The sequence below is a fragment of the Campylobacter concisus genome (assembly GCF_902460715.1).
GTDB lineage: Bacteria > Campylobacterota > Campylobacteria > Campylobacterales > Campylobacteraceae > Campylobacter_A > Campylobacter_A concisus_AK.
This window is the reverse complement of record NZ_CABPUX010000001.1, coordinates 3725-61395: the sequence shown is the minus strand read 5'-3', so window position 1 is coordinate 61395 and position 57671 is coordinate 3725. Positions and strand designations below refer to the sequence as shown.

The window sequence follows — 57671 nt, the reverse complement described above, 5'->3', positions numbered from 1 at the left end:
TCAAGAGCTGAGCTTTTATGGACGGAATTTAGTAGATCGTAAAGATCTACTTTGTTTATGGTGTTTTTATTTAGCGTGTTGTTACCGCTAGCATCGGTGCCAACACTACCTGAGATATCTACGCTAGTTACATGCGAAGTTGCCGTTGGAGTGCCGATCGCATCAGGGGTGGCGTCTAGGTCTATATGAACAATTAGGTCATCATCTTTTGTGCCATCACTCTTTAAAACGGTCGCTCTTATGTTTGAATATCTCTCATCTAGCTTTATACCAAGGGCTTCAAAGTCCATATTTACACGCTTATCTACGCCGACAACTAGATCTATATATGTTTGCCCGCTTGGTAAAATTTTGGCATTGCCATGATCATCCTCAAGTGCCAAACGAAGCTTGGTGCCAGGGTCGCGGTCCACGCCAAATACAATGTTTGGCTGTTCGTCGTTAGTAAGTGAGATGTTGTACTCTTTTATAGTTTTGGTCTCATCGTCAAAGTTATTTTTCTGGATAACCTTCTCATAGTCCTCCACTCTAAGATATTTAGCGATATTTACTGCTCCGCCATCTATCTGTGTGGCAAGCTTGACGTCATCTATGTAGCCTAAAATTCCAAAGTCAAAGAGCCTACCGCGAACGCCATCTGTCGTAGTGACCTCGTTTGGTGTCGTGATAGTGGCTCTAACGGGCGTAGAGTGATCGACCGAGATAGGGACATTTGGTATGCTAAATTTGCCATCTACTATAGGAAGTGGCGCCGAGCCGTCGCTTGGCAAGGCGGTTAGTCCATCGTCGCTTATTGTATATTTGACCGTTGTGGTTACAGCTGGTATGGTCGGAGTTGAGATAGTGACGCTTACATTGCTTCCTGGTTTTGCATTGCTAGGCACGTAGATATCAAGGTCGCTTTGGGTTGATGGTGAGCCAGAAGGTGTGGTGATGCTATCTATTAGCCCGTCTCCGTCATTATCCCTTGCAAACTGCACCTTTATGCTGTTATCTACAGTGATCTCGTCTGTGACCGGGTCTGCTTTGTTGCCAGCTTTGTCGGTAAATGTGGTCGTGAAATTTGTCGTAACGCCATAAAGTTTTGTCGTGGTCTCTATGGTGCCATTATTTACACTAATAGCTATGCCATCATCTCTTGTGGCACTATATGCGCCAGATGCGTTTTGAGAAATTTTAATGGTTATCTTATCTGTTTTGCCGTCGCTTCCTGCGATATCTATCTCAAATTTATCGCCATCTCTTGCGTCGTTTGGAATTTTCATCTTTATAGAGGTTTTCACACCATCAGGACTAAAACCGCTCTCTTTACTAGTTAGCACGCCGTCTTTATCGCTATCTTTTGCAAACTGCACATGCGGAGACCTAACAGGTGCGACCGTATCGCTTGAAATTTCACTCACACTTAAAGCTTTTAAAGCTCCAGTCGTGCCATCAATGATCGTCGTGCTTAGCTTTTTTCTGCTTGGATCGGTTGAACTTGTAGGGTCAGTAACTGTGATCTTGCCATTTTGGATAGAGATAGTCTCACTACCTCCATCAAGCGTGGCAGTAAGTCCGTCAGGTGCGATAGTATAGGTCTTTGTGACGCTTGTTGGTGTGCTAGCTGGATCATCGACCTTTATGCGGATCTTGTCGCCAACTGCGGCGTTGTTTGGCACATAGATATCGATAAGCGACGCCGTGCCGCCACTTTTAGCTAGTTCGGCTGCATTTATAATGCCATCTTTATTCTCATCAAGGGTAAAAACGGCGATCGGATCGTTATTATTTGCGATAGTTACCATATCTGTCGCACCTGGGTTGCCCGATTTGCTTATCATTTGGATATTTACATTTGTTGGTGTTGATGATGAAATTTTAACAGCACTTGCCACATTAAAGCCGACATTTCCGCCGCTCTCACTTGTGAGTGGATAGCTCTCGCCACTATCTTTATCAACAAGCGTGCCGCTAGATGTTTTAACAAGCGTCTTTTCATGTAAAGTGCCGTCAGGATCAGTGGTGGTGAGCTTTATCTTGTCGCCTATTTTCATATTTGGTGATAAAACAATCTTCGCATCATCGCTTGGCGTACTGCTGGCTGGACTAAAGCCATTTTCGCTAGCGTCTATCACGCCGTCGCCGTTTAGGTCTTTGCCTAAAACCACCTTTGTAAAGCTAAGAGCTGGCGTAACGGTATCAACGCTTGCGGCTGCCTTTGCTGGAGCTGAGCTGGCACCATTTGCTAGTGTGATGCTAGAGCTTACATTAAACGGGGCATTTGGCGTGATAGCAACGCTTGGGATGATAAATTCTTTTTGATCTGGATTTGTTGCATTTGGCGTGATAGGTAAAATTTCGCTTGGATTGTTTTCATTTATCACGCTTGTGCCTGCAGGATCTACTTTGTAAGAAAGCGTGGTCTTTACGCCGTTATTTACAACTTCTAGCGTCACTTTGTCGCCTGGCCTAAAGTCGTTGTTAAAAGCAACAGCCATGCTTGTGTGATTAGGATCGCCGCCTGCTTCTGCGATATTGATATAGCCGTCACCATCAAGGTCTTTTAAAAGTGCAATGCTAGGCGCTGGTATAGCTGGAGCACTCTCTTTTTGCTCGACCACTACTGGCGCTGCTCCGCTAATAGAACTAACTGGCATTGCTGGCTCGCTTGAGATGATAGCTGGTAGCTCTAGCGTACCGCCATCAAACCAAACTACGTTTGAGATGTGCCCTTGCGTGTCAAAATTTGATCCATTTATGCTTGCTGTGTCGCTACCATGACTTGAGCCGTGAGAGTGGTGGCTAGAGCCTTGAGCGCTTTCGTCGCTGCTTTGGCTACTAGACTCTTCGCTCTCGCCAAAAATCCTTCTCTTGTCCTCTTCTACTTGCGCTTCATTGCCTTGGGCGTCAAATTTTGCATTTGATAGCTCTTTTGTGATGATGATAGTTTGTGGTTCAAGTAGCGTGATAGGTGCAGCATGGTCGAAATTTATAACGATAGTGTCGTTGCTGCTTTGCGTGATGATCTCATCGCCTAAAAATATCTCGTCGCCCTGCTTTAGCAAGATCAACTTTCCGTTTCGTTTTACAAAAACTTTTCCACTTATCTTTGCGACGACACCAACGCTTTGCATCTTTCATCCTTTAAATTTAAAACTAAAACATCCATTTAAAATTTTCATGCGATTATAGCCAAATCAATAATAATGTAAATAAAAAATCTATATAAGAATTTTTGTCATTTCTGGGTTATTTTTAAATTTAAAAACGACTTGATTTTTTATAAATTTACCAAAAAATCGCCGCTAGCTTTTAGCAAGATAAAATTTTAAATTTTTATGAAATTTACCAAGAAGATGTTTTGTCGTTACAAAGTAAATTTTAAAACGATAATGTTATTAAATTTTGCATATTTTTGATAAGTAAAATAGAAATTTGGTATAAATTCTTAAGGAATTCCCACGCCAAAAGACGTGGGATAAATTTACGCTATCTTGCTAGCGTCGATGATATTTAGATCAAGTCCTAGCTCTTCGACAGATAGACCAAGTGCAAGACCTACAAGCTGAGAGAGGTGGATGATAGGTTTTCTAACATCTGAGTGGTTCTCATCTTGATATCTCTCTTGATAGATGTCAAGTTGCATTTGACAAAGTGGGCACGGAGTGACAACTACGTCTGCGCCATTTTGATCAGCGTTATTTACGATCTGGCTTGACATTTTTCTTACTGATTTTCCAGCTGGATAGCTCGCGTGGAAGCCGCAGCAGTCAAGTCTTTTCTCAAATGGCACGATAGTAGCACCAAGCGCACTTACAACAGTTTCAAAGCTCTTTGGATTTACTGAGCTTTCTCTACTATGTAGATCTTTTTCAGGTCTTAGGCTGTGGCAGCCGTAAAATAGCGCTACTTTTAGTCCGCTAAGTGGTTTAACAACCTTTGCTCTTAGCGTATCGACATTTTGGTAAAGCTCCCAAAGAAGGCTTGTTACCTCAGATGTACCATTATATTTCATATTGCCTTCAGCTAAAAATGTATTGATACGATCTTTTGCGCCCTTATCAAGCGTGCTTTTAGCTCTTGTTAGAGTTAGCATACAAGTTGAGCATGTTGTAAGCATCGGCATATTCATCTGCTCTGCAAGCGCTATATTTCTAGCATTTGCCACAAGTGCAGCGATAGGATCGACATCTTGTGCTTGTTGAGCACCACAGCAGCTCCAGCCCTTTATCTCGTGAAGCTTCCAGCCAAGTACTGGAGCGATGGCCTCAAGCGACATCTTAGCCTCTTTAGCTGCTTGAGTGAGTACGCATCCTGGGAAAAAAGCGAATTCATTTTGCATAATTACTCCTTACTAGCAGCTTTGCGAGCCGCATTTATCATTTTTACTAGATCGTCATGACCTTCTATGTCTTCTTCGCCAAATACATGAAGCGGATTCATCTTGCCAGCAAGCATTAAGTTTGCAGCGATGTCTAGTTTGCCCATATTTTTGATAACACCTTCTGAACGAAGTGCAAGTCTAACCTCATTTAGTCTGCCTGAGCCATCAACTAGATCAGTTAAGAATGCCTCAGCGTGATCTGGTCCCATGCCCTCGTTAAAGCCTTTTTGTATAGCCATGATACGAAGATCGGTTATGTCACCACATGCGCTTATGCCTTTTGGACAGCGGTCAGCGCACTCTTGGCATTTTACACACATCCAAAGGCCATTATCGATTACAGTTTTTAGGTGAGCATCTGGTTTTAGGTTACGTGAGTCAAATGCAGACCTATAAGCATGTACAAATACAAACGGCTCCATATAATCACTCGCATCTGCTTCAAGTTTATTGCACTCGCTAGCACAGGCTCCGCAAAGTATGCAGTCCCATTCAAGTGCTACTTTGTCGTACTCTTTTTGGCTTTGCTTACAGCCTTTTGCAGCGCTAAATTCTGGCTTAGCAGTGATGCTTGGTTTGATCTTGCGTAAATTTTCTATACTTGGCTCCCAATCCACCATAAGGTCTGAGATAACCTTGAAATTTCCAAGTGGTGAAATTCTAATAGTATCTGGGTTGTCATACTCAGCCAAAAGCTCGTTCATCTTTGTGTCGCAAGCTAGATATGAGTGACCATTTACTCTAACAGCGCACGCACCGCATATCGCTGAGCGACAAGATGCTGTGAAATTTAATGTCGCATCCTTTTTTTGTTTGATGTCAAAAAGCACTGTTAAAAGAGTTTTGCCTTTGACCTCTTCATTTGTTAGCTCATAAGTTGATTCATATTTTTTAGTTCCGTCAAAACGGTCGATAATAATTTTCATCCTAGCTCCTTACTCTGGCTTCTTGCCGTCAAGTGAAAATATGCCTGTCACAACGTCTTTGTAGCTAAGTTCAAGCTTGCCGTCTTTTAGTGTGACTATGCTGTGTTTTAAGAAATTTACATCATCTCTTTTTGGATAGTCCTCTCTTGTGTGAGCACCACGGCTCTCAAGACGATTTTGCGCTGCAAGACATGCTGCACGAGAAAGAAGTATAAGGTTGCCAAGCTCGACATAGTCAGTAAATGCTGTGTTCATGACTGGGTTTTGATTTGGCACTTTAAGGGTGTCATATTTTGCTTGGATAGCTTCTAGATTTTTAGAAAGTTGATCAAGTTTTGCACCAGTTCTAAAGATACCCATTAGATCCCAGTTGTTTTTACCAAGCTCTTCACGAAGTGCGTACATATCATTTACGCCACCCTCGCCTGTTGCTATAGCTTTAAATTTATCTTGCCACATTTTTGCTAGCTCAGAAGTTTTCTTACCGCTTGCAAATTTTGCATTTTGAGCGTAAGCACCAGCACCTTTGCCAGCTAGATCGCCAGTTACAACTGCGTCAGTTAGGCTGTTGCCACCAAGGCGGTTTGCACCGTGGATAGATACGCATGAAGCCTCGCCACCTACATAAATTCCAGGGATTTTTGTGCTCATATCATCAAATTTAGCTACCTCTATACCACCCATTGAGTAGTGAGCTGTTGGGCGGATAGGCACTGGTTGCTCGATAAGGTCGATGTCTTGGAAAAGCATAGCAGTGTGGCGAATTTTTGGAAGCTTTTTCATGATAGTATCTTTGCCAAGGTGACGAACATCGCAAAGCACATAAGCGCTCATACCCTCGCCAAAGCCTCTACCCTCGCGAATTTCTGTCTCGATCGCACGAGCGACGACGTCACGAGGAGCTAGCTCCATCTTTTCGTGATAGTTTTTCATAAAGCGCTCGCCCTTATTGTTTAGCAAGTATCCACCCTCGCCACGAGCAGCTTCTGTGATTAGTGTGCCGCCATTTTGAACGCCAGTTGGGTGAAACTGAAGCATCTCAGGGTCTTCAAAACCAAGACCTACTTTAAGCGCAGCAGCGATGCCATCGCCTGTTGCTATAAATGGAACTGATGTGCGGTTGTAGAAAATTCTAGTGTATCCGCCAGTTGCGATGACTAGAGATTTGCAAAGAACTGGGTAAATTTGACCATCTTGGATGTTGCGAAGAACGACGCCTTCTACTTTGCCATCCTCAAGACCGATCTCAAGTAGCTCGTGATCCATTAGAAATTTAACGCCAGCTGTGATAGCGTCGTCAAGACAGGCGTGCATCAAAACATGGCCGGTTTTATCAGCTGCGTAGTTACAGCGTTTTTTGCTAGCGCCACCCATGAAACGAAATGCCACGTCGCCATTATCTTTACGAGAAAAGAGCATGCCGTTGTAGTCTAGCTCGTGGATGACTGCGCCTGCTGCCTCGCAAAATTTCACAACTGCATCTTGATCAGCAAGATAAGCTGCGCCTTTTACGGTGTCATAGGCGTGAAGCTTGAAGCTGTCGCCGTTACTAAAGTCAGTAACGCCGTTTATACCGCCCTCTGCCATACAGGTCGCGTTACGTGATGGCATCATCTTTGTAGCGACAACGACGGTTGAGTTTGGATATTGCTTGCGAACGGCTGTTGCTGCACGAAGTCCAGCACCGCCAGAGCCGATTATTAGCACATCAACAGATGGCAAGCCATTTTCATTGCCCTTTGGCAACTCGCCAGCAAAAACATTGGTCGCACCAGCTGTTGTAGCTAGCGCACCTACGCTGATACAGGCGCTTTGTAGAAATTCTCTTCTGGTAAATTTTTCACTCATTGATAACTTCCTATTTTAATAAGTTTATTAGCGTTAAAACGCACCGCCAGTTCATTTCTTAATATTTTTTAAAATAAGTAGATTAATTAAAAAATTAATGATGTAACTTTACATAAAATTTACTTAAAAGAAACATAAGAATTTATTTTAGGTTGTATAGTGAGATTTGATAGCTAAAATCATTTGACAAAAGACCATTTTATCGTATTTGTGGCTACTACTTATAAATTTATTATTTTGATAAAGATAAAAATAATATTATCTTGCAATATATATTAATGAAAATAGATAAAATGTTATAAAATAGCCAATTTTACGTATCTTTGAGGATATTTCTTAAAATTAAATAAATAGTTAAAACTAATAAATTTAAATGAGATAAAAATCGTATGATTATCAAAAATCATATAAATTTGCAAATTTTTGATAGCTAGAAAGTAAAATGATAGATAGCCCCGTAGTGTCTGACTGAAAAGATCCAGTTTAAATTTAGATCAAATATCTCAATGTCATCAAGTGACGGATACCAGATATCGCTAAAAAATTTAGAAAGGTCATCAAAATGCAAAATATCAATGCTCTCAAATTTATTAAAATTTATGCAAATTTCATTTGGTGTAGCGATGTTAAGCTTGCCAAAAACAGCCTTGAGATCAAAATTTTCTTCGTCCGCATTAAAGCCATCAAGCCTGCTAAATTTATCTATCTTAAAAAACTCATCTATATCATCTAGGCTAAATTTATGAAGTAAATTCTCTCTTATCTTTATGCACTCATCGTTTGACAAGCTCCTAACGATCGGTATCTCAAAGCCATGTTCTTTGCGGAAATTTTCTAGTTTTATCTGATCCATTTTGGGAGGTTTTGGCTAAATTTAAATTTAGCCAAATTTTCTATTTTAAAAGCTCTTTTGCGTATTTTAGGCCTAGCTCGTAAGCTTTGGCATTTGCCTCTTTGACCTTAGCTGGCACGCTTGCTAGCATCTCTTCACGCACTAAATTTTCATCCATGCACCTACTCATCGCCACAGCCACACCAAGAGCCACGACGCTTTGAGTGATGACGTTACCAACCTCGTCTTTTGCGATAGAGATGATAGGAATTTCATAAATTTTCCAGCGCTTTTTATCCTCATCGCTTACTTTTACCAAATTTGGCTCGACAACGATCGCACCGCCCTCTTTCACGCCGCTTTTAAAGGCGTTGTAGCTTATCTGCGCGGTAGCAAGCATAAAGTCTATCTCGCCCTCGTTTGCGTAAGGATATAAAATTTCTTTCTCATCAAGTATGATATCGACCTTCGTTGGGCCGCCACGCACCTGAGATGTGTAGGTAGATGCCTTGACGCCGTATCCGCCTGCTTTTATCTTGGCAGCTGAGAGGATCTCGCCTGCTAGTATGACGCCCTGCCCGCCAACACCGACAAATCTTAGTTGTGACTTCATGCTAGCTCCTCAAAATTTATCGCTTCATTGCTCATTGCAGCCTTTCTTACCTTGTCGTAAGCTTTGGTGTATTCGATCTTTTCTTCATCTTTGTGAAGCACACCAAGTGGGAAAATGCCCTTTTTCTCTTCGTCGCTTAACATGTCAAATTTGACCTTGCTCGTCGTGCGGCCTTTTATCCACTCTAAATTTTTCACCGCCTCACCCATTTTGTTTTTACGACCTAAATTTATATGGCAGTTTGAAAATACATCAAAAAAGCTGTATCCATCGTGGTTAAAGCCCTCTACAAAGAGCTTTGTAAGCTTCTCTGGCTCGATGACGCTTCCACGTGCGACAAAACTAGCACCTGCGGCAGTTGCGAGCTTACAGGCGTCAAAGCTAGGATCGATGTTGCCATACTGCGCTGTGACCGTCCACATGCCCTTTGGCGTGGTTGGGCTGGTTTGTGAGTTGGTTAGCGCATAGATGAAGTTGTTGATTAAGATGTGATTTAGCCCGATATTTCGGCGGCATCCATGTATCGTGTGGTTGCCTCCGATCGCTAGTCCGTCGCCGTCGCCAGTTACTACGATGACGTGCTTGTCTGGGTTTGCCATCTTTACGCCAGTCGCGTAAGCTACGGCTCTGCCGTGAGTTGTGTGGATGGTGTTGCAGTCAAGATATCCGCTAAAACGCCCAGAGCAGCCTATGCCTGAGACCACGCAAACGTCGTTCATGTCCCAGCCCATGGTGTCGATAGCGCGGATAAGCGCCTTTAGTATGACGCCGTCGCCGCAGCCCCAGCACCAAAGAGTAGGCATTTTATCTGTTCGTAAATATTTATCGTAATTAAAAGCCATAAATTTCTCCTATCTTCGCCTCGATCTCGCTTGGGCTTATCGGTCTGCCGTTTGCTTTTAGCAGTTTTGCAAAGTCATCTCTTAAGATGATCTTTGAAATTTCGCCGCTATACTGGCCTAAATTTAGCTCGCAGACTAAAATTTTCTTAAATTTATTTGATATCTCTTTTAGCTTTTTAGCTGGAGCTGGAAAAAGTGTGAGCGGCTTAAATAGCCCTACTTTTAGCCCTTTTTCACGTAAATTTAATATCGCTTGCTTAGCTGAGAGAGCGACACTTCCAAAGGCGATGATACAAATTTGCGCGTCATCAAGCATAAACTCTTCAAATTTCTCGCACTCATCAGTGTGTAAATTTATCTTATCAAATAGTCTATTCATCGAGTTTTCAACGATCTTGCCATCTTCAGTTGGAAAGCCAGTAGCGCCGTGATGAAGCCCTGTTATATGGTAATGATAGCCTTTAAAGAAAGGATTTAGCGTGGCTGGCTCATCTGGTGCAGCCTCGTATGGTTTATACTCTTTTGGCTCGCCGCTAAATTCTCTTCTTTTATAAATTTCTAGCTCGCTAATCTCTGGCAGGCGCACCCTTGCTTGCATGTGACCTATCGTCTCGTCAAGTAGCAGCATAACCGGCGTCATAAACCTAGCTGCGAGGTTAAAGGCACGCACCGTTTGCGTATAGCACTCCTCTAGGCTACTAGGCGCTAGCACTATCATATTTACATCGCCGTGAGTTGGGTTTTTAGCCTGCAAGATATCGCCTTGTGCGACACGTGTTGGTAGGCCAGTTGAAGGGCCGCCGCGCATTACATTTACGATGACAAGCGGTATCTCAGCGATAAAACCAAGGCCTATTTGCTCAGCCTTTAGTGAAATTCCTGGACCAGAACTTGCAGTCATCGCTTTAGCGCCACTCGCACTTGCACCAAGAGCTACGGAAATGCCAGCTATCTCATCTTCCATCTGTATAAATGTACCGCCGTTTTTTGGCAAAAGCACGCTTAGCTCGTGGGCGATCTCGCTGCTTGGAGTGATAGGATATCCGCCAAAGAAGTTACAGCCACACTCGACGGCAGCCCTTGCTACTAGGGCATTTCCAGTTGATACTACCTCTCTCATGCGCTCTCTCCAAGCTTGGCAAATTTATTTGCCTTTACAGCCGCAGCTCGCTCTTTGCTCTCAGGCGTTAGCTTTGCAAATTTAAAGCCTTTATCAGCCACATAAATGGCAAAATCAGGACAGTGAAGCTCACAGTCACGGCATCCTATGCATGAGTCAGCATAGACCACCTCTATCATCTTGCCAAGCACCGCCTTTGGCTCAAGCCTCATGCCTAGCACGCCTGCTGGGCAGTAGCTCACGCAGACATCACAGGCCTTACACCTGCTCTCATCGACCCAAACTGGGACATTTTCTTTTACGATCATATATCTTCCTACTCTAAGTTTTCTTTTAAAAATTTGATATTTTTTCTAATTTCAGCTTCACTTTTGTTTAGTTGCTCTTGCTCGTCTTCATCTAAATTTAGCTCTAAAATTTCTTTTAAGCCATCGCGTCCGAGCCTTACTAACCTGCCGCAACTTAGCTCATCATCTATTAGCACGCTAGCGCTTATTATCTCATCGCTCTTACCAACGATCATCTCGCACATCTTCACAGCTGCAGCCGCTGGCGCGTAGTAAGCCGAAGTGCCAAGCAGTTTAACGATCTTTGCTCCGCCAGTGCTTGTCTCTTTTTTAAGGATTGCTAGCTCATTTTCATTTAAATTTTCGCTGATATTGCTGGCTGATACGATCATCTCGTCATTGTGAGCCCCGACGATCTTTGCTCTTAGCTTACTGGCGTCCTTATCTTTTAAAAGCGCTAGCTCATATCTGCACCTTGCGCTATCAAGTTCGCCAGCCATGCCGATCACTTTGTTTTTGCTAAAACCGCTAAATTTATGTGCCGTCCAGACCATCACGTCAAGTGGATTAGTGACTACGATTATCACTGCGTTTTTGGCAAATTCAGCTATCTTTTGCGCAGTTTGTTTTACGACAACGGCGTTTTTAAGTAGCAAGTCTTCTCTGGTTTGACCCTCTTTTCTTGGGCTTCCAGCTGTGACTATGACGATGTCACTGCCCTCAATAAGCACAAAATCATCGCCACCACAAACGCTAGTTTTTGCGTTAAACACGCAGCTTGACTGAGCTAGGTCGATCGCCTTTGCACGCGCCACATCGCCAAATATATCCACAAGCGCGATCTCATCGCAAAGCTCTCTCATACAAAGCGCATAAGCTATGCTAGCACCGACGTTTCCAGCTCCAACTACACTTATTTTCATATCTTATCCTATTATTTGATTTAAAATTTCACTTGGTCTCATGACCTCATTAGCTCTTGCTTCATCTAGCAGGTAGTATCCGCCAAATTCCACGCTTGCACCATCTTTTTCTCTGATCTGCTTTAGAATTTCGCTCTCATTTTTCTCTAGCTCGTCTGCTAAATTTTCAAAAATTACGCTTAAAATTCCGCCACTTTTTGCCATCTCTCTCGCCCAAAATAGCGCTAGATAAAAGTGCGACTCTCTGGTATCAAGAGTGGCGTTTGGTGTTTTGTTTTCATCCAAATAGCTAGCAACAGCTCTATTTAGCGCGTCACTTAGCTCTTTTGCCTCTTTTTTTTGCCTAAAAAACGCTAAATGTTCAAGCGAAGCACTAAGCGCCAAAAACTCGCCCAGGCTGTCCCAAAGCAGGTGATTTCTCTCTTTTAGCTCTTTTACAAGCGTCGGAGCCGTCCCACCAGCACCAGTCTCAAACATCGCTCCACCAGCAAGCAATGGCACTACTGAGAGCATTTTTGAGCTGCCACCTAGCTCAAATATCGGGAAAAGATCGGTTAGATAGTCTCTTAAAACATTGCCAGTGACGCCTATGACGTCTTTGCCAGCTCTTATCGCTTCAAGCGATTTTTTAGTTGCTTGCTCGTAGTTTAAAATTTCAAATTTCACGCCAGCCCTAGTAAATTTATCTCTAAATTTTTCAAATTTAGCTATCAAATTTCTATCGTGAGCACGGCTGCTATCTAGCCAAAATATAAGCTCATCTTTTGAAATTTCGCCTCTTTTTAAGGCAAGCTCAAACCACGCATTTATCGCATCTTCTTTAGCCTGCGTCATCCTAAAAATGTCGCCACTTTTAACGCTAAATTTAAAGACGCTCTCGCCTGCCTCATCAAAAACAGCAAATTCTCCGTCCTCTTTTGCGATGAAAGTCTTATCGTGGCTGCCGTACTCCTCGGCCTTTTTAGCCATTAGCCCCACGTTTGCCACGCTGCCGATCTTGCTCACATCAAGCGCGCCATGCTCCTTAAAGTCCGCCACGCAGGCTTCATAAACCCTAGCGTAGGTCCTATCTGGGATCATGCAAAGTGAGAAATTTAGCTCGCCATCCTTATCTTTTACTTTGCCAGAGTTTCTAATGAGCGCTGGCACGGAGGCGTCAATGATAACATCATTTGGCACATCAAAGTTGCTGGCACTTTCATTTAGTGCCCAAATTTTCGCCTTTTTGCTCAAAATTTCATCAAATTTAGCCAAAATTTCATCTTTATTTTTAAGAGTTGAAATTTTAGAAAACATATCTTTTAAGCCGTTTTTTGCCTCAACTCCGTGAGTTTTAAACTCCTCGCCAAATAGCTCAAAAACCTCTTTAAAATAGCTCTTTATCGCATGCGCAAAGATAACCGGGTCACTAACCTTCATCATCGTGCATTTTAGATGCAAACTCAAGGTCAAATTCTCTTTTAGCGCGTTCTCAAAACAGCTTTCATAAAATTTATCCAGTTCATCTGCGCTTAAAAAGGTAGCATCTACGATCTCACCACTTTGAACAGCAAGCTCTTTTAAAAGCTCTTTTTTGCCATCTAAACTTATAAAATTTATATAAAATCTCTCATCTTTTTCTGCGATGATTGAGCGCTCATTTTCATAAAAATCGCCCTTTTGCATGTAGCAAATTTTAGTTTTATTTGCCTTGTCCCAGTCGCCGTTGCTATGTGGATGCTTTTTGGCAAATTCTTTAACCGGCGGCAGAACTCTTCTGTCTGAGTTTCCTTGCCTTAACACTGGATTAACAGCACTTCCAAGCACTTTTGCATATTTTTTAGCAACCTCTTCGTCGTAGTCTGTGATGATCTCGTCTGGATAAAATGGCACGTTTATGCCCTTGCTTCTAAGCTCCTCAATGGCCGCTTTTAGCTGAACGAGCGTGGCTGAGATGTTTGGCAGTTTTATGATATTTGCCTCTTTGTGCGCGGTTAGCTCACCCAAAAGCTCTAGCTCGTCAGCCTTGTTTAGCCCAAGCTCTTTGCTAAAAAGAGATAAAATTCGCCCTGCTAGGCTGATGTCAGCTCTAGTTATGCTAATGCCAGCGCGTGATAAAAAGCTCTTTACGATAGGAAAGAGAGAGTAGCTTGCAAATAGCGGTGCTTCGTCGGTTTTAGTCCAGATAATGTCACTCATTTTAGCCCTTTTGATTTTTTGAAATTTATCACGTTTTTTATTAAAGCTAGTTGTATTTTAGCCCTATTTTGCGATATTTTGATTGTGCTCGCTTAAGGTTTTTGAAAAAATGTGTTTTTTCGCCTTTTTATCAAGCACAAAGTATAAATAATCGCTCTTTGCAGGGTTTATCGCAGCTTTTATCGCACTTATAGAGACGCAGCAGACTGGACTTGGCGGTATGCCGTCGTTTAGATAGGTGTTAAACTCGCTCATGTCGCTTCTTATGCGCTCAGCCGTGATCACATCGTGCGAGTAGATGCCATAGTTTAGCGTGCCATCCATCTGCAGCCTCATGCCCTTATCTAGGCGGTTATAGATGACTGAGGCGACAAGTGGCATCTCAGCGTCGTTTGCGGCCTCTTTTTGGATGATTGAAGCGATGGTTAAAATTTTAAACCACTTTTTCTCGTTGTATTCGCCAAAAATTTTTCTGCTGATCTCGCTTTGCGCCTTTTTGGATGAATTTACAAGGTAATAAGCCAGATGCCTCTCGCTGATGCCAACTGGAATTTTATAAGTATTTGGCATCAAAAAGCCATCAGCGACTGGCGCAAGGGCGTTATACTCGCTATTTAGTTTAACTGCGTCAAGTCCTAGCTGGGCTGCTATCTGGTTTAAAAAAACGATCGTAGTTTCGCCGGGGATGAGCGTGATCTCAGTCATTGCTGCCTTTGCCTTGGCTAATTTTTTTAAAAAATCAATCCTTGAAATTTTATCTTTGCCTATCTCGATCCAGCCAGACTGAGGCGAACCGATGAAGCGCATGGCATACTTGTCGATCGCGCTTAAGTTAAAGTTGCGATTAGCTAAATAAGATATAATCTCGCCCACACTTCCCTTTGGCACAAAGACGACTTTGCTCGTGTTTATGGGGCGTGCCAAATAGACAAATATGCTTAGGACGACGATGAGTACGATATCAAAGAAAATATCTAGGTATGGCTTTTTTATAAAATTTTTTATCATTTTAATTCTTTCGCTTCTTTTGCTTTTAAAATACGGCATAAAAATTAACGATTTCGAGTTTTACGGCGTAAAATTGGAGCAATTATATATAAAGTTAGATAAAAAAATAATTGTAAGAGCAAAGCAGATCAAGCTACCAAGCTTTAAAAAAGACGTGGCGCAAAAAAGTAGCGATGAGAGACTTTTAAACCTTAGTCAAGGCGTGGATTATCTTGAGACCTTTTTTCAAGAAATTTCGCTTGAGAGCGTGCAAATAGGCGATGATTTTAAGATCAAAATTTTATTTTTAGATGATATATTTTTCGTTGATAGCCCTTATCTAAACATCGATATCAAATTTCAAAAAGAGCAGCAAGATGGCATAGACCACTTCATAGTAAAAAATTTAAGTTTTAAAGACTTTAATGTCAGCATTAGCGGCGAAGGCAGTGCAAATTTTGACAAGGATGACTATAAATTTGATGGAAATTTCACCTCTCACGAGCTAAATGGCAAGCTTAGCTTTGCCTTAAAAGATACACTTTTAACCTACAAAGCCTATGACGTCGAAGCTGGCAGCATCAAGGACTTCATCGCTGAGCTTGATAGTCGCATACACCTAAACAGCGAGGTTAAAAACTGGATATATGGCTACATCGTGGCTGATGACTATCACCTAAATGAGATAAATGGCAAGGCTGACCTTAAAAAAAATGATCTTTTCTTAAACGAGCTAAACGCGACTGCAAATGCCAAAAATTTACTTGTTAAATTTGATAAAGGCTTGCCAGCTGTAAATGTCGCTGAGGCAAATATCACGCTTAATAACTCAAAGCTTAAATTTGACCTTACAGCTCCAGTTTATAAAGGCAAAAAGCTTGATGGCTCAAACGTCGCGATAAACAACATTTTTGATGAAAAAAGTGCAAATTTAGAGCTTTTTATAAAGACAAATTCTATTTACGATGAGGCGATAAATGAGATACTAAGAGCTTATAAGATCAACGTGCCAGTTAGGCAGCTAAGCGGCAAAATGGACGCTAGCCTAAAAATTTTGATAAAGCTTGATGAGAAGAGCTTAGAAAATTTTGATGAAAAAAGTGTCATCGCAAATGGCGATTTTAAGATAAGTGATGCGGTTTTAGATATCGCTGGGAGTAAATTTAACGCTAAAAGCGCTCTTGTAAAGCTTGTAAATACTTCTGTGCTAAACATCGATGCAAGCGGCTTTGGGCTTGATTTTTTCAGAGCAAATGCAAAAGCAGATATAAATTTACAAAAAAGCACCGGCGAGATAAAAGGCGTCATAGAAAGCTTTGATCTAAAAGAGAAAAATGATGAAATTTTAGCCTTTAAAAATGAGCCATTTACAGCACTTCTTGACTTTAGCAAGCCAAGCGAGACCACGCTTAGCATTGAGCCTTTTGGACTAAATTTAAGCTTTGGCGATGAGAGCGTGATAGCCACGAAAAATAGCAACTTCATCATGCAAAACTCCCCACTTTTAAAGCAAAATGGCGTGCTTGGCTTTGAAGATATGAGCATAAAAAGCAAGGACTTTGTTAATCTTGAAATTTTGGCAAAAGGGCTTAAATTTGACATGCCGTTTTTGGATAAAAATGGCTCAAAATATGATAGTGACGACTTTTTGATCACAGTCTCAAAAGCTGGCGTAAAGGTGCAAAGTGCGAGCAAGAAACTCGCTTTAAGCATCGCCGAAAAAGGCATAGAAGCTAAGAGCAACGATCTAAATTTGTTAGTGCTTGATGACAACAGCACAAAAGAGCAGAGCACGCCACTTGAGCTCTTTGCAAAAAATGGCGACATCATCTTAAAGGACTTAAACAAAACCTTGCCATTTACTAGCTTTAGCGCCGAGAAAAAAGGCAAAAGCACCTCGCTAAATGGGCTAGCAAAGCAAGGCAGAGTTGGATATTTTAGCGATGAGAAAAGCATAAATTTAGACGCAACTGATATAAGCGGTGAGTTTATCAATGGTCTTTTAGGCACCAAGAGCTTTGAGGGCGGTAAATTTCGCCTAAAAATGCTTGGGGAGAGCTCTAAAAATTTCAAGGCTGAGGTGAGATTTTTTGGCACGTATCTAAAAGACTACATCTTTTATCAAAGACTCTTAAGCTTTTTAAACTCGGTGCCATCGCTTCTTAGCTTTAAAACGCCTGACTTTAACGACAAGGGTTTTACTGTTAAAAACGGTAAAATTTTACTTACTAGAAAGGGCGACGTGATCGAGTTTTTAGCGATTGAGATGATAGGCACGAGCGCAGATATCGGCGGACGTGGCACGATCGATCTAAAGAGCAAAAAGATAAACATCGATCTTGAGCTAAAGATACTAAAAGACGCAAGCGGTATCATCGACAAGATCCCACTTATCAACCAAATCATCCTTGGCAAAGACCGCTCGCTCTCAACCGTCATCGCCATACGTGGCACAACTGAAAAGCCAGAATACTCGACGCAGATCTTGCAAGATGCTCTACTCTCGCCACTAAAGATCATAAGAAACGTTCTGCAGGCTCCGTTTTTGATATTTGAGTAAAAAGCGTTAAGCAAAAAATAATTATTGTTTAGCGTAACCTCGGCGAAGTTCACGGCGGAGCTTATTATCCGCCACTCATTCTAAGTATCTTGCCAGATCTTCATCAAAACAAAACAACGCATCATTAATGAAATCTTCTAACATTTGCGGATCAATGCCTACTAAAGTTTTACCAACACGAGTTGAAATTCTCGGCGTTTGATCGTCATTTAGCTTATAAAGATTTTCAAAATGAAATGCTCGGTTTCGAATTTTAACAGCAAGGTCATATAAAATCTTTACTTTTTAATAGTTTAAAAGTTTATTTTTGCGGTTAAATTTAGAATATTTTTTAAAATCAAGCTTATCAAGATTGACGATATCATTGTGGATTTTGGCTTCATCGATGATTTTTGCCCAAAATCCAAAAGTTTGCTTTGAGACAAAGAGATCATCTAGCTTGAAGTAGCCGCCAAAAGAGCTTAAAATATCTACCTTGTTATTATCCACTAAAGCCTTAAAAGCTAAATTTCTAGTGACAATTTCTAAAGCACCAAGCTTTTAAGACAGCCCACACTAACAAAAAGTTTATTTTATACTCTTACTCGTTTTTATAGCTCTTTAGGCGTTTGATTGAGAAAAATTTAACACTATCCATAAAAAATCAATAAATGCATAAAATTTTACGCATTATAATACGTAAAATTTTACTTCATCTCAAGGCGCATGAGATACATATCTTCGCCGTCAGTTACCTTTAAATTTTGGCTTTTGCACTTTGGACAGGTGAAGTCATTTTCGCTAAGCTCTCCGCCAAATCCACAATCCAAACACTCTACAACAATGCCTTGTAAATTTATGACAAGCTCGGCGTTTTCGCAGATCGTGCCAGCCTTATAAACATCAAAGGCACTCTCCAGATAGTGTGGCTCTACTCCGCTTAAACGACCAACCTTTATCTCGATCTTGCTTATCTCTTTGGCATTTTCTTTGGCGGCATTTTTTTCACAAAGAGTGACTAAATTTTGAACGATACTAAGCTCGTGCATTAGCAGATCCTTGGTAGCAGCTCGCCCTTTGGCGGCTCGAGAAATCTTCTTGATTTATAGGCGTTTTCGATGATGACACGCTCGTTTTTAGCTTCCATTACCTCGCCTATTATCATCGCATTTTTATCAAATTCTCTTAAAATTTTAAGTGCCTCTTCGGCCTGGCTCTCATCGACAGCCATCACAAAAGTGCCCTCATTTGCAAGCTCATAAGGCTCAAATCCAAATAGCTCACAAACGCCCATCACTTCGTCTGCGACCTTGATATTTTCTTCAAAAACCAAGATGTCAAATTTGCTAAATTTAGCCCACTCGTTTAGCACCGCACTTAGTCCGCCCCTAGTCGCATCACGCATAGTTTGTGGCTTTATGCCAGCGCTAAATAGCCTTAAAGCAACCTCTTTTAGGCTTTTGCAGTCACTTTTTAGATCAAGCCCAAGCTCAAATTCCTCTCTTGCTGCTAGCACCACGCCGCCGTGTCTGCCAACATCTCCAGAGATTAAAATTTTTGCCCCTGCTTTTAAATTTTTAAGCTCCACGCCTTCACAAACTATCTCGCCGATGCCTGCTGTGTTTATGAAAATTTTATCGCATTTGCCCTTTGGCACGACCTTCGTATCGCCGCAAACCACGCTCACGCCACTATCTTTGCAAGTTTTTGCAAGCGAATTAAGCACACGCTCGAGCTCCTCTATGCTAAGCCCCTCTTCGATGATGAGCGAGCAGCTTAGGTATTTTGCGCTTGCTCCAACCATCGCAAGGTCGTTTATCGTGCCGCAAGCCGCGATCTTGCCGATGTCACCGCCATTAAAAAAAATGGGAGTTACCACAAAGCTATCGGAGCTAAATGCGATCTTTCCGTTTAAATTTAGTATCGCTGAGTCGTTGCTCTGCCTTAAAATTTCGTTATCAAAAATTTTAAATATCGTCTCGTTTATAAGCGAGTTCATCTCCTCGCCGCCGCCGCCGTGGCTTAGCATTATCTTTTTCATTAAATTCCTTAACCAACTCTTGCGTATTTAAAATATGCCGCACAAGCGCCCTCGCTTGAGACCATGCACGATCCTATCGGATTTTGCGGGTTACAGACCTTGCCAAAGACCTTACAATCAGTCGGCTTAGCTAGCCCTCTTAAAATTTGCCCACAAATGCAAGCCTTGCTCTCGCCAGCGCTCTCTACACTGCAGTCAAACTGCACTCTAGCGTCAAGATAGGCAAACTCGTCTTTTAGCTTCATACCGCTTTGCGCTATCTCGCCAAGACCTCTCCAGACAAAGTCGCATGGCTCAAAGTACTTAGCTATGAGCTCTTTTGCCTTGACGTTGCCCTCTTCTTTGACCGCCCTTGCGTACTCGTTATAGACTTCATAAGTGCCTGCGTTTTGCTGACGGACTAAATTTAGCACACTTGCCATGATATCAAGCGGCTCAAAACCGCTAATGGCAATGGGTCTTTTAAATTCGCTCGCTAATTCTTTGTAGATTTTGCTACCAGTGATCACGCTCACGTGGCTTGGTCCCAAAAATGCGTCTATCCTTACGTTCTCATCGCTCATTATAGCTCTAACTGGCGCTGGGACGGTTACGTGATTTATATGAAAGTATAAATTTTTAATGCCCTCTTGCACCACTTTTTCAACTAAATTTGCACTCATCGGCGTCGTCGTCTCAAAGCCAATGGCAAAAAATATGACCTTTTTGTCTGGATTTTGCTTAGCGATATTTAGCGCATCAAGTGGCGTGTAAAGTGCCCTTATGTCGTGTCCCTCGCCGCGAAGCTTTTGCAAGCTTGTCTTTGAGCCAGGCACTCTTAGCATGTCAGCTAGCGTGCAAAAGATCACATTATCCATGCTGGCAAGCTTACAGGCCTCGTCTATGCGGCTCTTTGGCATCACGCAGACTGGACAGCCTGGGCCGTGGACGAAATTTATATGCTCTCCAACTAAGCTTGGCAGTGCAAATTTCATAATGCTATGCGTGTGGCCACCGCAAATTTCCATGATATTTAGCGGTTTTACGCTCTCTTTTTGTATCAGTTTTGAAAGGGCAAGGATTAAATTTTTATCGCGAAAGTCATTGATAAGATCCATCAAATTTTCCCCGCGTCCATATCCTCAGCGATCTTTTGATAGACCTCCAAGCTCTCAAGCGCAAACTGCGTATCGATCTTTTGCATGGCGTATCCAACGTGGATTAGCACGTATTCGCCAACCTTTACCTCTTCAGAGATGAGATCTAGGCTTACCTTTCTAGTAACGCCCAGAGTCTCGACGGTAGCAACGTTGTTTTCATCTATTTCTATTACTTTTGAAGGGATCGAAAGGCACATTATCTTAGCTCTTTTTTAAATTCCAAATAACTTATCCACTTATCGATGCCCTCGCCTGTTTTGCTATCTACTACAAAGATATCGACCTTTGGATTTAGCTTTCTAGCGTCGTTTTTCACTCGCTCGATATCAAAGTCAAAGTGTGGCGCAAGCGAAGCTTTTGTGATCAAAAGCACGTCAGCAGCCCTAAACATCACTGGATATTTGCTAACCTTATCATCGCCCTCTGGCACTGAAAGAAGCACAGCGTTAAAGTGCGAGCCAACGTCGTAGCTTGCGGGGCAGACTAAATTTCCAACATTTTCTATAAAGACTAGATCAAGCTCATTTAGTGGTAGGCGGTGAAGCCCCTCATGCACCATAAAAGCGTCCAAGTGGCAGGTCTGACCTGTGCTTATCTGGTGAGCTTTTGCGCCAGCTTTTACTATACGGTCGGCATCTTGATTGGTTTCAAGATCGCCCTCGACAACGCCTATTTTAAATTTACCAGCCTTTATCGTAGCCTCTAAAAGCGTAGTCTTGCCAGCGCCTGGGCTACTCATCAAATTTACACAAAGTATCTTTTTCTCATCAAGATGCGCTCTGTTGTGAGCTGCCTCTTTGTCGTTTTCAGATAGAATTTTCTCTATCACATCTATGGTTTTGCTCTCGTTTAGCACAGGGTGCGCGTGAGCCTCGTGGCTATGCTCGTGTGCGTCATGAGCGTGGTCCGTATGCCCATCATGAGTGTGTGGGTGTGAGTGGGTGGTACCATCAGAGTGAGTGTGAGTGTGGGCGTGATTACCCATTGAACAACCGCAATCTTTACACATTTTATTATCCTTTTTTATTAATTTTCAGAGATTTTAACGCTTAAATTTAAAAATAAAATTAAAATTTAAGGGCATTTTATGCAAATGAGATAAATTAACCCGTTTTTTAATCATCCCTTTAAATTTACCTTTGATCTTGCAAGCGAACTGGCTCTTCAAAGCTCTCGTTATCATCTGTGTAGCCATTTTCATCAAATTTTTCATCATTGCTTCTTTTTTTGCCATTTGGTGTGATGATGATATCTTTTAGCCTTGCCCTACCATCATCCATCACCATCAAAACAGCAACAGCATCCACGTCTTGATCCATCATCTCTCGCTCAGTTTGCTTTGCCTTTTTAGTTGGCATGTAAAACTCTTCGATGCCATATTTTACAAATAAATATCCATCAAATTTGCCAGCTAAGAAAAGAACATCTTTTGGCTTAGTAAAGCTAAATTTATCAAAAGCGTAAGTAGCGTTAGCATCTTGCTTTAAAATGGCGTAAATTTCATCATTTTTTGAGATATTTCTATCATATATATATATCTCAACGCCAGTTTTTTCATCAAATTTAGACTGCTGCAGATTTGAAAAATCTGAAAAATCATAGCTCAAGCTCACGTAGTTTCCGCGAAAGAGATCCCTTGGATCGTAAAGATTTACCCTCACTTTTATCTCTTTTCCAAGATAAAGTGGCATGAGCGCGTATGCGAGCATCGCAATTATTAGTAAAATTTGAAAGATTATGGCTAGTATTAGTGATCTTATCTTCATTTTGTACGTCCTTTTTTAGCAGCGACTGCGAGCACGACGAAGGCAAAGACGATAAATAGCGCCGTAGCTCCCAAATAATCGCCTATTAGCTCAAAGTATCTAACCACCGCAACTAAGAATATCATGCATAGTCCAAGCGTTAGCTCGCCATTTTTGATAAGCACGGCAGCAACGATGATGTTTGCTAGCGAGAAGAAGATATTTGCATATCCCACACCCAAACTAAAGACAAATGGCAACGCAAAGAGTATCAAGCCAAGAAACAAGCCACTTTTGTTTTTCTCTTTGAAAAATAGCGCAATGCTAGCGATGCTAAATACAGCAAAAACCTTGCCAAAGCTACTATAAAAAAATGCTTTTGCAAACCAAAATTTATCTTCTTCTAGCTCGTAGATATCGCCATTTGCATAAGCTATCAGGCAAACGATTAAGATGACGATGCCAAGATACTTGCCAAAGCCTTTTACAAGGTGCGCTAGCCTATCTCTAAAGCTAGCTAACGTGCTAAAGAGCGCGACAAGTAAAAGCGAGTATGAGAGCGATAAAGTAGCAGCCATCGGCGCTCTAAACATAAGGTCATAGCCATAAAATTCGTTAAACCCGCTGATCCTAGCGCAGAGCGAAACGATGTAGAAAAATATATCCGCTAGAAGTACAATCGCAAGAAATACTGAGTCGCTTTTATAAAGTGTGTAGGCGCCAAGGGCTATAAAGACGATAAATTCATAAGCAAACTCGCCGCCCATACCCTTTAAAACAAACCAGATCGTCGCAAAAACGAGGCTTTGAGCCACTAGCAAGGCCTTTTTGCTAGCAAAAGAGAGCACAAACGCTCCAACGCTCCAGAGCAAAACTCCGCCACTTGGCTCGTCGCTAATATTATAAATTTGAGCGATAAGCGCTATGGCTGCGCCGTAGCAGAAATTTCCCAAAAAGAGCGTAGCCGTGCCAAGCTTGTCTTTGCCTTTTTTGAGATAATAAACTCCTCCAAAATTTAAAAGAGCAAGCACTCCAAAGATGATGACAAGGCGCCCCATCCTTGGTATCTCCTCCCAGTAAGCTCCAACTAGCGTAAAAAATGCCAGCGCGAAAAAGAGATAAGCAACCAACTTTAAAATAAAGCTAGTCTTTTCGCTATGAGCGTTTAGATCTATTTCATATAAATTTGCTATCTTTAAAGCGGTGGCCTTATCGACCACATCCTCTTTTTGCCAGCGATCTAGCTCTTTGGCTAGAAAATTTCTATTGTAAAAATTCATCTTTCATTCTCTTTAAATGACATTTTTTTGTGGCTAATAATAGCATACAAGCGCCAAAAATGCCAAAACAAAAATAAAGCAAAAAAGAGAGAAACTTAAAAAGCCAAAAAAAACTTGGGCGGGCTTTTGCAAATTTAGCTTTAGCCAATGCCCAAGCAAAAAACGGTCATCAAACTATTTTTACCAAAAAGATACATGGCACGCGCAAAAAAATGCAGCAAAACCCTACTATAAATTTGCAAAAATGGATCACAAAAACTGCTAAAAACTATCAAAAAGACAAAATAAGACAAGCTCCGCAGCCAAGAGCACTGCTAGCTATTTACAAAAATCCTAAATTTAACAGCCAAAAAGGCTTTTAGCTTAAAATTTAGGCACAGCAGCCTTTGTAAGTTTAGAAAACTTAACACCCTTTAAACCTGCGATCTTATCAGCAAAGCGCTCTATCTTCTCCGCTTCGCCCCTTAAAGAGATCGTTTCTAAGCAGTTGTGGTGATCGACATGAACGTGATTTGTACAGATGATCTTCACATCAGAGTCATGCTCGATATCCATTTTTTTATTCACCAAATCGTTGTGATGATGCACATAAATGAGCGTCAAAACCCCAATCAACTCCTCGTTAGCGTCCTTCCAGCTGTCGCTTACGATCTTTTCACGGATCAAATCCCTTGTAAATTCACTCCTAGAAGCGTAGCCTTGTTCGCTAACTTTTCTATCCAGTTCGTCTAGTAATTGACTAGGCAAAGAAACACTAAAACGTATAACACTATCCATTTTTTGCTCCTTTCTCGTTTGATTACCGTTTAAAATAATTATACATCACTTATTAGAAAATGTGGATAAATAATAATAAATTTGCCCTAAATTTACGTTAGAATCGTTACTGCAGAATTTCTTATTGATATAAAATTTCAAATTTGCTTTAGTAAATTTTTTGTAAATAAGCTCAAGCAAAGTCTTATTTTGAAAAACTCCACCACTTAGCAAAATCTCTTTTTTCTCACTTTTAGAAATTTCAAAAATGATATCAGCCATGCCATTTATAAATGCCGTTGCAGCCACTCTTGGCTCATCTTTTAGCGCACTTTTAAAGGCATCTTTAAAGCCGATAACTCCGTCATTTAGGCTAAATTTATAACACGCATCTAAATTTTTATCATAAAGCGCCTCAAGCCTCATACCGCTTTCGCCCTCAAAACTTGAGTGAGAAATGCCACATATTATCGCACCAAATGCGTCAAATATCCTACCAACCGAGCTAGTTTTTACTAAATTTAGCCCCTTTTGCTCCATCATCTTGAAATTTCTAAGCACCTTTTCATCAAAATTTCCTAAAAATTTACGCCCTTCGTCCTCAAGCTCATACTTCAAAATAATAGAATAAGCGATAAGATAGATATTTTTTATGCTATTTTCGCCGCCAAATAGGCTAAATTCATCAAAGTGATAAACTCTCTCGTAACTCTTTTTATCCAGCCTAAAGACCTCGCCACCCCAAATTTTGCCATCATCTCCGTATCCAGTGCCATCAAAGCAAAAGCCAAGATACTCTTTGTCAGGCAAATCATTTTCAAAGATGACACTTAGCAAATGTGCGTAGTGGTGCTGCAGATGAACTAGCTCAAAGCCCTGCTCTTTTGCCCATTTTGTATTTAAAAAATTTGGATGCAGATCAGCTATAACTTTGTCTATTTTTAGATCATAAGTCGTTTCAAAAAGGGTGAAAATATCCTTAAACCTATCAAAAGTCGCCACGTTTTTTAGATCGCCGATATATGGACTAACCATCAAAAGGCCATCTTTGTAGATGCAAAATGAGCTTTTTAGCTCCGCTCCAAGGGCTAAAAATGTCCCTTTTTGCTTGAAATTTGTATGGATGAAATTTGGATTTAGCCCGCGGCTTGTCCTTGTAAAAATCACTTCATCTCCAACGCAAAATGCGATACTATCGTCACTTGGCGAGTAAATTTCTCGGTCGTGATCAAGGTAAAAGTCTATAACCTCACCTAGTTTTTCCCTTAGCTCACTCTCATCCTTTATCACGACTTCGCCTGAGATGTTTGCGCTAGTTGCGATGATGTCGTGCTCTAAATAATCAAAAAGCAAAAGATGTATACCGCTAAATGCGAGCATAACGCCAAGCTTGTTTAAATTTGGAGCGACGCTTTTTGCGATATTTGAGCCGTTTTTTGCCTCCAGTAGGACGATCGGCTTTAAATTTGAGCTAAGAAGCTTCGCCTCTGCGTCTGAAATTTGCGCTATTTTTCTGGCGTTTTGCAAATTTTTACTCATCAGCGCAAAGGGCTTGCTTGGGCGGTGTTTTCTAGCTCTTAGCTCGCAAACTGCGGCTTCATTTGTCGCGTCGCAAACTAGATGAAAGCCACCAAGCCCCTTAATGGCTAAAATTTTACCATCATTTATGAGCCTAGCCGCCTCTTTGGCTGCTTCGTTTTTACTGGCAAGCACTTTGCCAAATTTATCTTTTAAATAGAGCTTTGGCCCGCAGTTTGGGCAAGAGATCGGCTCTGCGTGGTAGCGGCGATTAAGCGGGTCTTTATACTCGCTCTCGCAAAACTCGCACATCTTAAACTCGTTCATCGTCGTATTTACCCTGTCATAGGGCAATGCTTTGATGATGGAAAATCTCGGTCCGCAGTTGGTGCAGTTTATAAATGGGTATTTGTAGCGTGGATTTGTGGGGTCATAAAACTCGCGCAAGCAGTCATCACAAAGTGCGTAATCAGGCAAAATGGGCGCTTGCTTGGTAGCACTTTTTGAAGCGATGATCTCAAGTTTTTCATAAATTTTATCTATCTTAAATTTATGCAGTTCATCGATCCTAGCAAGGGCTGGCAGCTTCTTATAAAGCTCTTTTTCAAAAGCCAAAAAGCTGGCCTCTTCGCCGCTAAAATTTAGCTTCACGCCCTCATCATCGTTGTAAATTTCGCCAACTAGCTTAAATTTGTCCGCTAAAGTATAGACAAAAGGTCTAAAACCAACGCCTTGAACTAAGCCTTTGATCTCATATCTAAAGCTTGATCTCAATGCCAAATCCAGGGTCAAAATTTGTTTTTATATTTGGGTTTAGGTGCTTTTTTATCAAGTTGCTAACTACCTTATTATAAAATAAATCCCCGCTTAAAGTAACATTTTTAATGTTAAATTTATCTCGTTTTTCATAGCTAAAATCGCTCAGAAAATGCGCCAAAGACTCGGTGCAACCAAAGCTGATATTCTTCTCTCCAGCGCCAGCAAGGATAAATGAAATAATACTTTTTACAAACTTAACCCCGTCTAAACCAAAGTCATCTTTCATTTTATAATCTATCCTAACGCCCTTTTGACCGCTAAAATCAGCTGCCATAAGGAGCAAATTCTCCCCTGCTTTTTTAAAGTCACTGCTTAAGCCAAGCAAGCGTCCAGCTATGCAAAATAGCGAGAAAAAGCTAGCATCTGAGCTAAATTTACCGCTTGGCAGGGCGCGCTCTTTGCTAAAGTTTTCAAGTAGTCTTTCGCCGCCATCATCAGCTCTTATGAGCTCATAAATTTCTTCAAAGCTACTAAATTTTGGTAAAAATAGAAGCTGCGTTTTGCTTGATTTTGAAAGCAGGCAAATTTCATCATCGCCAAATTTGCTAAATTTAAGCCCCAAAGCCACTTCGCCCAAATAGCTAAGCTCAAATTTCTCATCTTTTGTATAAAAAAATGGGCTTAAAAGCGCGCTGTTTTCAAGCAAAGCAAGCCTTGAAAGAGCGTTTTTTTGCTCCTTTACAGAAACGCTTAAAAAGCTAAAGCACTCTTTATTTAGCTGCTCGCAAATGGCGTAAAGAAAAAGGTCATTTGGCGCCATTACGTCAAAAAATAGCGGTGCGCCCTCGTGGTTTTGCCTGTAAATGGCTGTCGTTTTTAGCGATAAAAGTGGCTTTTCAAAGCTAGCAAGCGCGATCTGCGACCTATCACCAGCTATAAAAATTTTTGGTAGCTGTTTTAAATTTACAGGCATCAAGAAATTTGCATCAAAATTTACCCCAAGAGAAATTTCATATAAATTTTCATCTTGCTCTACGCAAATGCTCTTACCATTTTTTAATAAATTTAGGCAGGTTTTTAGCTTTTCATTAAAATTATCAAGCGTTATCTCGCCATCAAATTTACTCCAAGCAAGCACGCCACTTTCATTTAAAATAGCCTTGCCATTAGCCAAAAATGCCGCCGCTTGAGATGGGCTAAGCGTGCCAAATTTTATCTTTTTAATTTCACCTGCCATGTCAAGCTCATCTGCCACATCGACCTCGCTATGCTTTATATAAAGGCTATAGGGCAAGATGACGCTTGCTCTGTCTGCTAGGGCACTAAGCTCCTCATTTGAGCCACTTACCTTTAGGTAAATTTGATCATCTTTGCAGCTTATAGAGTGCAAAAGATCTTTAGCCAATACACGTAAAAATGGCGCTAAAAAGGCTGGATCTTTAAAGCAGTCAAATTTAAAAGCAAGTATCATTTTAAACCTTTTTTGGCGTAGTCATTGAGGGTATCATTTAGTGTGAAATTTGCCACCTTTTCGCACTTAAAATCAAGCTCTTTTAAGTGCTCAATAAGCGTTTTTTCAAGGATGTTAGAAGCTTTTATCACTTCATCTGAGAGGCTAAAATTTGATGACTCTATGCGGCTAGGCACGATGCCTAAGATTTTGGTTGTCGGCCTGTCGCCTGCAAGCTCCATTAGATGAAGGGTTTGAAGCATCTCGATCTCGTGAGCTGAGCCGTCCCAGCTGATAAAATTTGGTACGTTTAGAAAGTCGAAAAAATAAACATCGCCCACGCTTGCGCCATTTGCGCTAATGCAATCAACGACGATAAGATAGTCAAATTCGCTTATAATGTGAGTTAGAGCGAGGGCTAAAGTGCCCCCGTCCATTAGAGTGAGCTCGTTTTTAGAGCTTGTAAATTTATAGTTTTTAGCCATCAAATTTACAAAATGAACACCTATGCCCTCATCAGCAAACATAACGTTGCCGATGCCAAGAACTAGCACTCTCATCAATGTTCTTTTACAAATTTATAGCCACTAACGATGGCGTCCATCGCTCCATTTTTGCCTTTAACGGCGTTAAATATCGCCATATAAACGTGAATAGGCACAAATATCATGATGATCCACATGCAAATTCTATGTATCGTTCTAACATTTGCTAGTCCGCCCATAAGCTTTTCAAAGTATCTCGCTGGCTCATATATCGCTCCGCCAAGTCCATTGTGATAAACGTGAGCGTAAAGCACTAGGCCAGTTAGGCAAATGAGCGCTAAGATGACGTAAAAGAAAAAGTATGAGGCAAACTGCAATGGGTTATAAACGCCCCTTAAATGCGGGTGCGGTCCCATAAAGATGTAGTACTTTATCTGCGCTATCCAAACTTTTGGACTTAAAAAGTCAAGCACGCTCATCCACTCTTTTTTGCTGTGTTTATCAAAGACAAATAGATAGAATTTAAAGATAAATACCGCTATTAGCACAAAGCCAGCGACCTGGTGCGCCAAACGCCACTTTGCTTGCATGAAATTTGTAGGCTCGCTCGTGATCTCTGGACTCATAAAGACATAAGAGATGTAGTAGCCACTCACAACCAAAAGCGTGATAGCTATAAATCTAATCCAGTGTGTCAGCCTAACGCCGATGGAGAATTCATATTCGCTGATCCTGTCAGGATTTTTATGTGACATCTTTTCTCCTTATAAATTTGGATTTATCTTATAAGTACTCAAATCATTTCCCTTCGTGTCCATAACATGCACGGCACACGCGATGCAAGGGTCGTAAGAGTGAATTTTTCGTATTATCTCAAGTGGTTTTGAAAGATCAGCGATCTTTAAGCCTATCAAGCACGCCTCGTAGCTGCCCATTTGACCTTTGGCGTCTTTTGGAGAGGCGTTCCAAGTGCTTGGCACGACTGCTTGCCAGTTTGAGATGACACCATCTTTTATGCGGCACCAGTGGCTTAGCGCACCTCTTGGAGCGTTGCCTTTGAAGTGACCTTTGTACTCTTTGCTATTATCTATGACATATTTTGTGCAGGTCTCTTGATCTGTCTTTAAATTTTCGATCAAGGCATTAAATGCGTCCATTGTGTGCTCTGCGACCACTTTTGCTTCAAGCATACGAGTAGCGGTTCTGCCTAGAGTTGAAAAGACTGCGTTTAGTGGCAAGCCACTCTTTGATAAGAACTCATCAACTATCTTTTTAACTCTCTCGTTGCCTTTAGCATAGTTTATGACGATGCTTGCGATCGGTCCTACTTGCATAGGCATGCCGTCATATCTTGGCGCTTTGATCCAGCTATATTTGCCCTTTGTGTCAAAAAGCTTGCTGTGAGCTAGCTTGCCCTCGCCGTCTATGCTCTCGCCATCAACAAGCCCAGTGTAGTTTGCCTCGGTCTCGCCGTCATATGGATGAAGTGCTTTGTCATTTTTATACCAAGCTCTTGTCGCCTCTTCTGTGATCTTGTCCTCGTTGATATCATAGACCTTGCTAAGATCGCCGTTTAAGATGATACCACCTTTAAATAGATGGTCATTTTTGCCGATCAAAAACTCATCGTAGCAGAATAAATTTGATACGCCAACATCGTTTAGAACGCTTGGCTCGTTTGCATAAGCCTTAGCAGCCATCAAGATATCTGGGTAGTAAGCTCTATCGACAAACTCTTTGATCTCGGCAAATTTACTCATATATTCGCCCATTCTGGCTGGATCAAGCAGGTCCATCACGCAGGTCACGCCACCAACTGTTAGGCTTTGTGGGTGTGGATTTTTCGCGCCAAAGATAGCCATCATCTGAGCTGCTGTTCTTTGGATTCTAAGGCACTCTAAATAGTGAGAGAGGACGATTAAATTTTGCTCTGGTGTAAATTTATATGTGCTATGTCCCCAGTATGCGTTGGCAAATGGTCCAAGATTGCCCTTTTTAACAAAGGCTTCAACCCTCTCTTTTACCTCTTTTAGCTTGTCAGCTCCCGTAGCAAATGGCGTGCTTGTGTATTTAAACGCCTCTTCGCTAGCTTTATGCACGTCTGCGCTTAATGCAGAGACGACGTCCGCCCAGTCAAGGCCGTGGAGCTGATAAAAGTGCACGATGTGATCGTGAAGATAGAGGGCTGCGTTCATAAGCGTTCTAGTTAGTTCTGCGTTTAGCGGTGGCTTGATACCAAGTGCATCTTCGACAGCTACAATGCCTGCACGGTAGTGTGAATATGTGCAAACGCCACAAATTCTTTGCATGAAAAAGCCAGCGTCCCTTGGGTCTCTATTTTTTACTATCTGCTCTAAGCCTCTCCAAAGAGTTGAGCCAGAGTAAGCCTCCTTTACAACGTTGTTTTCATCAACTACAACTTCTATTCTTAAATGCCCCTCGATACGTGTTATAGGGTCTATTACTATTCTTTTTTCGCTCATTTTTTCGCCTTATTCTTTATCTTTACTCATACAAGCTAGTGCAGCGTGAGCTGCTATGCCAACGCCAGCAAGTGCTAAAATGCCAATGCCGATCTTATCACTTACATTATCAGCGCCAAGCCCCAAAACAGTGTCAAATAGTCTATCAGCCATCGGCTCTTCAAATGGCCCCATCGTATCCCAGAAGTCTGGCTCAGAGCAGCCTATACAGCCGTGACCTGCTTGAACTGGCCATGATGTGTGTTGATTAAATCTCTCGCGTGAGCAGTTGTTAAATGTATATGGACCTTTACAGCCTACTTTGTATAAGCAGTAGCCATTTTTTGCGCCCTCGTCGCCAAAGCTTTGGACAAATTCGCCTGCGTCAAAGCGGCCACGTCTTTCGCAAAGATCGTGAATTCTTAAGCCGTAAGCCCATTTTGGTCTGTTATAAACATCAAGTGCAGGCAAAGTGCCAAATAGCAAGTAGTGAAGCACGTTGCCAACGATGTTTTTCTCACTTGGAGGGCATCCTGGCACATTTATGACTGGCTTATCAGTCACTTTTGAAAGACCGACAGAATTTGTTGGATTTGGCTTAGCTGCTTGGATACCGCCAAAGCTAGAACAGGTGCCAATAGCAAAGATAGCAGCTGCATTAGCAGAGGCATTTACGGCGTGAGTTTTGCCGCTTGTGCCGTGAGGTCCGACTGTTAAAAAGTGCTCAGTAGCTCCTGTTGGCACGCCACCCTCAACTAGCAAGATATATCTGCCTTTATATTTTTCTATCGCATGCTCTAAATTTTCTTCAGCCTGCCAGCCAGCAGCTGCCATGATAGTTTCGTGGTATTCAAGGCTTATGTAGTCAAATATAAGGCTATCTATACTTGGAGCGTCAGTTCTTAGTAGGCCCTCGCTACAGCCAGTGCATTCTGCCATGTGAAGCCATATCACAGGGAGCCTATCGCTTAGCTCAGCAGCACGAGCAACCATCGGTGTCATCGCGCTTGGCAATGCCATAAAAGCTGTCATCGCACCAGCCCACTTCATAAAATCACGCCTAGTAAAGCCCTTATCTTTTAAAAGCTGCGCAATACTAGTGTCATTTTTCATCTTAGGCAATGCACTAAGTTCGCTTAAGCGTCTATTGATCTTTTGACGCAAGTCATTATTCATATAAGCTCCTTCATTTGAAATTTGTTTATTTTGTATCTTATCTTTTTTAAAGAAGACAAATATTATTTTATTCTATTAATAATTATATTTAAATAAATTTTAAAATAAAATTTTAAACGCCTTGTTATCAATAATCTTAAAATATGTTAAAAAATAATATTTAGTGAGAATTTATCCTATTTTGAGAAATGATATGGCAAAAATTCTATTTTTATGAAAGTAAATATCAATTAAATTTTAATAATTTTTAAAAAATATAATTTAGTGTTTTTAAGAAGAAAGAGCTTTGAAATATAAATTTTTAAAAGCCTAAATGGGTTAAATTTAGGCTTTTAAATTTGCACTAAAATGGCCAGATAGCCTCCATAAGCCTTGTGCCCCAAGGTTTTTTGGTTGATTTGTCTAGCTCGCCCTCGGTTTTATATAAAATTTTGGCATCAGCTATGTATTTTGAGTCGATTTCGTTGTTTTGTGAGATGTCGTAAGGTCTGATGACGCCACTTACTTGCATGATCTGTTTTTCGCCGTTTATAAGTAGCTCGCGGCTGCCCTCGATGAAGTAGTTGCCGTTGTTTAATATCTTGATGATCCTAGCTGAGATGGTTGCGGTAAATTTCTCGCTTCTGTTGCTAGTGCCACTACCTGTAAATTTATTACCGCCACCTGCTTTAAAGCCGATGTCGCCGTATTTGTTTAGATTATCAGCCACGGTTGAGAGCGGTGCAGCTCCAGCTGTGAAAACGCCTCCGCCAAGCGAAATGGTGCTATCTTTGTTGGTGCTTTTGCTGCCACTTGAAATTTGACTTGCGTTTTCTGAGATGACGATGGTTACGATGTCATTTACATTCATCGCCTTTCTGTCTGAAAAAAGAGGATTTTCGCCCTTGCCAAAGAGGCTGCCGGCGTTGCTTTGACCGCTGCCACTATCTTTTGAAGGGAGTTGCTCGACATAAACTGGAGGTTTCATATTGATGTGAGGATCTGCACTTGGGGTGCAACCTGTGTAAAAAATGCCCGCAAATGTGACGAGCCATATCTTTTTATAGTTCATAAAATGCCTTAAAATAAGTATCTTTGTGCTAAGATTAAGCAATTTAAGTTCCCAAAAAGGTCACAAAATGAAAAGTTGTTACATTTTTTCAGACAAAAATCTAGCATATTTGCAGGAAATTATAGCTACAAAATTCAAAAAAGTTGAGATCTTTAAGATAACTCCAGACGAAAATGACAAAAAAAATCTAATAAATTTAAATGAAAAGGAGTTTTTTTTAAAATTTATAGATAAATTTGAAGAGCTAAAGGCCAAAAGCGACTTCGTCATAGTCGTTGGCTGTGAGGGCTTTAGCGTCTTTGGCAAGAGCGAGCTAAATTTAAAGCTAGCTAGAAATTTGAACGCGCCTGTTTTTGACGAAAACGCAAGCGAGCTAAGGGCGCTAAATTTAAACTCAAAGCTTCTAATAACTGATAAATTTGATGAAATTTTAAGCTACAAGCACGAGATCATCACGCCATTTAAATTTCAAAGCTTGCTTCTAAAAAGAGCCAAAGCGGCAAACAAAAGCGTCGTTTTACCTGAAAGTGATGATGAGAGAATTTTAAAAGCAGCTCACATCGTGCTAGAAAAAGGTGCGGCAAATATCATCTTGCTAGGGCTTGAGAGCGAAATTTCAAAAAAAGCAGCCACTTTGTGGCTAAATTTAAGCAAAGCAAAGGTGCTAAACCCAGCACAAAACGAGCTAACAGATGAATTTGCAAAGAAAATTTATGAGCTAAGAAAGCATAAAGGCGTGGACGAAGCCAAAGCAAACGCACTTGCAAAAGATAAAATTTACTTTGCCACGATGCTAATACATGAAGGCATAGCAGACGCGCTTGTAAGTGGCGCTACGATGAGCACGGCTGATACTATCCGCCCTGCCCTTCAGATCATAAAAACAAAGCCAAATGTAAGTGTGGTAAGCGGGGCATTTTTCATGGCGCTTGAAGAGGAAATTTTACTCTTTGCAGACTGCGCCGTCACGCCAAATCCAAGCAGCGATGAGCTAGCTAGCATCACGCTAAGCAGCGCTCAAACGGCAAGTGCCTTTGGTTTTAGCCCAAAGATTGCTATGCTAAGCTACTCTACTGCTGATAGTGGTAGCGGGGCTGACGTGGAGTTTGTAAAAGAGGCTGCCAAAAAGGCGAACGAGCTTGATGCGAATTTAAAGATCGCAGCGCCCATTCAGTTTGACGCGGCGGTTGATCTAAGCGTAGCTAGCAAAAAGATGCCAAATTCCGATGTCGCAGGACAGGCAAATGTATTTATATTTCCAAATTTAAACTGCGGAAACATCTGCTACAAGGCGGTTCAGCGAAGCGCAAATGCCCTAGCTGTGGGCCCAATCCTTCAAGGGCTAAAAAAACCAGTAAATGACTTAAGCCGCGGCTGCCTCGTCGAAGACGTGGTAAATACCATCTTAATAAGCGCGATACAAGCAGGAGAGTGATATGAGAATTTTAGTTTTAAACTCAGGTAGTAGCTCGATAAAATTTCAACTTTTTGAAATGCAGACAAAAACGAGCCTAGCAAGCGGTCTAGTCGAGCAAATCGGCAGCTCTAGCTCAAGGGCGGTGCTAAAGGCAAATGGCGAAGTTTATGAGATAAAACGCTTTATAAAAGACCACCACGACGGACTTGAAGCGATGAACGAACTCTTTACCACCTCGCATACATTGCACGATCTAAGCGAGCTTGACGGCATCGGACACAGGATAGTTCATGGCGGCGAGAGCTTTTTTAGCTCGATGATCGTTGATGAAAGCGTCATCAAAAAGATCGAGGAGATAAGCCCACTTGCCCCACTTCACAACCCAGGGCACCTTGCTGGCATCAAAAACGCGATGAAAGAGAGCAAAAACGTGCCTCACGTGGTCGTTTTTGATACTGTGTTTCATCAAAGCATGCCAGAGTACGCCTACCGCTACGCTCTACCCTACGACGTTTGCAAGACTCATCACATCAGAAAATACGGCTTTCACGGCACTTCGCACAGATATGTCTGTAAGCAAGCGGCAAAAATGCTTGGCATAGAGTTTGATAAATTTAACGCTATCTCGCTTCACTTAGGCAACGGCGCCTCAGCTTGCGCGGTGCAAAATGGCAAAAGCATCGACACTTCAATGGGGCTTAGCCCACTTGAAGGGCTCATAATGGGCACAAGAAGCGGCGACATGGACCCAGCCGTGGTCATCTATCTGCTAAATATCGGCGTTTTAAAGTGGAACGAGATCGATAACTTCTTAAACAAAAAGAGCGGACTTTTTGGAATTTGTGGCTCAAGCGACATGAGAGAGGTCGTAGCCAAAATGCAAAACGACGAGCGCGCAAAGCTTGCGTTTGAGATGTTTTGCTACCGAGTGAAAAAGTATATTGGCTCATACTACGCCATTTTAGGGCGTGTTGATGCGCTCATATTTACTGGAGGTATCGGCGAAAATGCGCCAAATACAAGGCAAAAAATTTGTGATGATCTAAAGCATCTTGGTATCCACATCAACCACGAGCTAAATTTCTCAAACGAGCGAGGCGAGAGGTGCATAGATGAAGAAGGTGCTAAGATAAAAACGCTCATCATCCCAACCAACGAAGAGCTTGAGATCGCCATAGAGACAGCCAGAGTGATAAAAGAGAGAACGCTTTAAGCATGAAATTTCCGCTTGACTGTAAAGAGAGTTTTGATAGCTCATTTATATTTTGGCTCACAAGATATGTCAAATTTAAACTTAGCTCGCTTTCAAACAAGGAGCTAAGAGACCCAAAGGCACTTGCAAGTGTAAATTTCGCCCTAAGCCGCGAGATAAAAAACATAGAGCAGCTTGATGGGCTGGTAAAAAGCGCAAGAAATGCAGGGCTAACTGGCATAAATACCTACTTTAACCCGCTTAAAAAGATATATGAGACGATGAAATTTTATGAGCTTAGCAGTCTAAAGCAGATCGACGAAGAGCTGCTAAGTGAAATTTTAGCCAGCACAACTGGCGGACTAAGTGATGCGAGCAAGAAAAACTACAGAATTTCAGTGATAAATTTCTTTGCATTTTTAGATAAGCAAAACGAAGAGGACGGCAAGGCTCATGTTTTTGATATAAATTTAAAAAACTGGGGCGGCGTTAGTGGCAATAAAGGGCAAAAGCTGCCTGAGTTTATGGGCGAAGAGGAGGTCAAGAAATTTCTTGAGGCGATCGAGGAGAGCGACTTTAAGCAAAACTCAAACCGCAACAAGCTCATCATCAAGGTCATTATCTTTACTGGCATTCGTGTGAGCGAGGCGCTAAATTTAAAGAGAAAAGATATCACCGAAGATGGCGATCTTTTTATCATTAGAATTCGTGGCAAAGGTAACAAATACCGCATCGTAATGATAAAGCGCCACCTAATCGAAGCTCATCTAAACGCAATCGCCATAAACTACATCAACAAAGAGGGCTATCTTTTTATAAATAAAAAAGGCACGAGGCTCACGCAAGCTTATGTTAGCCGTATCGTGGAGCAAATTTTATTTAAAGCAGGTATCAGAAAAGAGAAAAACGGCGCTCACATGCTGCGCCACACCTTTGCAACGATGCTTTATAAAAAGCAAAAAGACCTTGTGCTAGTGCAAGAAGCCCTTGGACATGCAAGCCTAAATACCTCACGAATTTACACACACTTTGATAGTGACAAGCTAAAACTTGCCGCAAAAGTGGCTGAGGACTTGGCAAACTAGCCTAAATTTAGATCAAAATTTATTCATTAATAGCGAGAAAAACATAAATTCTATCGTTTCGTCTTTGCAAGACAAGCTTTGCTCTGCTAAAAATGCTAGAAATTTGAAGATAAAAGACTTGATGAGCTAGCGTAAAAAAGATAGCGATCTTAAATTTACTTTGTCTTTTGGGTGAGGAACTTCATCTTTGATGCGCTTGACATAAACCGCTTTATGACGGGACAAATTTAGCTTAAAGCCCAAGCAATCCAAAGGCAAACGCCTATACACTCTCAACTTTATAACGAGGCAAATTTGGCTTGGAGCGCTAAAACTAGCCATTTTTCTAGCTCACGCCGTTCTTTTTGTAGTCATAACCAGTATGATGCTTGATGCTGCTATAAACACCATTAGACTAATCAGAGTAAATAGTTTTACAGTTGGTATCTTTGGCGTTGTCATAACTATTTGGCTATTGCCGATATTTTATAACCAGCAGTGCTGCAAGAAAGCAAAATTTAGAAAAAAATTTAAAAGCCATAGACGAGCAAGCCAAAAAATTACTTTGCCTCGCGGTATAAATTTAACCCTGCTTATATAAAAAGTGCGTAGTTTTATAACGCAAGATACGGCTTGTCTTTACAACTCTTTTAAATGAGCCACCTTCGTAAAGGTAGCAAAATACTAGGCATTTTGAGGCTATTTTTGCATAGACTGTAAATTAAAATTTAAACAAGGCAAATTTTATAGAGCTAAACGCCAAAACGCCTTGTGGATATGATCTTTTAAAGACCGATGAAGAGCTAGATTGCAAGCTTGCTAGTAAGATAATTTTTGCTGCATTTGACAGCGGGGCTGACTTTTTGCTTGCTAGCAATGAAGCGGAGTTTTATATCTTTGACACGCTAGCAAAAAAGCTTGAGAAGTCTGCCAACAGAAGCTTGCAAGACTTTTACATCCTAAGAGCGAGCGAGCTAATGGCGTTTGAAAATGGCGAGATACCAAGTGGGCTAAAAGAGCATGTTTTGAAGGTTGCTATTATTTAGACTTGCCTAAATTTAACATTGCAAAGCCAAATTTAAAAGCTTTAAATTTTACTTTTTAGCCCCCTCTTTTGGCTCTTCTACCGTCTTATTCGCCTCTTGCTCTTTAAACTCTTCAAAAAGCTCGTCATATCTAGCCTTAGCGTTTTCGTATACGCCATATGGCAAGGTGATATTTAGATCGTCCTTTAGGCTCATCACATCATCGCAGGCGTTTTGATAGCCAAGGTCGCAGCTTTTCATAAAATAGCTCACTCCAAGCTCGATATTTGAGTGCTTTTTTAGATCACTATCCATCTGCTCGTTTATCTCTTCATTTACAAACATATCGCCCAAAGCCTCGCACGAAAGCACATCTTTTTGCTCGCAACCATCGTAAAAAATTTCATACGCAGTTGCGTAGTCTCCGGCGTTTAGTGCCTCATTGCCCCTGTCGTAGTCATCGATGTCAAAGCCTGAGGCTAAGCTTAAGATTAGAGCTAAAAAAACTATCTTTTTCATATAAAACTCGGTGCGTCGTTTGAAAATAGTATAAGATCGCCAGCGTGCGTGTTTTGGGCTAAAATTTCTTGCATTTTGTTCTTGTCCTTTAGGATGATGATCTTTGGCTTTACGATATGTTTTAGCAGAGTTTGGGCGTTTAGCGAGCTTGTGATGATGACTAGGTCGAAAATTTCATTTATCACTTTGGCCAAATTTGCATTTTGCTCCGCATCGCTCTCGACGATGCCAGGCGTTAGCAGCACTTTTCTGCCAGTGTAGGTGCTTACAAGCTCGTAGCTTGCGCTCATGCCTGAGAAATTTCCATTAAAACTATCGTCTATTATCAGCTTGCCGCCAGCCTCGATCTTGCTTAGGCGGTGCTCGACGTTTTTCATCTTAGATAGCGCACTGTCTATCGCTTCATCGCTCATTTTTAGGTATCTTGCGACCTTGATGCAAACGGCTAAATTTGTAGCGTTAAATTTGCCAAGTAGCGGCGAGGCGTAGTTTTTGCCATCAAGCGTAAATGAAATTCCATCTAAATTTGCGTTTATATCTTTTAGGCTCTCATCGTAAATTTCTATATTTTGGCTTGGCTCTTTTTTTGTCGAGCTATGTAAAAATGCCATTTGCAAGCGAACACTTTGCAGTGCTTCAAGCTTTGTCGCGCGGATGTTATCAAGCGTTTTAAAGTACTCAATGTGTTGCGCGCCGATCTCGCCAACGATGACGATTTGTGGATTTAGAAATTTAGTGATCTCTAGGATGTCGCCCTTTAGCCTAGCGCCTGCTTCAGCGATGTAAATTTGCGTTTGCTCGCTTAAATTTTCGTTGATATCTTTGATGATGCCAGCCATTGTATTTACGCTACGAGGCGTTTTGTAGCAGACAAAGCTATCTTTTAAAATTTCAAATAAGAAATTTTTGATACTTGTTTTGCCGTAGCTTGCGGTTATCAAGATGATCTTTAGCTCTTTGTTTGCGCCAAGTTTTTTAAGCGCCTTGTTTTTAAAGCCTTGAAATTTGATCTTTTCTAAAATTTCACTAAAAAATAGGCTCACGACCAAGACAAAAAGTGGCATAGGAGCCAAAAACGCCTTGTGGATGATGAAATTTAAAGCGTAGTTTAAGATGATAGCGCAAGCAAGGATGGCAAAAAAGTGCTTTATCCTGCCAGTAAAGACTAGCTTTTTATCAAGTTTTTTATGCCACAGATAAAGAGCTGGCAAAAGCGCAAAGTAAAAGTAGATAAAAAACCACTTGCCAGTCGTGTAAAATAGCACCAAGGGCACGATGAAGAAAAAGACGTGCCAAGCGGGCTTTGTGAAGTGAAAGAGCACGCGCTCAGGCCTATATGAAAACCACTGAAAGCAAGTGATCACATAAAAAGCAAGCGCAAAGATAAATAAAACTGTGCTTAGACTTAAAAATATACTCATCTTATCTCCTCGATCCCGCTCTCATCGTCATCTAGCACGACATTTTTTGCTTCATTTGGCTCAAAATTTATCCCTTTTTCTATCTCGTCGCTTATAAATTTAGCGTGAAGCAAAAAGAAAAAGTGATCGCCACTAAGCGGGAAAAATGAGCTATTTTTGATAAGTCTATCTATGCTCTCGCCGCTTGTTACGGGCGTTGCCTTGTCATTTTCTCCCCAAAATATAAAAGCCCTGCCCCCAAAATCGGCAAAATGCTTTGTAAAATCCTCATCAACGACGTTTTTTAGGGTTTCATACATCACTCTGCTCATACCGCTCACATCTTTTGTGGCAAAGAGTTTGTAAAATTTACCAAAGCCAAATATCTTTAAAATTTTAAAAATTGCTATCTTTGCTCGCACGATAAATGGCTTTTTGACGACTATACCAGCTGAGCTTAAAAGCACTAGATATGGTGGTTTTAGAAGCGTTGCGACCTTGCCGCCAAAGCTGTGTCCTGCGATGATCTCTGGTTTTATTTGTAGCTCATCACAGAAATTTGCAACGATTTTTGCGTAGTCGCTTGTCCTTAAAGGCTTAAAAATAGAGCTTTTACCAAAGCCTGGCATGTCGATATAGACGTGGCAAAAATCATTTAGATATGCGCCAAAAGCCTTTTTCATTATCTCTTTGTTTGCGCCCCAGCCGTGCAAAAAGAGCACTATTTTTTTGCATTTTGGATTTACTACTTCGTAGCTGATCTCGTACTCGTCTGAGCCGTATTTTACTGCCCTACTCGCCATTTTCGTCTCTTTTTTTAGCAGTGTAAATGCTCTCAAGCACGCTTACAGCCTCACAAAGGCGCTCATACTCTTCCATATTTAAAAGGACTGCTTCAAATTTGTTGTTTTTAACGATGACAGCGCGCTTTAGCTCGCTAGCTCCCACGCGTGAAAGCACTGAGCTAAAATTTCTAACCACCTCAGTCGCTGTATAAATTTCATCTTTTGTAAAAGTTACCATTTTCACTCTTTATGTAAAATTTTACGTAAAATATCACAAACTACTTTATATATCGCTAAATAGCCTAGAGCTTGCCGCTGCCTTTTACCGAAGTGATAGAGTTTATAAATTTATAATCAATCTTTATCTCACGCTCTTTTGGAAGTGAGTTTGCAAGGGCATTTAGCGTGCTCTCAAAGTCCTCAAACAGATAGTTTGCAAGACTACCTGGGTTTGGATTGATCTCGTTTAGATAGACTTCGCCATCTATCACAAAAAAGTCGCATCTAATGATCGCTCCGTCAAATCCACAATCATAAATTTTAGAAAAGTTAAATTTAAGCTTTTGCTTTAGCTCTTCAGAAATTTCTGCCTCTTTTACCTTATTTTCATTTGAAAAACTTAGATATTTTTGCTCGTAGTCAAGAAATTCTTTCTTTTTTGGCTCTTCGACGATAGAAAATTTGATCTTTCCATCGATCTTGCAGCCTGCTAAGTTATACTCTTTGACACCTTTTATAAAGGGCTCTACTAAAACATCTTTGTCAAATTCAAACGCCACGTCTTTTGCGTAGGCAAGCTCACTATCATCATGCACGACACTCACACCGATGCTGCTGCCTAGTCTTGCTGGCTTTAATATAATAGGATAGTGAAATTTTGGCTCACTTTGACGAGTTAGCATCTCATAGTCAAGCGCCTTTACACCAGCCTTTTGTGCTAGAAATTTAGTAAGCTCTTTGTTGTAGCTAAGCGCGCTTGCTTCAAGCCTTGGACCTATGTACTTTATGCCGTAAAAGTCAAAAAGTGCCGCTATCTTGCCATCTTCGCCGTCCATGCCGTGGATCAAATTTATAATGACATCGCATTCAACTTTGTTTGCGCCAAAAAGTGAGTGCGCGTAAAAACCACCCTTTGCTAAAGATAGCTTCTTTGAGTTTTTGTATTTGCCAGAGCTAAAGAAATTTGCTCTCATATCTTTTTGCTCTATCAAGTAAAAGTCCCTACCTGCATCGCAAAATATAAATTTTAGCTCCTGTTTTAGGACGTTTTTTAAAACTATCGCGCTTACTATGCTTATCTCATGCTCAAAACTTTTTGCCCCAAATATCACGCCTAAATTCATCTTTTTTATCCTTATCCTAGTTTTTTAAGTGCCTCTTTTATAAGATCGCTCGTGTTTTCACTCTTACAATCAGGCAAAATTTTCACTATCTTCTCACGCTTAAAGCCAAGTGCCTCAAGTGCTAAAAGCGCCTCATTTTGATAGCTTGGCACGCTCTCGTCGCTTATAAGTTTTGCGTCACTTAGCTCGGCTATTATGCGCCTAGCCGTCTTTGGTCCGATACCTGGCACGCTTTTAAAAGTGTCCGCATCGCCGCTTATTATGGCGTTTGTAAATGCCTGCGAGCTAAGGCTAGAGCAAACTGCCATTGCTGTGCTAGCGCCTATGCCATTTAGCTTGATAAGCATCTCAAACATCTTTTGCTCATTTGCGTCTAAAAAGCCGTAGAGTAAATTTGCGTCTTCTCTTATGATCTGCGTTATGGCAAGCTCGGTTTTTTCGCCTTTACTAAGTTTTGCTGAGCAAAAAAGCGAGATGAAAATTCCATAACTTACGCCGCTATTTGTCTTAAGCACGGCAAATGCAGGCTCTTTTTTCGTAACGACGCCTTCGATTGCTTTTATCATCATTTAACCTTTTGTTCCATAAAATTTATATCCGCGTAGTCTTCAAGTTTGTTTGACTTTTTGATCTTGTACTCGACCTCGCCGCCGTTATCAAATTTATCTAGCGTGATGACGTGAGCGGTCTCGTTTTGTTTTGAGACGTAGGTGACGTTTTGTGGAGGATCGACGATGACAAATCTTATCTCATTTAGCTCAATCCAGTTGCCTCTGTTTATCACCTTGGCTGAGAATATGCCATTTTGCATCATCTCAAGCTCATCTTTTAGATCAGAAAGCAGCTCTTTTTTCTCTTTGAAAATTCTAAGCAAGGTGTTGTACTCATTAACGAGCCCTTGATACTCTTTTAGCTTTTTCATAAATGTAACTGGCGGTATCACCTTGGCCTTTGATAGCTCCTCGATCTTAGCTTTTATCGTATATATCGAGTCTTTGTTCTCGTTGATGACATTTTTCTTGCTCTCTATATTTTTAAGAAGTGTTGAGAGTTCAAGCTTGGTGCTCTCTATCTTGCTTAACTGATCTTGCGTAGCCTCCGCACTCTCAGGCATCTTGCTAGCGTCAATGATAAATTTATTATCAGTGCCTTTTAGATATCTAACGTCGATTAGGTGCGAGGCTGTGATGGTGCAGTTTGAGCCAAGCGTGTCTATCTGGATGTTTTGAGCTGTTATCGAGCCACCAACTACGCTATTTATCTTCACTCTTTTTGCTATGACAGTGCCACCTTCTAGCCTATCTATCTCTACGCTTTCAGCCTCGACCTTGCCGATGTGGATAGAAATTTTGGCGTGTTTGGCGTAAATTTTAGCCTTTTGGTGAGTTTGACCGCCGATATTTACATCGTTTGCCTTGACCATCGCATTTGCGCCGACATTTCCCTTTACTTCGATCTCATCAGCCTCAACGATGATGCCAGTGCCGATAGCGTCTTTGATCGTATCAGTCTCACGAACTACTAATGTGACGTTTGTGTCGGTACCTGCTTGGATAGAGCCAGTTGTTTTAAAATTTGCTTCATTTATCTCTATGCGCTCTTCGATGTCAAAAGAGCCGTTTTTCTCGACCACGTAGCCTGCTTTTTTAGCGATATATTTCACGCTTTCGTCGTTTTCTACGCGCTCGATATTTTCGCTTATGCTTATCTCTTTTTCGCTCTCTTCTTTTGGCCTTGCAACCTCTATAAGCTTGCCTCTTACGTCGCGTCCATTTGCGCCCTCGTGTGACTTTTTCTCCTCCATTATCACTTCATCTTTTGCCACGCCAAAGACAAAGCCCCTATCAGCGTAATCAACCTTGTCCTCGTCTTTTAACCCATCAAGCTTATCTTTGTAGTAGTAGATGATCTTAGCATCGATCGCTTTTTTAGGGTTGATGCCCTGGGTTAAATTTAGCGTGTAGTCCTTGTCAAGCTCGCCTTTTACGTGGATTATCGAGGCGATTTGCTTTAGCTCCTCTTTTAGCTTGCCGATCCTTATGCCTATTAAAATTTGAGCCTTCATAAGCTGTTTGGCGATGTATTCATAAAGCTTATCTTCGTAGTGCTGCTCGTATTCGCACTCTTTGCTCGCTCTAACCTTTGCGATGACCTTTGTGATGGTTGAATTTACGCCGATATCGATCTTTGGCAGCTTTGGCGTGGCATTTAGCCTCACGTCAAAAAACTCCACGTCATAGACCTGCTCGATCTCTAGCGTCTCGTCGAGATAAAATGTGTTGTCATCAAAAAAGCTTAAATTTTCTTCAGGGACAAAGACTGGCTCGACGTTGTCTTTATTTTTGTAGTAGGTTAAGATATTTGAGAGCTTGAAGTCTATAAATTCTACCGGCACGCTATATTGTTTGCTTAGCTCTTTAAGCGATAGATAAGGTGTTGAAGTTTGAATTTGCGTTGGCGGTAAAAATCTCTCGTTTTCTTGCACGTTCTCGCTCAAATTTGATCCATTTCACATAAAATTTTGGCTCTTATTATCTCTAAAACTTTATTAAATTTGGGTTATGTAAGCTTTAAAGCATCTTTTGTTACTATTGCGTTTTTAAATTTACTAGGTGGGCGATGTTTATAAAAGGCTTTTTTTCAAACTCAGTTGGCATCATGACTTCAAGGATTTTAGGGCTTATAAGAGATCTTTTAACGGCTTCTATCCTTGGTGCTGGCATATTTAGCGACCTCTTTTTTATAGCATTTAAGATACCAAATTTATTTCGCCGTATCTTTGGCGAGGGTGCCTTTACACAGGCATTTTTGCCAAATTTTGCAAATAGCAAGAAAAAAGCGATCTTTCAAGCTGAAATTTTCATCAAATTTCTACTTTTTATAGGCGTTTTGACGCTTCTTGTAAATTTATTTACGCCTTACTTTATAAAGATCATCGCAAGCGGTTTAAGCGAGCAAAACATAACCGATGCAGTGCCGCTCGTGCGTATAAATTTCTACTATCTAGCCCTTGTCTATATCGTCACTTTCATGGGTGCGCTGCTTCAGTATAAAGGGCACTTTGCCACGACTGCGTTTTCTACTGCACTGCTAAATTTAGCCATGATCGCTTCACTACTTTTAGCTCGCGGCAAGAGCGAGAGCGTGGTCGCACTTTATCTTAGCTTTGGCGTCGTTGCAGGCGGCATCTTGCAGGTTTTGGTGCATCTAATCGCTATGAAATTTAACGCCTTAAATAAAATTTTCTGGGGCGGTTTAAGCGGATACTTTAAAGGCAAAAGAGCGCAGAGTAAAGGCTTTTTTATAAATTTCTACCACGGCTTACTTGGCTCAAGTGCGATGCAGATAAGCGCATTTATGGATACTTGGCTAGCTAGCTTTTTGGTAAGTGGCTCGATAAGCTACCTCTTTTATGCTAATAGAATTTTTCAGCTCCCACTCGCCATCTTTGCGATTGCACTCTCACAAGCACTCTTTCCAAAGATCACCAGACTTTTAAAGCAAAAAGACGAAGAAAATGCCCTAGTTTGGACAAAAAAGAGCTTTTACCTGCTTCTTTGCGCCCTGCTAGCAGCCACGATCACGGGCGTCGTGCTAAGTGAGTTTATCATCTGGCTATTGTTTGAGAGAGGAAATTTCGTAAGGGCAAACACCATTGAATGCGCCAAGGTGCTAAGTGCCTATTTAGTGGGGCTTACGCCATTTGGTCTGGCTAAAATTTTCTCACTTTGGCTCTATGCAAATATGAAGCAAAAAGAGGCAGCTAAAATTTCTATCATCTGCCTTGTGATAAATTTGATCCTAGCGGTCATTTTGATGCAGAAATTTGGAGCTGCTGGCCTTGCATTTGCAAGCTCGCTCGGGGGATTTTTGCAGCTTATTTTATACATTAGAGCCTTTGGAGCTAAGCGATTTTTAGCTATAATCGAGCCTAAATTTATAGCTGCCATCGCTATTTTGGCGGTTTTGCTCTATTTTGGTTTAACATTTTTAAAGGATATATTTAATGCGAATTTTTGATACTTCTAAAAGAGAAAAGGTTGAGTTTAGCCCTATTAAAGAAGGTGAAGCGAGCATCTATCTGTGCGGTCCAACGGTCTATGACGACGCGCATTTGGGACACGCAAAGTCAGCCGTTAGCTTTGATCTTTTAAGAAGAGTCTTAAAAGCACTTGGCTACAAGGTCAAATTTGCAAGAAACTACACCGATATCGATGATAAAATTTTAAATAAAATGGCGCAAACTGGCCAAAGCCTAAAAGAGATCACAAACAAATATATAGCGCATTATGAGAGCGACATGGGCGCTTTAAACGTGCTTGATCCAGACTTTAAACCAAAGGCTACGCAGTGCTTGGAGGCGATCATTAGCTACATCAAAGTGCTTATGGATAGAGGTGTGGCGTATAAGACGAGCGATGGAATTTACTTTGATACGAGCAAGGATAGTGGATATTTTAGCATCAGTGGCAAGGATAATAACACCGATCTTATCGCGCGCGTGGCTAGTTTTGGCGAGAAAAGAGATGAAAAAGACTTCGTGCTTTGGAAATTTGACGAAAAATGGTACGAGAGCCCATTTGGCAAGGGTCGCCCTGGCTGGCACACTGAGTGTGTGGCGATGATAAGGGAGTTTTTAAGCGATAAAGAAAATGATAAATTTGAGATCGACATCCACGCTGGTGGCATCGACCTACTCTTTCCGCACCACGAAAATGAGGCAAGCCAGTGCAGATGTGCCTATCATAAAAATTTAAGCAAATACTGGATGCACAATGGCTTTATAAAAGTAAATAACGAAAAGATGAGCAAGAGCCTAAATAACAGCTTTTTTGTAAAGGACGCCCTAAAAAACGTTCATGGCGAAGTGCTTAGATATTATTTGCTTACGAGCCATTACAGAGCGCATTTTAACTATTCAGACGAAGATCTAGTGGCTTCAAAAAAGAGGCTTGATAAAATTTACCGCCTCAAAAAAAGGGTTGATGGCGTGCAAGCTGGCATAGCAAATGAGAGCTTTAAAAGTGAGCTACTTGAAGCACTAAGTGATGATCTAAACGCTTCAAAGGCGCTTGCAAGCGTCGATGAGTTTGTAAAAACAGCAAATGAAAGACTTGACAACAACCCAAAAGATAAAGCCTATAAGGCCGAAGTGGTGGCAAATTTAGAGCTTATAAGTGAAATTTTAGGCATTGCTATCACAAACTATGTGGAGTACTTTCAGTTTGGTGTAAGTGACGAGCAAAAAGAGCATATCCAAAAACTTCTTGACGAGCGCGCAGCAGCTAAAAAAGAGAGAAATTTCGCAAGGGCTGATGAGATAAGAGATGAGCTAGCAAAGATGAATATCTCTATCATGGATACGCCAAATGGCGCAGTTTGGGAGAGAAATAATGAATAATTTTGGCTTAAAAGATGTGCTAAAGCGCTTTGGTCCATATTTTAAAGACTATATCCCACACTTTATTTTTGCCATCATCGGCATGGGGCTTGCCAGTGGTGGAACGGCGGTAAGTGCCTATCTAGTCGAGCCAGTACTTAATAAAATTTTCGTTGAGAAAAACGAAAAGTTGCTCTACATCTTGCCTTGCGCCATCATCGCAATCTATGTTATAAAAAACATCGGAACCTTCATGCAGGCCTATTTTACGGCATACATCGGGCAAGATACGATTAGAAGATTTCGCGAAAAGATGGTTGCAAACCTTTTAAATTTAGATATGGATTTTTTCAATGAATTTAGAACCGGCGAGCTAATCAGTAGAACAACAAACGACATCGACCGCATAAGATCGATAGTATCAAGCATGATCCCTGAACTTACGAGGGAATTTATAACTATTATAGGGCTTCTTTGCGTCGTCATCTATCAAAGTCCAAAGCTGGCGTTTTTCGCCCTTGTAGTCATGCCAGTAGCGATCTATCCGATCTCGCGCCTTGCTAAAAGGATGAAAAAAATTTCAAAGCAGTCGCAAGAAAAAACATCAGACATCACCTCTGCGCTTAGTGAAATTTTTACAAATATCGAGATAATCAAAGCAAATAACGCCCAAAAATACGAGCATTCACGCTTTGTTGATGAAAATAATAAATTTTTTAGGCTAAATTTAAAAAGCGTCAAGATCGAACAGCTAGTAAGCCCGCTAATGGAGACCATAGGCTCAATAGGCGTGGCAGCAGTCATAATAATAGGCGGCAAAGACGTCATCGACGGGCATATAAATATGGGCGCATTCTTTTCATTTTTAACAGCACTTTTCATGCTCTACACCCCGCTAAAACGCATCGTAAATATCTACAACAAGATGCAAGACGCCATCGCAGCAAGCGAGAGGACGTTTTTCTTGATGGATAAAGTAAGCCAGATAAAAGACGGCCAAAAAGAGCTAAACGAAGAGATAAATTTGATCAAATTTAACGATGTCCGCCTAAGCTACGGCGACAAAGAGGTCTTAAAAGGGATAAATTTAGAGGCAAACAAGTCAGAATTTATAGCCCTTGTTGGCTCAAGCGGCGGCGGAAAAAGCTCGCTTATGAATTTGCTTATGAGATTTTACGACGTAAATGGCGGAGAAATTTTGATAAACGGCATAAATTTAAAAGATATTAAAATTCACTCACTTCGCCAAAATATCGGACTTGTAACACAGCGCGTCTATATCTTTAACGACACAATTGCCAAAAACGTAGCTTACGGCAGAGAATTTAACGAAGATGCCGTGATAAACGCACTAAAACTAGCCAATGCCTATGAGTTTGTAAGCAAGCTAGATAACGGCATAAACACTATCTTAAATGAATTTGGCACCAACCTCTCAGGCGGCCAAAGACAGCGCATCGCCATAGCTAGAGCGCTTTATCAAAACCCACAAATCCTAATCTTTGACGAGGCTACTTCAGCGCTTGATAACGAGAGCGAAAAAGAGATCACAAAAGCGATAAATAATCTAAGAAGCAAAAAGATCATCTTTGTCATCGCTCACCGCTTAAGTACGGTTGAAAATGCCGATAAGATCGCAGTTTTGAGTGATGGCAAGATCATTGATAGCGGAAGCGACGAGGAGCTTAGCAAGAGAAATGAAATTTATGCAAGGCTTAAGGGCAAAGCCTTAGTTTAAGGCGATTTTTGCTAAGATTTGCAGAAATTTTAGGCATTTTAAAGAGGTTAAAATGAGCTTAAACTACAATACTTTAAAATCTATATTTTTCAAATTTGATCCTGAAACTGCCCACAAGATCGCTGAAGTAGCGATGGTTGGGGCAAATAAAATCTTCCCTGGCTCACTAAGCTTTTTGGCGCACAAATGCGTGGTCGATGACAATGCGCTAAAACAAAATTTATTCTCAAGCACCTACCACAACCCAGTTGGCATAGCTGGTGGCTTTGATAAAAACGCCACGATGTTTGAGGCGCTAACGGCTCTTGGATTTGGGCATTTGGAATTTGGCACATTTACGCCAAAACCGCAGCCTGGCAACGATAAACCAAGGCTTTTTAGGCTCATAGACGAAGAGAGCATTCAAAATGCGATGGGCTTTAACAACGATGGCTGTGAAGCTATCAAAAATAGAGTTAAAAATATCTATCCTTTTACCATACCAGTTTGGGCAAACATCGGTAAAAACAAGGTTACACCAAACGAAGATGCGATAAAAGACTATGAAATTTTAGTAAGAGAATTTAGTGAAATTTGCGATACATTTGTCATAAATGTCTCATCGCCAAACACGCCAAATTTAAGAGCGCTTCAAGATGAAAGCTTCATAAAAGAGCTTTTTAGCGTCATTTTGCCACTTACTAAAAAGCCGATCATCTTTAAAATAGCTCCTGATATGAGCCACGAAGATGCGATCAAGCTTTGTAGCTGTGCGGTAGAAAACGGCGCTAGTGGCGTGCTCGTTTCAAATACAAGCGTTGATTATTCGCTCTCTCACTCGACAAATTTAAAGGATTTTGGCGGACTAAGCGGCAAGGTGATCGCCAAAAAGTCAAAAGAGATTTTTAAAGCCGTGGCAGACGAGCTTTATGGCAAGACGACGCTTATCGCGTGTGGCGGCATAGATAGCGGTGCAGAGGCTTATGAGCGCATAAAAATGGGAGCAAATTTAGTTCAAATTTTTACAAGCTTTATCTTTAAAGGGCCGATGATTGCAAGAGATATAAATTTAGAAATTTTAGAGCTTTTAAAAAGAGATGGCTTTGCCTCTATCAGCGAAGCAGTCGGCGCAAATGTTAAAAAATAGAGGGCAAGAGATTGATAAAATTTAATAAATTTAAACTAGAAAATGGACTTGAAATTTATCACGTGCCAGTAAATCCTGGCTCAAAAGTGATAAGCGTCGATGTTTTTTATAAAGTTGGCTCCAGAAACGAAGTGATGGGCAAAAGCGGCATCGCTCACATGCTAGAGCATCTAAATTTCAAATCAACCAAAAATTTACGAGCTGGGGAATTTGATGAGATCGTAAAGGGCTTTGGCGGCGTAAATAACGCAAGTACGGGCTTTGACTACACTCACTACTTCATAAAAGCCTCAAATGAAAATTTAGACAAAACGCTTGGTCTTTTTGCCGAGCTTATGAAAAATTTAAGCCTAAAAGATAAAGAATTTCAGCCAGAGCGCGAGGTGGTGCACGAAGAGCGCAGGTGGCGAACAGACAACAACCCTATGGGATATCTCTACTTTAGGCTCTATAACCACGCATTTATCTACCACCCATACCACTGGACGCCAATAGGCTTCATAAAAGATATCGAAAACTGGAAGATCGCTGATATAAAAGAATTTCACGCCACATATTATCAGCCAAAAAATGCCATTTTAATGATAAGTGGCGACATCGGCAAGGACGAGGCGTTTAAGCTGGCTAAGAAAAACTTTAGCAGCATAAAAAACAAAAGAGCCATACCAAAACTGCACTGCAAAGAGCCTGAGCAAGACGGCGCAAAAAGGGCTATCATCTACAAAGATAGCCAAACGCAAATGCTAGCTATCGCTTATAAAATTCCAGACTTCAGGCATGCTGATCAAGTGGGGCTAAATGCGATAAGCGAATATCTAGCCACTGGCAAAAGCTCCATTTTGCAGCAACGCCTTGTCGATGAGCTAATGCTTGTAAATCAAATTTACGCTTACAATATGAGCTGCGTTGATGAAAATTTATTTATATTTTTAGCAGTTTGTAACCCAGATGTCGAGGCTAGCGCGGTTGAGGCTGAAATTTTAAAGATCATAGATGATCTAAAGAGAAAGCCAATAGACAAAGAGGATGTTTTAAGAGTTAAAAATTTGATAAAAACTGATTTTATCTACTCATTTGAGAGCGCGAGCAAGGTGGCAAATTTATATGGCTCATACCTTGCTAGAGGCGATATAAAGCCACTTTACGAGCTTGAAAAAAACATAGATAAGATAGATGCCAAGCTTTTAAAAGAGATAGCAAATAGATATTTCAATGAAAAAACTAGCACGACAATAATCTTAAAAAAGGAATAGACGTGAAAAATTCGCTTCAAGGTGCGATGACAGCACTAATTACGCCATTTAAAAATCAAAAATTAGACGAAGCCAGTTTTGAAAAACTGATAAAAAGACAGATAAAACACGGCATAGACGTCGTTGTACCAGTTGGAACTACTGGTGAGAGCGCGACTCTAACTCATGATGAGCATAGAATTTGCATCGAGATCGCAGTAGATGCATGTAAAGGCACAAACGTCAAGGTGCTCGCTGGAGCTGGTAGCAATGCCACTCACGAGGCCATAGGTATCGCTAAATTTGCCCAAGCTCACGGCGCTCACGGCATCCTATCAGTCGCTCCTTACTACAACAAACCAACTCAAGAAGGGCTTTACGAGCACTACAAGGCCATCGCAAATAGCATAGAAATTCCAGTACTTCTTTACAACGTCCCAGGCAGAGTTGGCGTAGATATCTTGCCAGCGACCGTTTTTAGACTTTTTAAAGATTGTAAAAATATTTACGGCATCAAAGAAGCAACAGGAAGTATCGATAGATGTGTCGATCTGCTAGCTCACGAGCCTGATTTAGTAGTCATCAGCGGCGAAGATGCTATAAACTACCCTATCCTCTCAAATGGCGGAAAGGGCGTCATCTCAGTCACTGCAAACCTCTTACCAGATCAAATTTCACAGCTTACTCATCTTGCGATGAACGAAGAGTACAAAAAAGCAAAACTGATAAATGACAACCTCTACACGATCAATAAAACGCTCTTTTGCGAAAGCAACCCGATACCGATCAAAGCGGCGATGTATCTATCAGGGCTCATCGACTCTTTGGATTACCGCTTGCCACTTTGCAAACCGAGCAAAGAAAATTTCAAAAAGATAGAAGAAGTTATTAAAAATTACGAAATAAAGGGATTTTAATGAAGGACACACTAAACGAATTTAAAGGTAAAACGCTAGTCATCAGCGGCGGCACTAGAGGCATCGGCAGAGCCATAGTCGAAGAATTTGCAAAAGCTGGCGTAAATATCGCTTTTACCTACAACTCAAACGAGGAGCTTGCCAAAGAGCAGGCAAAAGAGCTTGAGGCTACCTACAAGATAAAAGCTAGAGCCTACGCGCTAAATATCCTTGAGCCAGAGACTTATAAGGAGCTATTTTTAAAGATAGATGAGGACTTTGACAGGGTTGATTTTTTCATCTCAAACGCTATCATCTCAGGTCGCGCGGTGGCTGGCGGATACACTAAATTTATGAAGCTAAAACCAAGAGGCATAAACAACATCTTTACAGCAACCGTAAATGCCTTTGTCGTGGGCGCGCAAGAGGCTGCAAAACGCATGGAAAAAGTGGGTGGCGGCAGTATTATTAGCCTAAGCTCAACTGGGAATTTAGTCTATATCGAAAACTACGCAGGTCACGGCACAGCAAAAGCAGCCGTTGAAGCGATGGCAAGATACGCTGCGACTGAGCTTGGCGAGAAAAACATCCGCGTAAATGTCGTAAGCGGCGGCCCTATCGAGACAGACGCGCTAAGAGCCTTTACAAACTACGAAGAGGTGCGCGATATGACCGCAAAGCTTAGCCCGCTAAACCGCATGGGACAGCCTACTGATCTAGCTGGAGCATGTCTGTTTTTATGCTCATCTAAGGCTAGCTGGGTGACTGGACATACATTTATAATAGATGGTGGCACGACTTTTAAATGAGAGTGAAATTTCTAGGCATAAAGGCATATTTGTGAGCTTAAATTTACCAAATTCACTGGCATTTTTTAGGATATTACTAGCTCCGCTTATGTTTTTTATGCTCGTAAATGCACCAGAAATTTTTACGCAAATTCATATAAGTTGGATAAACTACTTCGCAGCTCTCATCTTTGTGATCGCCTCGGTGACTGACTTTTTTGACGGCTACATCGCAAGGTGCTGGGATCAAAAGACCAAGCTTGGCGCTATCCTTGACCCACTAGCTGATAAGATGCTGATCTTGGCTGCATTTTTAGGCCTTATGATGCTTGGCAGAGCGAGTGCTTGGGCTGTTTATCTTATCTTGATAAGAGAGTTTTTTATAACTGGATTTCGTGTCGTAATGGCAAGTGACGGCGTAGAGGTCGCTGCTTCGATGGCTGGCAAGGTTAAAACCGTTTCGCAGATGTTTGCGGTTGGATTTTTACTGATGAGCTGGCCTGGTGGCGAACTTTTGCTATGGATAGCTGTCGCACTCACGCTTTATTCTGGGTTTGAATACATCTTTGCCTACGTAAAAGCAATGAAAAAGAGTTAAATTTGAGCTGCGACCTGCAAGAGATTATTTTAGAACGCACTGCAAATTTAGAGCCAGCACTGCAAAAACAAGCGAAAAAACTAAATCAAAAGATCATCAATACTTGCTTTTATCATAATGCTAAAAATTTAGAAAAGATCGGCAGCGTGATCGGTCCCGAGCTAAATGAATTTTTATTAAGCTGCGCTTTAGAATACGACAAAACCCATGCGGATAAATTTGATACGTTTGATAACGACGTAGAGACTTTGCGTGGCATTTGGAGCGCGATGAGCTTTTCAAAAAGCCCTGAAATTTTAGACTATCTAAGCACGCAGGTCACTCGCTCGGTACCGCACCGCTCGTTTGCGCACAGATATATCTTTGAAATTTTACGCTTGCAAGAAAAAGCCGGCCGCACACATCCACTACTTGCAAAGCTTTATGACTATTATGATGGTTTGCAAGCAAAACTGCCTATATATGAGCTTTTGCGCCGTATAGGCGTGAGCCCTGCTGATCCTTATGATTTTGACATCTCGCTAAATGCTGTAAATTTTGGCTACTGGTTTAGTAATCAAGGCTTAAGCGATGAGGAGCTAGCCAGTAAATTTCACTTAGAAATTCGCCTTTTTGCGCCATTTGTATATGACCACACATTTGAGATAGGGCTTAGAAACGACGCTGTGCCAAGGGCTAGAATAAATTTTAACGATGATGGCATGAGCTTTTTGCAAGAGCTGCCAAAAGATATTTTGCCCTGCCCTGATATTTTAAATTTAAAGCCATTTGTTGATCAAATAAAGTCACGTTTTGATCTGAAATTTGACCTAAACGATAAAGATAAAACTTATTTTAGTCTCAGCAAAGGGCTAAATAGAGCCAAAATGCTCTCTTGGCTAAAAGAAATTTTCGCCTAGATAACAAGGCAAATTTGAAAGTAAATTTATAAACTTTGGCTAAAATCTCATCAATTTTTCAAAAAAAGGTAAGTTTTGAAAGGCATTCTCTTCACGCTAGCCCTGCTTTGCCTTGGGCTTTATGCGTATTCGTTTTATTTTTTAGTGACCGTTTTAGCCATTAGTTTTCTCATATTTTTCCACGAGCTTGGCCACTTTTTAGCAGCAAGAATGCTCGGCGTCAAAGTAAATACCTTTAGCATCGGCTTTGGCGAGAAAATTTACACCAAAAATGTTGGCGGCACCGACTACTGCCTAAGCGCGATCCCGCTTGGCGGATACGTGCAGCTAAAAGGGCAAGACGACACCGACCCAAAAGCCAAAAACTACGACGCTGACAGCTACAACGTGCTAAGTCCTATAAAGCGCATTTACATCCTCTTTGCAGGGCCATTTTTTAACTTTATCTTGGCATTTTTCATATACATTTTGCTTGGATTTATCGGCGTTGAAAGACTTGCGCCAATAGTTGGATATATAGTTGAAGATTCAGCAGCTGCGAGCGCTGGCATAGCAATAAACGATAAAATTTTAGAGATAAATGGCGTAAAAATAAACGAGTGGAACGAGATCAGCAAAAACGTAAAGCTTGAACCTAGCGCCATTTTGATAGATCGCAACGGCTCGCAAATGACTATAAATTTAACACCAAAGATAGGCGAGACGATAAATCCTTTTAATGAAAAGATAAAGCAACCACTAATTGGCATCAAATCAAACGGCGAAGTGGTGAAAATTTATCACACAGGTTTAGAGAGCCTAAAATTTGCCTTTGACGAGACGGTCGAGGCTTCAAAGCTCATCTTTAAAAGCTTTGAAAAGCTAGTCGTTGGAGATGTACCACTAAAAGAGGTCGGAGGCATCGTTCAGATCGCCGATGTCACTTCAAAGGCCGCTAAGATCAGCCTTAGCGTGCTTCTAACCATCGTGGCGCTCATCTCTGTAAATTTAGGCGTGTTAAACCTCTTTCCTATCCCTGCGCTTGATGGCGGGCACATTTTATTTAACATTTATGAACTAATTTTTAGACGCGAGATAAATGAGCGAGTGCTTGTTGCGCTTACCTACTGCGGCTGGGCGCTACTGCTTGGCATCATGGTGCTCGCGACCTTTAATGACATTATGAGATTAAGCGGAGGTTTATGATGATAGCTTTAAAAGATCTACTTGAAAAGATAGAAAATTTAAGCAAAGATGTGACGCTGATAGCCGTTAGCAAAAATGTGACATGCACTGAAGTAAGGGAGCTTTACGCACAAGGGCAAAGAAATTTTGGCGAAAACAGGGTCCAAGAGCTAGCCAAAAAAGAGCTTGAGCTGCAAAATTTCACTGACATCAAATGGCACATGATCGGCCGTTTGCAAAATAACAAAATCAATCAAATGATAAGCCTAAAGCCAGTACTTTGGCAAAGCTGTGATAGCTTCGAAAGAGCCCTAGAGGTCGATAAAAGGCTCAGCTATAAGCTAGATACTTTGCTTCAGATAAACTCGGCCGATGAAGATACAAAGCAAGGTGTGAGCGTCACAAATGCAGCTGAAATTTATGAGCGCATCCAAAGCGAGTGCAAAAATATAAATTTAAAAGGCGTGATGAGCATCGGAGCGCATGTGGATGAGCCAAAAGAGGTGCAAAAGAGCTTTGAGCTAACATATAAAATTTACGAGAGCCTAAAGCCAAAAGGCGCAACTATCTGCTCGATGGGCATGAGTAGCGACTTCGAGCTAGCGATAAAATGTGGCTCAAATATGATCCGCCTTGGGACGATGCTATATCTATAAATTTGTCCCTCTTGGGGCAAATTTACATTTCTACTCCTTTTTAAATTTTAATCTAAGTTATATGATTTTATAATGCAGTTAAATAAATTTTTAACGATAAAGGAGTAAATGTGTTTAAAAATTTTATTCTAACTGCTGTTGCGATCTTGTTTATCTCGGGTTGCGGTAGAGCTGAAAAGATAGCTAGGATCGAGCAAAAATGCGCAAATAATGAAGTTGCATATTGTTTGAAATTAGGCAAAATTTACAGCAGACGAGATGTAAATAAGGGTACAATGTACTATCAAAAAGCTTGCGATCTAGGCGATAAAAGGGGTTGCTATAGACTTGCAGTTTTACTAAACTCAAAATCAATCAACTCAAAAAAAGACAATGAAACGATCGTAAAATCACTAACCAAATCATGCGATCTTGGCACGCCAAAAGCTTGCTTTGAGCTTGGCGAATACTATGAAGATGACCCAAAAATGCAAGGCAAAGCAAATGAGCTGTTTGCAAAATCATGTGAGCAAAGATTTGGTCTTGCTTGCTATAAGTTAGCTGACTTTTACGGCGAGAAAAACGATGCAGCCACTCAAAAAGGCTACCTAGAGCTAGCGTGCAAATACCGCTATAAAGTAGCTTGCGAAGAAGTAGGCGAAAATGAATAACATTTTTTTGTGGGGAGGGCATATCTCCCCCGCACTCTTTTAATATCAAATTTGCTGGAACACCTTTTGCTTTAAACTATACAAAAAGCTAGGAGGCAAACCATGAATGATATTAGCATCTTAAGCACAAATGTAAATTCATACACCAAACAACAACACAAACAAAATAGGTCTTTAAATTTTAGTGATATTTTTAACCAAAAAACCAAAGAAAAGATTAGCGAGCCAAGCCAAGAGCCAGCTAAATTTACTTATACTACTTCTTCACAAAATAGCCTCGCCTCTTTAAATTTTTATAACCTTCAAGCTTATGGCTACACAGTGGATAAGGCAGGCTTTATGGGAGCTGATTTTAATAAAGCTGCAGGTTTGCCGCAGGACTTTAAAATCCACAAAAGCACGCTTGATGAGCTTAGTAGATTTGCCGAACATAACCATGTGCTAAATCGCATCAAGAGCAAGGACGAGCAGATAAA

The 57671-nt window shown here is 41.1% G+C and carries 54 protein-coding genes (1 of these 54 cut by a window edge); 19 read left to right on the top strand and 35 right to left on the bottom strand.

Annotated elements, in window-relative coordinates:
• The 12 genes from F3G91_RS00275 to mltG all read right to left on the bottom strand — a co-directional run.
• Positions 1 to 3116, bottom strand: the 5' portion of a protein-coding gene (locus F3G91_RS00275) for a hypothetical protein (protein WP_149700336.1). The gene continues 1582 nt to the left of window position 1, outside the view; the window shows 3116 of its 4698 coding nt (coding positions 1-3116); it begins with the start codon at positions 3114 to 3116; the stop codon falls past the left edge of the window.
• 350 nt (positions 3117 to 3466) lie between these two features.
• Positions 3467 to 4324 (bottom strand): 8-methylmenaquinol:fumarate reductase membrane anchor subunit, encoded by an 858-nt coding sequence (sdhE, locus tag F3G91_RS00270; protein ID WP_149700335.1) that lies wholly within the window; start codon positions 4322 to 4324, stop codon positions 3467 to 3469.
• A gap of 2 nt (positions 4325 to 4326) precedes the next feature.
• Positions 4327 to 5292, bottom strand: coding sequence for an 8-methylmenaquinol:fumarate reductase iron-sulfur subunit (gene sdhB, locus F3G91_RS00265; RefSeq protein WP_149700334.1), 966 nt, complete (start codon positions 5290 to 5292; stop codon positions 4327 to 4329).
• 9 nt (positions 5293 to 5301) lie between these two features.
• The gene (gene sdhA, locus F3G91_RS00260; protein ID WP_109146164.1) at positions 5302 to 7140 is read right to left on the bottom strand and encodes an 8-methylmenaquinol:fumarate reductase flavoprotein subunit; all 1839 of its coding nucleotides are present in this window, start codon (positions 7138 to 7140) and stop codon (positions 5302 to 5304) included.
• A 430-nt stretch (positions 7141 to 7570) separates the two neighbouring features.
• The gene (locus tag F3G91_RS00255) at positions 7571 to 7993 is read right to left on the bottom strand and encodes a heat-shock protein (RefSeq protein WP_149700333.1); all 423 of its coding nucleotides are present in this window, start codon (positions 7991 to 7993) and stop codon (positions 7571 to 7573) included.
• 40 nt (positions 7994 to 8033) lie between these two features.
• Positions 8034 to 8585: a 2-oxoglutarate:acceptor oxidoreductase subunit OorC gene (locus F3G91_RS00250; RefSeq protein ID WP_021087611.1), complete on the bottom strand. Its 552-nt coding sequence runs from the start codon at positions 8583 to 8585 to the stop codon at positions 8034 to 8036.
• Entirely contained in the window at positions 8582 to 9427 is an 846-nt protein-coding gene (locus tag F3G91_RS00245; RefSeq protein WP_149700332.1) for a 2-oxoglutarate ferredoxin oxidoreductase subunit beta, read from the bottom strand. Before F3G91_RS00245 ends, F3G91_RS00250 begins: the two co-directional genes overlap by 4 nt.
• Complete coding sequence (locus F3G91_RS00240) at positions 9417 to 10547, bottom strand: 2-oxoglutarate synthase subunit alpha (protein WP_107856751.1); 1131 nt, start codon at positions 10545 to 10547, stop codon at positions 9417 to 9419. Before F3G91_RS00240 ends, F3G91_RS00245 begins: the two co-directional genes overlap by 11 nt.
• Complete coding sequence (locus F3G91_RS00235) at positions 10544 to 10855, bottom strand: 4Fe-4S dicluster domain-containing protein (RefSeq protein WP_009293870.1); 312 nt, start codon at positions 10853 to 10855, stop codon at positions 10544 to 10546. The genes F3G91_RS00240 and F3G91_RS00235 overlap by 4 nt, the downstream gene beginning before the upstream one ends.
• Positions 10856 to 10863: 8 nt before the next feature.
• Positions 10864 to 11757 (bottom strand): lactate/malate family dehydrogenase, encoded by an 894-nt coding sequence (locus F3G91_RS00230; protein WP_107930471.1) that lies wholly within the window; start codon positions 11755 to 11757, stop codon positions 10864 to 10866.
• A gap of 3 nt (positions 11758 to 11760) precedes the next feature.
• Positions 11761 to 13935, bottom strand: a complete 2175-nt coding sequence (locus F3G91_RS00225) for an NADP-dependent isocitrate dehydrogenase (RefSeq protein WP_149700331.1) — start codon at positions 13933 to 13935, stop codon at positions 11761 to 11763.
• A 63-nt stretch (positions 13936 to 13998) separates the two neighbouring features.
• Positions 13999 to 14943: an endolytic transglycosylase MltG gene (gene mltG / locus F3G91_RS00220; protein WP_149700330.1), complete on the bottom strand. Its 945-nt coding sequence runs from the start codon at positions 14941 to 14943 to the stop codon at positions 13999 to 14001.
• 73 nt (positions 14944 to 15016) lie between these two features.
• On the opposite strand from mltG, the gene F3G91_RS00215 reads away from it, so the two are divergent.
• Positions 15017 to 17482: a YhdP family protein gene (locus tag F3G91_RS00215; RefSeq protein WP_149700329.1), complete on the top strand. Its 2466-nt coding sequence runs from the start codon at positions 15017 to 15019 to the stop codon at positions 17480 to 17482.
• A gap of 285 nt (positions 17483 to 17767) precedes the next feature.
• Here the strand turns inward: F3G91_RS00215 and F3G91_RS10345 are convergent, their stop codons facing one another.
• From F3G91_RS10345 to F3G91_RS00175, 8 genes are all read right to left on the bottom strand, one after another.
• Positions 17768 to 17971 carry a hypothetical protein gene (locus tag F3G91_RS10345; protein ID WP_223227791.1) on the bottom strand — a complete coding sequence of 68 codons (204 nt, stop codon included), beginning with the start codon at positions 17969 to 17971 and terminating at the stop codon, positions 17768 to 17770.
• A gap of 197 nt (positions 17972 to 18168) precedes the next feature.
• Positions 18169 to 18510 (bottom strand): hydrogenase maturation nickel metallochaperone HypA, encoded by a 342-nt coding sequence (gene hypA, locus F3G91_RS00205; protein ID WP_103638572.1) that lies wholly within the window; start codon positions 18508 to 18510, stop codon positions 18169 to 18171.
• Positions 18510 to 19502: a hydrogenase expression/formation protein HypE gene (gene hypE, locus F3G91_RS00200; RefSeq protein WP_149700328.1), complete on the bottom strand. Its 993-nt coding sequence runs from the start codon at positions 19500 to 19502 to the stop codon at positions 18510 to 18512. The genes hypA and hypE overlap by 1 nt, the downstream gene beginning before the upstream one ends.
• Before the next feature lie 8 nt (positions 19503 to 19510).
• On the bottom strand, positions 19511 to 20599 hold the full coding sequence (gene hypD / locus F3G91_RS00195) for a hydrogenase formation protein HypD (RefSeq protein WP_021085824.1): 1089 nt from the start codon (positions 20597 to 20599) through the stop codon (positions 19511 to 19513).
• Positions 20599 to 20838, bottom strand: a complete 240-nt coding sequence (locus F3G91_RS00190; RefSeq protein ID WP_009293878.1) for a HypC/HybG/HupF family hydrogenase formation chaperone — start codon at positions 20836 to 20838, stop codon at positions 20599 to 20601. The genes hypD and F3G91_RS00190 overlap by 1 nt, the downstream gene beginning before the upstream one ends.
• The gene (hypB, locus tag F3G91_RS00185; protein WP_149700327.1) at positions 20838 to 21650 is read right to left on the bottom strand and encodes a hydrogenase nickel incorporation protein HypB; all 813 of its coding nucleotides are present in this window, start codon (positions 21648 to 21650) and stop codon (positions 20838 to 20840) included. Before hypB ends, F3G91_RS00190 begins: the two co-directional genes overlap by 1 nt.
• A 124-nt stretch (positions 21651 to 21774) precedes the next feature.
• Positions 21775 to 22407 carry a GDYXXLXY domain-containing protein gene (locus F3G91_RS00180; RefSeq protein WP_149700326.1) on the bottom strand — a complete coding sequence of 211 codons (633 nt, stop codon included), beginning with the start codon at positions 22405 to 22407 and terminating at the stop codon, positions 21775 to 21777.
• Positions 22404 to 23666, bottom strand: a complete 1263-nt coding sequence (locus tag F3G91_RS00175) for a DUF2157 domain-containing protein (RefSeq protein WP_149700325.1) — start codon at positions 23664 to 23666, stop codon at positions 22404 to 22406. The genes F3G91_RS00180 and F3G91_RS00175 overlap by 4 nt, the downstream gene beginning before the upstream one ends.
• A 212-nt stretch (positions 23667 to 23878) precedes the next feature.
• Here F3G91_RS00175 and F3G91_RS10175 point away from each other — a divergent pair, with 212 nt between their 5' ends.
• Positions 23879 to 24028: a hypothetical protein gene (locus F3G91_RS10175; RefSeq protein WP_188116780.1), complete on the top strand. Its 150-nt coding sequence runs from the start codon at positions 23879 to 23881 to the stop codon at positions 24026 to 24028.
• A 1-nt stretch (position 24029) separates the two neighbouring features.
• Here the strand turns inward: F3G91_RS10175 and nikR are convergent, their stop codons facing one another.
• From nikR to flgH, 8 genes are all read right to left on the bottom strand, one after another.
• On the bottom strand, positions 24030 to 24443 hold the full coding sequence (gene nikR / locus F3G91_RS00170) for a nickel-responsive transcriptional regulator NikR (protein ID WP_149700324.1): 414 nt from the start codon (positions 24441 to 24443) through the stop codon (positions 24030 to 24032).
• A 45-nt stretch (positions 24444 to 24488) separates the two neighbouring features.
• Positions 24489 to 26714 carry a carbamoyltransferase HypF gene (gene hypF / locus F3G91_RS00165; RefSeq protein ID WP_149700323.1) on the bottom strand — a complete coding sequence of 742 codons (2226 nt, stop codon included), beginning with the start codon at positions 26712 to 26714 and terminating at the stop codon, positions 24489 to 24491.
• Complete coding sequence (locus tag F3G91_RS00160; RefSeq protein ID WP_149700322.1) at positions 26698 to 28170, bottom strand: hypothetical protein; 1473 nt, start codon at positions 28168 to 28170, stop codon at positions 26698 to 26700. The genes hypF and F3G91_RS00160 overlap by 17 nt, the downstream gene beginning before the upstream one ends.
• Complete coding sequence (locus F3G91_RS00155) at positions 28167 to 28709, bottom strand: HyaD/HybD family hydrogenase maturation endopeptidase (RefSeq protein WP_149700321.1); 543 nt, start codon at positions 28707 to 28709, stop codon at positions 28167 to 28169. The genes F3G91_RS00160 and F3G91_RS00155 overlap by 4 nt, the downstream gene beginning before the upstream one ends.
• Positions 28709 to 29389 carry a Ni/Fe-hydrogenase, b-type cytochrome subunit gene (gene cybH, locus F3G91_RS00150; RefSeq protein WP_149700320.1) on the bottom strand — a complete coding sequence of 227 codons (681 nt, stop codon included), beginning with the start codon at positions 29387 to 29389 and terminating at the stop codon, positions 28709 to 28711. Before cybH ends, F3G91_RS00155 begins: the two co-directional genes overlap by 1 nt.
• A gap of 9 nt (positions 29390 to 29398) precedes the next feature.
• On the bottom strand, positions 29399 to 31117 hold the full coding sequence (locus F3G91_RS00145; RefSeq protein WP_149700319.1) for a nickel-dependent hydrogenase large subunit: 1719 nt from the start codon (positions 31115 to 31117) through the stop codon (positions 29399 to 29401).
• Between the two features lie 9 nt (positions 31118 to 31126).
• Positions 31127 to 32272 (bottom strand): hydrogenase small subunit, encoded by a 1146-nt coding sequence (locus F3G91_RS00140; RefSeq protein ID WP_107937580.1) that lies wholly within the window; start codon positions 32270 to 32272, stop codon positions 31127 to 31129.
• Between the two features lie 343 nt (positions 32273 to 32615).
• Entirely contained in the window at positions 32616 to 33323 is a 708-nt protein-coding gene (gene flgH, locus F3G91_RS00135) for a flagellar basal body L-ring protein FlgH (RefSeq protein ID WP_002940928.1), read from the bottom strand.
• A gap of 67 nt (positions 33324 to 33390) precedes the next feature.
• On the opposite strand from flgH, the gene pta reads away from it, so the two are divergent.
• From pta to F3G91_RS10645, 4 genes are all read left to right on the top strand, one after another.
• Positions 33391 to 34758, top strand: a complete 1368-nt coding sequence (pta, locus tag F3G91_RS00130; RefSeq protein ID WP_149700318.1) for a phosphate acetyltransferase — start codon at positions 33391 to 33393, stop codon at positions 34756 to 34758.
• A 1-nt stretch (position 34759) separates the two neighbouring features.
• Positions 34760 to 35953, top strand: coding sequence for an acetate kinase (locus F3G91_RS00125; RefSeq protein ID WP_103621298.1), 1194 nt, complete (start codon positions 34760 to 34762; stop codon positions 35951 to 35953).
• A gap of 2 nt (positions 35954 to 35955) precedes the next feature.
• Positions 35956 to 37017 (top strand): tyrosine-type recombinase/integrase, encoded by a 1062-nt coding sequence (locus F3G91_RS00120; RefSeq protein WP_149700317.1) that lies wholly within the window; start codon positions 35956 to 35958, stop codon positions 37015 to 37017.
• Positions 37018 to 37742: 725 nt separating this feature from the next.
• A complete protein-coding gene (locus tag F3G91_RS10645; RefSeq protein WP_411160725.1) occupies positions 37743 to 38042 on the top strand; it encodes an HdrB C-terminal domain-containing protein in 300 nt (99 codons plus the stop codon).
• A 48-nt stretch (positions 38043 to 38090) separates the two neighbouring features.
• On the opposite strand, the gene F3G91_RS00110 is transcribed toward F3G91_RS10645, so the two are convergent.
• From F3G91_RS00110 to F3G91_RS00080, 7 genes are all read right to left on the bottom strand, one after another.
• Entirely contained in the window at positions 38091 to 38540 is a 450-nt protein-coding gene (locus tag F3G91_RS00110; RefSeq protein ID WP_149700316.1) for a hypothetical protein, read from the bottom strand.
• Positions 38537 to 39961, bottom strand: coding sequence for a Mur ligase family protein (locus F3G91_RS00105; RefSeq protein ID WP_149700315.1), 1425 nt, complete (start codon positions 39959 to 39961; stop codon positions 38537 to 38539). Before F3G91_RS00105 ends, F3G91_RS00110 begins: the two co-directional genes overlap by 4 nt.
• On the bottom strand, positions 39958 to 40743 hold the full coding sequence (estV, locus tag F3G91_RS00100; protein WP_149700314.1) for an EstV family lipase: 786 nt from the start codon (positions 40741 to 40743) through the stop codon (positions 39958 to 39960). Before estV ends, F3G91_RS00105 begins: the two co-directional genes overlap by 4 nt.
• Entirely contained in the window at positions 40733 to 40963 is a 231-nt protein-coding gene (locus tag F3G91_RS00095; RefSeq protein ID WP_149700313.1) for a type II toxin-antitoxin system Phd/YefM family antitoxin, read from the bottom strand. Before F3G91_RS00095 ends, estV begins: the two co-directional genes overlap by 11 nt.
• 64 nt (positions 40964 to 41027) lie before the next feature.
• On the bottom strand, positions 41028 to 42068 hold the full coding sequence (locus tag F3G91_RS00090) for a D-alanine--D-alanine ligase (RefSeq protein WP_149700312.1): 1041 nt from the start codon (positions 42066 to 42068) through the stop codon (positions 41028 to 41030).
• An 11-nt stretch (positions 42069 to 42079) separates the two neighbouring features.
• Positions 42080 to 42634: a Holliday junction branch migration protein RuvA gene (gene ruvA, locus F3G91_RS00085; RefSeq protein WP_107930439.1), complete on the bottom strand. Its 555-nt coding sequence runs from the start codon at positions 42632 to 42634 to the stop codon at positions 42080 to 42082.
• On the bottom strand, positions 42634 to 44565 hold the full coding sequence (locus F3G91_RS00080; protein WP_149700311.1) for a flagellar assembly protein A: 1932 nt from the start codon (positions 44563 to 44565) through the stop codon (positions 42634 to 42636). Before F3G91_RS00080 ends, ruvA begins: the two co-directional genes overlap by 1 nt.
• Before the next feature lie 122 nt (positions 44566 to 44687).
• On the opposite strand from F3G91_RS00080, the gene murJ reads away from it, so the two are divergent.
• From murJ to F3G91_RS10340, 13 genes are all read left to right on the top strand, one after another.
• Entirely contained in the window at positions 44688 to 46088 is a 1401-nt protein-coding gene (gene murJ / locus F3G91_RS00075; protein WP_149700310.1) for a murein biosynthesis integral membrane protein MurJ, read from the top strand.
• Positions 46075 to 47469, top strand: a complete 1395-nt coding sequence (gene cysS, locus F3G91_RS00070; RefSeq protein ID WP_149700309.1) for a cysteine--tRNA ligase — start codon at positions 46075 to 46077, stop codon at positions 47467 to 47469. Before murJ ends, cysS begins: the two co-directional genes overlap by 14 nt.
• On the top strand, positions 47462 to 49186 hold the full coding sequence (locus tag F3G91_RS00065; RefSeq protein WP_021089079.1) for an ABC transporter ATP-binding protein: 1725 nt from the start codon (positions 47462 to 47464) through the stop codon (positions 49184 to 49186). Before cysS ends, F3G91_RS00065 begins: the two co-directional genes overlap by 8 nt.
• Positions 49187 to 49238: 52 nt before the next feature.
• Positions 49239 to 50312 carry a quinone-dependent dihydroorotate dehydrogenase gene (locus F3G91_RS00060; protein WP_149700308.1) on the top strand — a complete coding sequence of 358 codons (1074 nt, stop codon included), beginning with the start codon at positions 49239 to 49241 and terminating at the stop codon, positions 50310 to 50312.
• 11 nt (positions 50313 to 50323) lie between these two features.
• Positions 50324 to 51565 carry a M16 family metallopeptidase gene (locus F3G91_RS00055; RefSeq protein ID WP_149700307.1) on the top strand — a complete coding sequence of 414 codons (1242 nt, stop codon included), beginning with the start codon at positions 50324 to 50326 and terminating at the stop codon, positions 51563 to 51565.
• A 26-nt stretch (positions 51566 to 51591) separates the two neighbouring features.
• Positions 51592 to 52461, top strand: coding sequence for a 4-hydroxy-tetrahydrodipicolinate synthase (gene dapA, locus F3G91_RS00050; protein WP_411160724.1), 870 nt, complete (start codon positions 51592 to 51594; stop codon positions 52459 to 52461).
• A complete protein-coding gene (locus F3G91_RS00045; RefSeq protein ID WP_021089130.1) occupies positions 52461 to 53249 on the top strand; it encodes an enoyl-ACP reductase in 789 nt (262 codons plus the stop codon). The genes dapA and F3G91_RS00045 overlap by 1 nt, the downstream gene beginning before the upstream one ends.
• A 31-nt stretch (positions 53250 to 53280) precedes the next feature.
• Positions 53281 to 53826 (top strand): CDP-diacylglycerol--glycerol-3-phosphate 3-phosphatidyltransferase, encoded by a 546-nt coding sequence (gene pgsA / locus F3G91_RS00040; RefSeq protein WP_149700305.1) that lies wholly within the window; start codon positions 53281 to 53283, stop codon positions 53824 to 53826.
• A gap of 2 nt (positions 53827 to 53828) precedes the next feature.
• Positions 53829 to 54725, top strand: a complete 897-nt coding sequence (locus F3G91_RS00035; protein ID WP_149700304.1) for a hypothetical protein — start codon at positions 53829 to 53831, stop codon at positions 54723 to 54725.
• Between the two features lie 75 nt (positions 54726 to 54800).
• Complete coding sequence (gene rseP, locus F3G91_RS00030) at positions 54801 to 55910, top strand: RIP metalloprotease RseP (protein WP_149700303.1); 1110 nt, start codon at positions 54801 to 54803, stop codon at positions 55908 to 55910.
• Positions 55907 to 56545 (top strand): YggS family pyridoxal phosphate-dependent enzyme, encoded by a 639-nt coding sequence (locus tag F3G91_RS00025; RefSeq protein WP_188116778.1) that lies wholly within the window; start codon positions 55907 to 55909, stop codon positions 56543 to 56545. Before rseP ends, F3G91_RS00025 begins: the two co-directional genes overlap by 4 nt.
• A gap of 110 nt (positions 56546 to 56655) precedes the next feature.
• A complete protein-coding gene (locus tag F3G91_RS00020; RefSeq protein ID WP_149700302.1) occupies positions 56656 to 57195 on the top strand; it encodes a tetratricopeptide repeat protein in 540 nt (179 codons plus the stop codon).
• Between the two features lie 102 nt (positions 57196 to 57297).
• Positions 57298 to 57671 (top strand): Cj0814 family flagellar-dependent secreted protein (locus F3G91_RS10340; RefSeq protein WP_411160720.1); only part of this gene is annotated, 374 nt, incomplete at its 3' end.

What these genes read in the sequence shown, in the direction of transcription:
- murJ (WP_149700310.1), top strand. Translation starts at nt 44,688, where the DNA reads ATGTTTATAAAAGGCTTTTTTTCAAACTCAGTTGGCATCATGACTTCA.
- F3G91_RS00095 (WP_149700313.1), bottom strand. Translation starts at nt 40,963, where the DNA reads ATGGTAACTTTTACAAAAGATGAAATTTATACAGCGACTGAGGTGGTT.
- F3G91_RS00235 (WP_009293870.1), bottom strand. Translation starts at nt 10,855, where the DNA reads ATGATCGTAAAAGAAAATGTCCCAGTTTGGGTCGATGAGAGCAGGTGT.
- F3G91_RS00145 (WP_149700319.1), bottom strand. Translation starts at nt 31,117, where the DNA reads ATGAGCGAAAAAAGAATAGTAATAGACCCTATAACACGTATCGAGGGG.
- F3G91_RS00240 (WP_107856751.1), bottom strand. Translation starts at nt 10,547, where the DNA reads ATGAGAGAGGTAGTATCAACTGGAAATGCCCTAGTAGCAAGGGCTGCC.
- flgH (WP_002940928.1), bottom strand. Translation starts at nt 33,323, where the DNA reads ATGAACTATAAAAAGATATGGCTCGTCACATTTGCGGGCATTTTTTAC.
- F3G91_RS00065 (WP_021089079.1), top strand. Translation starts at nt 47,462, where the DNA reads ATGAATAATTTTGGCTTAAAAGATGTGCTAAAGCGCTTTGGTCCATAT.
- F3G91_RS00105 (WP_149700315.1), bottom strand. Translation starts at nt 39,961, where the DNA reads ATGAGTATATTTTTAAGTCTAAGCACAGTTTTATTTATCTTTGCGCTT.
- hypB (WP_149700327.1), bottom strand. Translation starts at nt 21,650, where the DNA reads ATGTGTAAAGATTGCGGTTGTTCAATGGGTAATCACGCCCACACTCAC.
- F3G91_RS00160 (WP_149700322.1), bottom strand. Translation starts at nt 28,170, where the DNA reads ATGATACTTGCTTTTAAATTTGACTGCTTTAAAGATCCAGCCTTTTTA.
- F3G91_RS00110 (WP_149700316.1), bottom strand. Translation starts at nt 38,540, where the DNA reads ATGAAAAAGATAGTTTTTTTAGCTCTAATCTTAAGCTTAGCCTCAGGC.
- F3G91_RS00090 (WP_149700312.1), bottom strand. Translation starts at nt 42,068, where the DNA reads ATGAATTTAGGCGTGATATTTGGGGCAAAAAGTTTTGAGCATGAGATA.
- F3G91_RS00230 (WP_107930471.1), bottom strand. Translation starts at nt 11,757, where the DNA reads ATGAAAATAAGTGTAGTTGGAGCTGGAAACGTCGGTGCTAGCATAGCT.
- F3G91_RS00045 (WP_021089130.1), top strand. Translation starts at nt 52,461, where the DNA reads ATGAAGGACACACTAAACGAATTTAAAGGTAAAACGCTAGTCATCAGC.
- F3G91_RS00180 (WP_149700326.1), bottom strand. Translation starts at nt 22,407, where the DNA reads ATGAAGATAAGATCACTAATACTAGCCATAATCTTTCAAATTTTACTA.
- estV (WP_149700314.1), bottom strand. Translation starts at nt 40,743, where the DNA reads ATGGCGAGTAGGGCAGTAAAATACGGCTCAGACGAGTACGAGATCAGC.
- hypA (WP_103638572.1), bottom strand. Translation starts at nt 18,510, where the DNA reads ATGCACGAGCTTAGTATCGTTCAAAATTTAGTCACTCTTTGTGAAAAA.
- F3G91_RS00060 (WP_149700308.1), top strand. Translation starts at nt 49,239, where the DNA reads ATGAGCTTAAACTACAATACTTTAAAATCTATATTTTTCAAATTTGAT.
- F3G91_RS00225 (WP_149700331.1), bottom strand. Translation starts at nt 13,935, where the DNA reads ATGAGTGACATTATCTGGACTAAAACCGACGAAGCACCGCTATTTGCA.
- hypD (WP_021085824.1), bottom strand. Translation starts at nt 20,599, where the DNA reads ATGGATCTTATCAATGACTTTCGCGATAAAAATTTAATCCTTGCCCTT.
- F3G91_RS00175 (WP_149700325.1), bottom strand. Translation starts at nt 23,666, where the DNA reads ATGAATTTTTACAATAGAAATTTTCTAGCCAAAGAGCTAGATCGCTGG.
- F3G91_RS00155 (WP_149700321.1), bottom strand. Translation starts at nt 28,709, where the DNA reads ATGAGAGTGCTAGTTCTTGGCATCGGCAACGTTATGTTTGCTGATGAG.
- F3G91_RS10175 (WP_188116780.1), top strand. Translation starts at nt 23,879, where the DNA reads ATGCAGCAAAACCCTACTATAAATTTGCAAAAATGGATCACAAAAACT.
- ruvA (WP_107930439.1), bottom strand. Translation starts at nt 42,634, where the DNA reads ATGATAAAAGCAATCGAAGGCGTCGTTACGAAAAAAGAGCCTGCATTT.
- F3G91_RS00120 (WP_149700317.1), top strand. Translation starts at nt 35,956, where the DNA reads ATGAAATTTCCGCTTGACTGTAAAGAGAGTTTTGATAGCTCATTTATA.
- sdhE (WP_149700335.1), bottom strand. Translation starts at nt 4,324, where the DNA reads ATGCAAAATGAATTCGCTTTTTTCCCAGGATGCGTACTCACTCAAGCA.
- pta (WP_149700318.1), top strand. Translation starts at nt 33,391, where the DNA reads ATGAAAAGTTGTTACATTTTTTCAGACAAAAATCTAGCATATTTGCAG.
- F3G91_RS00245 (WP_149700332.1), bottom strand. Translation starts at nt 9,427, where the DNA reads ATGGCTTTTAATTACGATAAATATTTACGAACAGATAAAATGCCTACT.
- cysS (WP_149700309.1), top strand. Translation starts at nt 46,075, where the DNA reads ATGCGAATTTTTGATACTTCTAAAAGAGAAAAGGTTGAGTTTAGCCCT.
- mltG (WP_149700330.1), bottom strand. Translation starts at nt 14,943, where the DNA reads ATGATAAAAAATTTTATAAAAAAGCCATACCTAGATATTTTCTTTGAT.
- dapA (WP_411160724.1), top strand. Translation starts at nt 51,592, where the DNA reads ATGACAGCACTAATTACGCCATTTAAAAATCAAAAATTAGACGAAGCC.
- F3G91_RS00190 (WP_009293878.1), bottom strand. Translation starts at nt 20,838, where the DNA reads ATGTGCCTTTCGATCCCTTCAAAAGTAATAGAAATAGATGAAAACAAC.
- F3G91_RS00255 (WP_149700333.1), bottom strand. Translation starts at nt 7,993, where the DNA reads ATGGATCAGATAAAACTAGAAAATTTCCGCAAAGAACATGGCTTTGAG.
- hypE (WP_149700328.1), bottom strand. Translation starts at nt 19,502, where the DNA reads ATGAAAAAGATAATGCTAAGCCACGGCGGCGGCGGCGAGGAGATGAAC.
- cybH (WP_149700320.1), bottom strand. Translation starts at nt 29,389, where the DNA reads ATGTCACATAAAAATCCTGACAGGATCAGCGAATATGAATTCTCCATC.
- sdhA (WP_109146164.1), bottom strand. Translation starts at nt 7,140, where the DNA reads ATGAGTGAAAAATTTACCAGAAGAGAATTTCTACAAAGCGCCTGTATC.
- F3G91_RS00250 (WP_021087611.1), bottom strand. Translation starts at nt 8,585, where the DNA reads ATGAAGTCACAACTAAGATTTGTCGGTGTTGGCGGGCAGGGCGTCATA.
- nikR (WP_149700324.1), bottom strand. Translation starts at nt 24,443, where the DNA reads ATGGATAGTGTTATACGTTTTAGTGTTTCTTTGCCTAGTCAATTACTA.
- F3G91_RS00140 (WP_107937580.1), bottom strand. Translation starts at nt 32,272, where the DNA reads ATGAATAATGACTTGCGTCAAAAGATCAATAGACGCTTAAGCGAACTT.
- sdhB (WP_149700334.1), bottom strand. Translation starts at nt 5,292, where the DNA reads ATGAAAATTATTATCGACCGTTTTGACGGAACTAAAAAATATGAATCA.
- F3G91_RS00025 (WP_188116778.1), top strand. Translation starts at nt 55,907, where the DNA reads ATGATGATAGCTTTAAAAGATCTACTTGAAAAGATAGAAAATTTAAGC.
- F3G91_RS00125 (WP_103621298.1), top strand. Translation starts at nt 34,760, where the DNA reads ATGAGAATTTTAGTTTTAAACTCAGGTAGTAGCTCGATAAAATTTCAA.